This window comes from Tamaricihabitans halophyticus (assembly GCF_004340875.1).
Classification (GTDB): Bacteria; Actinomycetota; Actinomycetes; order Mycobacteriales; family Pseudonocardiaceae; genus Tamaricihabitans; species Tamaricihabitans halophyticus.
Map to the genome: position 1 here is coordinate 1 of NZ_SLXQ01000022.1, position 56,438 is coordinate 56,438.

The window sequence follows — 56,438 nt, forward strand, 5'->3', positions numbered from 1 at the left end:
GGCTCCACTGTCTCGGTCATCACAGATCCTTCCCACCAAGCTTGCTGCTCGGCGTGTCAGACCAAGACCAGATCCACCGTTAACCAGACAGTCCCAGCCCTGGGCATCAGGAAACGACCTTTCCCGAAGAGGAAGAGAATGGACAAACAGCAACTAGAAGTGCTCAGCACACCGCACAACAGTCAAACGATCAGGCCGTCTAGGGAACCCGTACTGAGGTGCCGCACGACCGCGCTTTGACTATCGATGAGGAAGCCACCTAGCGTGGGCCGTCAGCGTAGGCGGGCCCTACGCTGACGCTCGTAAGTGGCATGCGCAGCACGGCAGTCCGAACAAGGACAGCCATGTTTGGCGTAACGGGCGTTCGTTCCATGACTAGGCAGAACCTTCGGCAACGGCAACCCATGCCGCATCGCTAAAGACTCCCGCTGCTGCGGTGTCACACCGCCCCAGATTCCCCACGGATCCTGCGAACTCATCGCTTCGACAAGGCAGTCCGATCTCACCGGACACCCGCCGCAGACCCGCACGCATTCGGCTTGAACCACGGGATCCGCGCTATACCAATCCAGACCGGAATCTGACCTGCACGCCGCTAGGCGCCACCACCCTGAGCGAATACGCGTCGAAGTCGAGACGACTCGGCTCCGCAATAGCTTCGACCCTATTCGGTGATGGTGCCGCGACGGCGCGCACGTGAGCTAGCCAGAGCTAACCGCAGAAAATGTGCCCGACGCGCAGATGTGATGCGGCGAGATTGTTCCTCCGGCGACAGCGTTGCGTCTCGAACGTGAGCATCGATTCGCGCCAAGGCAGCATTTCTCGCAGGCGCTGTCCGCGCACGGCGATCAGCAGTCCGCGCCCACGACGCGTGCGCTGCGAGACGCGCTCGCACAGTTCGCTGCTCAGGCGTGAGCTTCTTCCTCATATACCCCTAGATAACACCGCGCCGCAGGGCGAGCTAGAGGTCATGGACATCAAGGAAACCCGCTTTCCCCACTAAGAAACCTCGACTCCGGGAACACCAGCCTTCTCACCCCGACCCAACGCAGGCAAGTAGGAGTAGCACACCTAGCCGTTAGTCTTGCCCACCATCACCAGCGCCGCCTCTCCGTATCAGAACAGACAGGACCTGCAGTGCTTCATACCGTCTGCCCTTCACCGGATGAAAGAGTGCGACCAGAACGGCAATACCCACATAGACCATCAACGCTAGTAGTACAACGACGGCGAACCAACCGAGCTGGGCGACGATGCCAATGATCGCGGCATTCAGGGACAACACGTTGCTACACCCGCCCGGCTATACAGCGCCGTATAGCAAGGACAATGTGGACCCATTCAGAATGATATCCCAACCGTGGCGATGCTCGCGCACTTGCGCACCAGTGATCCCGATCGTCGGTGCGGTAAGGCATCCGATGATGTCTTCCGGAAACGGATGCCTAGCCCAGCGCAACTCCCACCGGTTATCAGCGCCCCACAACGTAGACATATGCAAGTCGTCACGATAACCCCGGGGCTCGCGCCGGGCAGGTAGGAAATTCGACCACGCCATCCCCATATGCCATCGCCGACGAGGGTCGCGGGCATTGAGGCGAACGAAGAGGCCAGCCAAGATCGCCTGAATACCTTCGGACATTGCCGGAATCGCGCGCATTGCTGCCCGTTCGTCGTCCTGTAGCGGCAAATCGTCCGTGGCGTAGTGTCGCCGACTCCAGGCATCGATCCGCGACCGTCCAGTACCAACAGGTGAATACTCGACCTGCTGGCTGAACACAAGCCGTGCCTTCGATGGCAAGTAGACGACGTGGAAAGTGCCCGCATACAGATCACCGGCGACGACCCGAAGACCCGGAATACCCCGTCCCGGATACCCAGGTGACCCCAGGATGCGACCCACCACATTCTCGACCGCCATGGGGACGGTCGATACGAGAAGGTCGTAGCGAGCGGACAACGTCATTCCGTAAGAGAGGAACGCATCGACCTTCCGAAGCTGGCCAGGTCCCGGCTGCAGGCTTGGTACGTGCCGGTTCAGCAAATGAACCGCAAGGAAGCGCTCGAAGATACCGCTGGTCCTCGGTGCACTCGTCTAAACCGATGGTGCCGTCGCGACCGACACCTCGTTCAGCGGACACTTGGCACTCGTCGGTAAAAGCACGACGCTGATTAGCCAACTTACGGCGTGACGAGTTGGGCATACGTGATCCATCTCCGCGTCCCGGCCCGCTTACATGGTCACGACACAACCGAACTACCACATGCGCACGTTGGGTGCCCTACACCCTTACGCGTTCTCGCGACTGCTGCCGGGCGCAACGCCGCTCAACGCCTGCGCGACCCGCACGCGGACCGCTCCTCCCAATGAAGGAGCTACGAAAACTAGCACAGACGTCCATAACGCGCACCTCACTACCAACCAAGCAACGCCAACCGCACTCAGCTGCCGCAATACGAGCTTCGCCCACATCCACAACAGGCGACATCCACCCGGCACCATCAGCCACATCCAGCCGTACGCCACGGTAGCCAGCGCGTCCTGCTCCCGCTCCTGCACGCGAGAGCAGGACGCGTGCCGGTTATACCCGGCTACCCAGGTCCAGCGAGCGGTGAGCTTCCTGGGCACGAACCTCGGCCGCACTCGCCCCGTAATGCCGCAACATCTCGCGCGAACTCCAGCCCATCACGGCCATCAGGTCCCCCTCGTTACCGCCAGCCAGTTGCCACTCATGCGCCAATGTGTGCCGCAAACGATGTGCGTGCATGTTCTCGATTCCTGCCATCCGACCCCGCCGCCGCAACATCAACTTCACCCCATTCGGACTGAACGCGCGACCACCACGCTCGGCCAACCACAACTCCGGGAGCTTCGAGCCAGCATGCTTCGCCCGCGCCCGGAGGTAACGCACCAACGCCTGCCCCGTCTTCGGGCCAAACGGCACCACCCGCTGCTTATCGCCCTTCCCATGCAGCAACACACAATCGCGCTTCTGATCCACCCCATCCAACGGCAACAAGGCGACCTCGCTCAACCGACCACCCGTGTCGAACAACAACCGAATAATCGCCAGGTCCCGCCGATCAATAAACGACTTACCCGAACACGTGGCCACCAAAGCCGCCACCTCATCATTCGACAACACAGGAACCAGTTTCGTCGAACCATCCGGCTGCGACATCCGCTCCATCGGATGCCGCGCCATCTCCTCCTCCTGAACCAGATAGTTGAAAAACTGCTGCACACACTTGTACTTATTCAACGCCGTCGACACCGACCGCGTCTCAATCATCCACGCCACAAACCACTCGACATGAGCCTTCGCCACATCAGTCGGATCCTCCGCCGCATCATCATCCGACAGGGCATCAGACCCAGCGCCGCACGACACGAGATACCCCGGCAGATCCACCCGCAGAAACTCCGCCAACTGCGTGACAGCCAACTGATAGTTGTAACGCGTCGTCTGCGGACGATTCCGCGCCCGCAAACTCCGATCCCACTCATCCAGATACGAACACCACACCGACGCCGCCGGACGTGGTAGATCCTGTTTAGTCAAATCTGTCCCCATAGGGCCAGCCTCCAGTCAAGGTGTCACCGAGCGCTGTGCTTGACTAGACGAGCAACCCCAGAGCAACGCAAAAAGGGCCCTCACAGGCTCTGACCTGCGAAGACCCTTCCGACTGTGGAGCTGACGGGATTCGAACCCGTGACCCCTTGACTGCCAGTCAAGTGCGCTACCAACTGCGCTACAGCCCCGCCACGCGGCGGTGCTCCCGACCGCGTAGGAAGAACAGTACCGGATCGTCGAGTCCGCCATTCTACCGGGGGTCACTCAGCGTTTCAGCCGGTCACAACGACCCACTCGGCCGACCCACGGCAGGCCAGCCGACCGGCTCCAGAGGCCGAACTCGCGCCAAATCGACCAAACGATCACCTCGGTTCTGCCCGCGATACCTTTCGCCACCGCACGTCAAGGTGCTAGACCTCATGCATGCTCCTCGACGACGTCGCGTTCCCCGCGGACACCCCGGTGTCCTTCGTCGAGCCCGACGCCGAAACCGCCAGCCCGCGGCGGCGCCGGCAGCTTCAGGAGCGCCGCCTCAGCGGACTCATCGACCGCTTGCTCGCCGCGGACGGCGTACAGGCCGCCCGGCTTCGCGACGCCGGCGTCTCGGCCGGCGCCGACGTACACCTCGCGGACCTACCCAAACTCCCCCTGCTCAACCGCCGTGACCTACTCGAGCACGGCTCAGCCGGGTTCTACGCGGTAAGCATGCGCGAGGTCGCCTGCGTCCACGGTTCCAGCGCGCAGTACGGCACCCCGATTCGCGTGCCCTACACCACCACCGACGTGGAAATCTGGGCGAAGGTCATGGCCCGCGCGCTGGGCGGTGCAGGCACGCACACAAAGAGCATCATCCACAACGCGTACAACTATGGCCTGTTCACCGGCGGCATGGGCGTACACCACGGCGGTCTGCGGATCGGCGCGAACGTCCTCCCCGCCGCGAGTGGCACCCCGGAGCGGCAGGCCAGGCTGATCATCAATCTGCGCCCCGACGTGCTCTGCTGCACCCCTTCGCATGCGCTGGCGCTCGGCGCGGCCCTCCACTCCGCGGGCGTGGCGGACAGCCCGCTGCGCGTCGGCCTGCTAGGCGCTGAAATGTGGACAGATCGGCAGCGACTGGAAATTGAACGCATACTACGCATCCGTGCGTTCGACGTGTACGGACTGTCCGAAGTGATCGGGCCAGGAGTGGCCGCCGAATCGATTGATTCCGGCGGCAAACTCAATATCGCCGAGGACCACTTCTACCCCGAGGTGATCGATGAATCCGGCGCGGTCCTACCACCCGGCGTGCGCGGCGAGCTGGTGTTCACCACGCTCACCAAAACGGGCATGCCGCTGCTGCGCTATCGGACGGGCGATATCGCCACGCTGTTCGAACCGCCCGACGGCGCGGCCCGCACCTTGCGCCGGATGAGTCGCGTCGTGGGCAGGCGAAGCGACCTGCTCAGTTGCGGCGTGTTCCCCTCCGATGTGGAGACGGTGCTGCTCGCCGACGGCCGAGTACGCCCGCACTATCTCCTCGTCGAGGATCGCCGCGGCAGCACCCCGGAGCTGTACGTCGCCGTCGAACCGGCCAGCGCCGCGACCAATCCCGCCGACCTGGGCCGCGACCTGGCGGTTCTGCTTCGCCAGCAGCTCGATATCCGTGCCCAACCCCGGGTGTATCCCCACGGTGAGCTACCTCGCGCGGCCACCGGTAAGCAGCTCAGGCTATACCGCTGGTCCGCAGGGGAACCGCCCATCCCGGGCTTGACCTGAGCATTCCGGTAGCTACCAGCAGAGAATTCCGTGAGCAAGACCATTGGCCCAATCAGGTGGCGCTGCGTACCCTAACGGCGCAACGCGCGCCCTGGAGGATCCGATGACCCCGCTACGTGCCCAGGCCGGTCGCACCGCGCGCCGGCGGCTCGGCCTCGCCGCCACCGCGCTGGTCGCCGCACTACTCGCCGCGGCCTGCTCGGCCAACGCCGACGAGCCAGCCGATTCGCTCGTCGGCAAGGCCAATGACGCCGGCGCGCTCACCATTGGCACCCGCCTCGACCAGCCCGGCGTCGGTCTACGCACGGTTGACGGCAGGTACACCGGCTTCGATATCGATGTCGCGACCTATATGGCCAACGAGCTGGGCGTCGACAGCGAGAACATCCAGTGGAAAGAGATCACCTCGGCCACCCGAGAATCGGCGCTGACCAGCGGCGAGGTCGATATGGTCGTCGGCACCTACTCCATCACCGACGAACGCAAGCAAGAAGTGGCCTTCGCTGGCCCGTATTTCGAGACCGGTCAGGATCTGCTCGTCCGGTCCCGAAGCACGGACATCACCGGGCCCTCCGCGCTGGACGGCAAGCGGCTGTGCTCGATCAAGGGCTCAACCCCGGCCGAACGCGTGAAAGAGGAATTCGCCCAGGACGTCCAGCTCGTCGAGTACAACCGTTACACGGACTGCATTCCGGCGCTGCTCACCGGCCAGGTGGACGCGATGACGACGGATGCGGTCATCCTCGCCGGCTATGCCGCTGACAACCCCGAACTACTCCGGGTGGTCGGCGAGCAGTTCTCCGAGGAACGCTATGGAATCGGACTACGCAAGGGCGACAGCGAAGGCCGGGAGGCACTGAACAAAGCCATCGAGAAGATGATCACCAGCGGCGCCTGGAAACAGTCACTCTCCCGCAATATCGGGCCAGCCGAGTATCCGATTCCGCAGCCTCCCAAGATCACCGAACGCTAGCCTTCGCGGCGGCCGGCAGCGTTTCCGGCGCGGGCAACCACACGAGGACGGCCACTGCGGCGACCGCCGCACTGAGCGTGAACGCGGCCCCGTACGACAGGTGTTCGGCCACGACACCGGCCAGCAACGGCCCGAGAATCGCGCCCACATCGGCGGCCATCTGATAACCGGCGAGCACTGTGCCGCCCCGCGCCTTCGACCCGAGTACATCCGCGACCGTCGCGTTCTGCGCCGGATTGACCGCGCCGGCCCCTGCCCCGGCCACCAGTGAGGCGACGAAGAAGAACCACAGCGTTCCAGACTGTCCAAGCAGGACAGTTCCGATAGCGAGCAAGGCAAGCCCGGAAAGTACAAGGGGCTTACGCCCCCAGGTATCCGCCAGCCGGCCAGCGATGGTCAGCACGACGACGTTGCCGACCGCGAAGATGGCCAGCGCGATCCCCGAGGACGACTCCGACTCCTGTAGTACCGCGGTGACGAACAACGGAATCAGCGACACCCGCACCCCGATGACCGTCCAGCCGTTCGAGAAGTTCGACGCCATCGCCGCCCGGTAGGCCCGATTCCGTAGCGCCGCACGCAACGTCAGGGCGCTGGCCGTATCGGCGTCCTGACGCCCGGCCAAGGTCGAATGCCGCAACAACGCCCATACCAGGACCGTCACCACCAGCAGCGCGGCGCCATAGCACAGGAACGGAGCGCGCAGTGACACGGCGACGAGCCCACCGCCGAGCGCGGGGCCGGCGATATTGCCGAGCAGGAAGCTGGTCCCCCACAACCCGGAAACCCGACCACGCAAATGCTCCGGCGCCATCCTGATCAGCAGGCCGACGGCGGACACCGTGAACATGGTCGAACCAACACCGGACAGCGCCCGGAAAATCAACAGCTGCCAGTAGTTCACCGCGAACGCGCACGCGATGCTGCCCAACCCGACGACCAGAATCCCGATCAGATAGATCGGCCGCTCGCCGAACCGCGTGACCAGCCGCCCACTGGCCGGCGCGAACGCCAGGCGCATAAAGGCGAACGCGCTCACCACCACCGATGCCGCGGTGATACTCACGTCGAAGCTCACCGCGAAGGTAGGCAAGGCGGGCGCGACCAGTCCGTACCCGAGCGCGATCAGAAAACTCGCCGCGACAAGTACCCAGATCTCCCTGGGATAGGCACGAAACCCGCCACGCACCTGCCCAGCACTGTCCTGTTCGGCACTGCCATCGGGCGCGATTTGGTCGCTCATTCCACCCTAATACCCATTCCTGGACCCAACGGCAGGTCCGCGAAGTAGAACACGGTGAGGATTACCGCCCAGACCACCCAGAACGGCACCACAAAAGGAACCATACGCGCGATCACCGTGCCCAAGCCCGCTGCTGGCTGGTAACGGCGTACGTATGTGAGCAACACAATCATGTACGGGTTCAGCGGCGTCATCACCTGCGTGGCCGAATCGCCGATCCGGAATGCCGCCTGGGTCAACCCCGGCTCCATCCCGATCAGCAGGAACATCGGCACGAACACGCTGCCGAGCAGGGTCCACAAACTCGAACCGGAGATGATGAACAGGTTGAGGAATGAGGCGAGCACCATGAAGCCGAGGAGTGCGGGAAATCCAACGAGCCCCGCCTGCTGCAACAGGTTCGCCCCGGAAACGGCGAGCCAGGAACCGATGTTCGTCCAGTCGAACAGCGCGATGAACTGGCCGAGCACGAACGCGAGCACGATGAACCCGGTCAGCGAGCGCAACGCCTGCCCCATCAACCGGGGCACGTCCGCGGCCTTGGTGATCTCGCCAATAGCGACGCCGTAGACGACCCCGGGCACGAAGAATCCGATGAACACCAGGGTTACCACCGAATCGAGCAAGGGCGACTCGGGCAGGAACCCGCCGTCCTCGTTGCGCATCGGCGAGCCGGGCACCAGCACCAGTACGAGCACCGCGACAATGGCCGCGAGCAGGCTCCAGCCAGCTCTGCGCAGTCCCCTCCGTTCCGCCGGGTCCAGCTCGACCTTGAGCAGCGCGTCGACGTTCGTGCTCGACTGCCCGGAATCGTCCTCGGCCACCTCGTCGCGGGGAAACTGGTTGCGCTCCAGGCTCGGTTCCACGACCTTCGCGATGATCAGGCCAGCGATCAGCGCGAGCGCCACCGATGCGACGACGTTGAAGAAGTAGTTCGACACCGGTGTGACCGCGGTACCCGCCTCCGGCAGGGTCTGCGCGACACCGTTGGTGATACCCGCGAACAGCGCGTCCAGACTGGTTACCAGCGGCGAGGTCGAGTAGCCCGCGCCGGCTGCCGCGAAACCGCCGATCAGACCGGCGACCGGATGCCGCCCCGCCGCCTTGAACACCATCGCGGCCAGCGGCGGGATGATGATGAACGCCGAATCGGACATCACCGACCCGGTGACACCGATAAAGCCGAGCGCGTACGGCAACAGCCATTTCGGTGCTCGACCGAAAGCGACCCGGATGACCGCGGCGAGCAGGCCGGTCCGTTCGGCGATACCCACGCCGAGCATGATCGTGAGCACCGTCTGCAGCGGCGGAAACTCGATGAAGTTCGAGGCGAGACCGCCGAACATGAACTGCAAGCCGGCGCCGGTGAAGGCGCCGTTGATCGGGGTCGGCTCGTCCTCGCCGGGAATCATGACGGTAACCCCGAACGCGGCCAGCACGGTGGACACCACCGCGAGCAGCAGAATGAGCAGCACGAACAGGATGAACGGTTCTGGCAGCCGGTTGCCGGCTCGCTCGATCCAGTTCAGCATCCGGTCCAGCCGGCCAGGGGTGCCACGTTCGACTCGCGCCATGGTCGGTTACCTCCCGCTCGCCTGGCTTACTAGGAGAAGAACTCCGGGACATTGAGTGGTCCGCCAGCGGTGTTGAACTCCTCGTGTACCGCGGCTCGCAGGGCATCGTCGGCAAGATAGTCGGCGACGGTCAGGGCGAGCCCGAGCGAGCCGTCGACAACCGCGCGGTCCCCGGCAGCTGAACCGGCCGCGGCGGCGAAATCGCTGGTGTGCAAGGCAATCTCGGGTTCGGATACCGCGATCATCGGGTGGATGGCCGGCATGCGGTAGCTCAGATTGCCCAGGTCGGTGGAACCGGTGAGATATTCGGGCACGATTCCCGAGGGCAGCGGCTGCCGGCCGGTTGGCCGCTGATTGACCGCCCACCGACCAGCCAGCGCGTGATTGAACCTGATCGGTAGGTACGCCGGCTGCTGATCCCAGGAGAGCTCGAATCCGCATCCGGTCAGCTCCGCCGCGCCGCGCGCGATCCGGGCTAGCCGGTCGGCCAGGTCCCGTAGCGTTTCCGGTCTGGCGGACCGCAGATAGAACAACACGGCCGCGCGCTCGGGAACCACGTTCGGCCGCGCGCCACCGTCAGTGAACACACCGTGCACGCGATCACTTGGCGGCAGATGCTGGCGCAAGGCCGCCACGCCTTGGTAGGCGGCCACCGCGGCGTCCAGCGCATTGCGACCCATGAAGGGCTGCGCGGCCGCATGCGCGCTGACCCCATGAAAGACCATCTCCAGCTGACGACGTCCGAGAAACGGGTGGGTCGCGATGTCGTGGGTGAACGGATGCAGCATCACCACCGCGTCCACATCGTCGAATATCCCCGCGCGGGCCAGGGTTTCCTTACCTCCCCCGCCTTCCTCAGCCGGGGTGCCGATCAGCGAGATACGCCCGCCGAGCTGGTCGGCTAGCGGAGCGGCGCCGAGGAAGCCGCCGAGCGCCGTGGCGCAGATGATGTTGTGTCCGCAGCCGTGTCCGATCCCCGGCAGCGCGTCGTACTCGGCGAGCACGGCGATATGTGGCCCAGCCGTACCAGCGCTGGCCAGCAAAGCCGTGTCCAAACCGCCGATACCGATACGCGCCGGATATCCCGCGTCGGCAAGCCGTTGCGCGAGCGCGGCGACGGACCGGTGTTCGGCGAACGCGACCTCGGGATTGGCGTGCAGCTCCTGGCTCAGCTCCACCAGCGTCGAACGCTGACCGTGCACGTACTCGCTGACCGCGCCGCGCAGCTCGTCCGGGGCGCCCGCGTACGGCGATTCGATCGGCTCGGCGGCTTCGATCAGCCGCAGCGTTTCGGTGTTCAGCGCGCGTAGATAACCGCTGTCCGGTGGCACGGGAACTATGTGATCGTCGGCGCTCATGGGCGCACTCTAATGTCCGATTACCCCGATTGACACCAGTTCCCACGGGTTGCGCACGAGAGCTATGGAATGATCCCGAATCGGCGGGCGGCCCGGACCGCTTCGACACGGTTGCGCGTGTCGAGTTTGCGCATCGCGTGCTTCAGGTAGGCCTTGACGGTGGACGGGACCACCCCGAGCCGTTCAGCGATCTCCGCGTTGGTCAACCCGCACGCCGCCTGCGCGAGCACGTCCACTTCCCGCCGGGACAGCACCGGCGCGGACATGTGCTCGGTCGACGTGCGCTGGCCAGGAACCCGCGCGCACAGCCGCTCAAGGCGTTCGCGCAGCGCGACGTCCGAGACGGTCGCCGCGATCGCCCGCAGCTCCGCGTAGACATCGCGCAGTTCCTCCTGCGCGCCAGCAAGGCTGTCGGTCGAGGTCAACTCCGCGACTCGGCGGTTCACCTCGTCGGCGACCAGCAATTCCGCCTCGAACCCCCGCACCGCGCGCTGCGCGGCCGCGACGACATCGTCGCCGAACGAGACCGGGGTGCGCAGTGCCCCGTAGAGCACCGCGCGGGGTTTGCCACGTGGCGCGATCGGCAACGCGAGCACGGCACGCAGGTTGGCCGCCGCGACATGCCAGTCGTAGTGGTGGGTGATGCCGCCGGCACATTCGTAGTCGACAACGGTCGCCGGGCGAACCATCGCCAGCACCTTGCCACCGAGACCAGTCCCGGCGACGACGCCAAGCCCGGCCAGCGGTTCCATGCCGTCCCCGGAGAACGTATCGATCAGCACGTGTTCGTACTGCCGTACCGAACTGGTCGCGCTCACGCTGCCGCCGAAGGTGACATCCAGTTCGGTCGTATCCCGCACCTGGTGCAGTAGCGCCGCGAACCCATCCTGATCCGGCTGCGGGTCAACGTCGTTCACGGCTGCCTCATCTCACCCATTGGCTTGCCGAACCGCCAAATGGTCAAGCCCTGTCGAGCAGGTCCACGGCGACCGCGCGCATTTCCACTTTGCGAACCTTGCCGGTCACGGTCATCGGGAACTCGTCGACCGTATGCACGTATCGCGGAATCTTATAATGCGCGAGCTGACCCGTACAGAATTCGCGCACTGCCTCGGGCGTCAATGGCGCAGCACCTTCGCGCATCCGGACCCAGGCCATCAGCTCTTCGCCGTACTTGTCGTCGGGTACCCCGATAACCTGTACGTCCTGGATGTCCGGATGGGTGTACAGGAACTCCTCGATCTCTCGGGGATAGATGTTCTCGCCGCCCCGGATGACCATGTCCTTGATCCGACCGGTGATATTCAGATAGCCGTGCTCATCCATCACGCCGATGTCACCGGTGTGCATCCAGCGCGCGGAATCGATCGCCTCGGCGGTTTCCTCGGGCTGGTTCCAGTAGCCGAGCATCACCGAGTAACCACGGGTACAAAGCTCACCCGGCACGCCACGGGGAACCGTCAGCCCGGTGACCGGATCGATCACCTTGACCTCGAGATGCGGCCCGACCCTGCCGACGGTCGAGACGCGGCGCTCGATGGTGTCGTCCGCCCTGGTCTGGGTGGACACAGGCGAGGTCTCGGTCATCCCGTAGCAGATTGCCACCTCGGTCATGCCCATCCGCTCGATCACCTGTTTCATCACCTCAACCGGGCACGGCGAGCCGGCCATGATCCCGGTGCGCAGGCTCGTCAGGTCGTACTCGCCAAAGTCATCCTCGGCAAGTTCGGCGATGAACATCGTGGGCACGCCGTACAACGAGGTACATCGCTGCTCGGCAGCCGCCCGGAGAGTGGCTTTTGGTTCGAACGCCGGCGCGGGAATCACCATGCACGCGCCGTGGCTTGTCGCCGCGAGATTCCCCATAACCATGCCAAAGCAGTGATAGAAGGGCACTGGAATGCAGATCCGGTCCGCTTCGGAATAGCCACACAGCTCGCCGACAAAGAAACCATTGTTCAGAATATTGTGGTGGCTGAGCGTGGCGCCCTTGGGAAAGCCCGTGGTGCCCGAGGTGTACTGGATATTGATCGCGTCGTCGGCGGACAGTGTCGCGCCGATCTCCGCCAGCCGTGCGCGATCGGCGCCGCGACCGCGCGCGAGCAAGGCGTCCCAGTCGCTGCCGCCGATGACCACGACGTGTTCCAGATTCGCGCAACGTGGCCGTACTTCCGCGATCATCGCGGGATAGTCCGACGTTTTGAACTTGTCCCCGCAGAGCACGGCGCGTACTCCGGCCTGGCCCAGCACGTATTCCAGCTCGTGCGTCCGGTAAGCCGGGTTGATGTTCACCAGCACCGCACCGATCTTGGCGGTGCCGTACTGCACGAGAGTCCATTCAGCACAGTTCGGCGACCAGATACCAACCCGGTCACCTTTACCGACGCCGAGTTCGAGTAGGCCGAGCGCGACCGCGTCCACGTCCTCGGCGAACTCGCGATATGTCCAGGCGCGGCCGGTAAAGGTCTCCACGATCGCATCGCGATCGGGAAACGCCGCGACCGTTCGGTCCAAGTTGGCACCAATGGTGTCGCCGAGCAGCGGGACCTCGGATATGCCTGACGCGTAGCTAATCGCCGTCTCACTCACCATGGGTCGCATCCCTCCATTGCCGATGCGCTGGAACCCGCACTATCGCCCTGGTCAGCGCGGGACGGCAATCCCCCTACCTACTAAAGGAGGTATCTACCGCGACCGTTCAGCGGACATACCTAAAGTGATGACTACACCACATAATGTGCTCGACCAGTAGTCGAGCTTGCCCACTGTTGCTACCGTAGCCGGGCAGTTGACCACCGTCCACGGAGCGATTTCGTGCTGAAACCAGCCCTGGCCTTGATTGCCGCAGCCCACGGCTGATCGACTCACCGGAGTTTGATCACATAATCAAGGACGACACAGCATGCATACAGCGCAAGTCGCGATCCGGATCGACCATCCGGCGACGGGCGAACCAGTGGACACCGAAGAGGAGCTTCGGCAACTACTCGCCTGGTTTCGCTATGAGGACGCGTTTCGCGGCCAGGTGCGACTCGACACCTTGCCCACCACGCCGCACCAGATGGGTGCCGGCTGGGTGGATGCCATTGTCGGTGGCGTGTCCAGCGGCGCCGCGGGCGCGCTTGTCGCTTCCGTGATCGCCTGGGTGGAACGTCGGCGTACCCGTGACAAGGGCGGCGCCGTCACCATCGAATTCAGCACGGACGACGGTAAACAACTGCGGCTCAGCTGCGACTCGACCACCGCGGCCGCCGAGCTCCTCGACCAGGTGCGCACTTTCTTCGATGACCCGAACGTCGGCGCGGACGAGTAACCATGGTCGCCCCGGAACCACCCACCTTGCCGCGCGCCGAGCTGTCCCGCGCCCTGCTCGTCGGATCCAGTCGGTTCCACGACGACACGATGCACGACCTTCCGGCCGTGGCCCGCAACATGACCGCGCTGCACACCGCGTTCACGCATCCCGAAGCGGGAGTGTTTCACCCGGAGCGCTGCGCCGTGCTGCACAATCCGGGAAATCCGCGTCAGTTCATCGAGGCTGTCCGGAGTACAGCCAGACAAGCCCAGGACCTGTTGCTCATCTACTACGCGGGGCACGGGATCCGACACGAAATCCGGGACGATCTGTACCTCGGGCTACCGGATACCGACCCGTACATTCTGGACGGCACCGCGGTCCCCGTCGAGTGGATCAGGGAGCAGTTCAGCAACTCGCCAGCTCGCACCAAGGTACTCATTCTCGATTGCTGCCATTCCGGGATGGCGCTGACCACCGGCTGGATGTCCACGGACACCATCGCGCGGCGTGATATCGATATTCGCGGGACGGCGGTCATCGCTTCCGCTCCGCCGAACGGTCGATCGAAATCACCACCGGACGCGCGCTATAGCGTGTTCAGCGGCCAGCTGATCCAGCTGTTGTGCTCCGGCGCTCCCGGCGGTGACCCACTGACGGTCGGACAGTTGTTCAACTCGCTCGGTTCGGCCGTCGCGGAGCATCATCCTGAGCACCCCGCCCCGCAGGTGAGTACCCGAAACCAGGGCGGCGCGGTGCTGCTGCGGCGGCCGGCCGCTCCGTTCACCGTCGACGAGCCAGTTCAGCCGGGATACCCAACGTCCCCGGAATACCCCGAATCACCGGCGCATCAGGTCGTCATCGACGAGCCACCGCTGGTGGCAGAGCCTGCTCACTTCGACGAGCCAGCGCCGCCGTTGGCGGCTACCGACCAGCCTCAGTCGAACAGCCAGCTTCCCGCCGTCGAGCCGATGGCCCCGCTACGGGTCGCTGCCCCACCTGTGGTCTGGGTTTCCACGGCGGTCGGGATCCTGTTGCGCGGCGTGCTGCTGTTTTCCTTGGCTGTCTGTTTCGGCACCTTCGTGGGCGGCGCCTTCGGCGAATCTTCCGGCGGCAAGAGCACGGGTAGCCAGTTGGCCGCTTCGACGGTGTTCTTCGTGCTGAGTGTGGTGTGCGCGGCGCTCCTTTTCCTGCGTCGCTGGTGGTTGGTCCGCCGGTTCGGCGGACCACTACCGCTACGGGCGCATTATCCAAACCTGGTTTATCGATTCACCACCAGCGTTCGCTTCCGGCTACTGCTGTTCGGCACCGCGGTCGTGTCTGGCTGGACCGGGGTCAACCTGTTGAGCGGCCAGATCGTTGGCTTCGCGGACGACTCCACCGCCTATACGGATCTCTCGCTGTACACGGTTACCGTGGCGCTCAGCTTCGAACTCGCGATCGTTGCCTGCTACGGGTTGTTCCGCTCGTTTTGGTGGGGCCGGCGCTAGTCTCGCTTCACGGTGTCCACACCATGGTCTGCTGGTGCACCCGTCGCCCCTGGTAACGCAACCCGGGCACCGGCGGGGTCGGGCCGTGCGGGACGAAGCCCATCCTGCTGAAGAAGCGTACGGCCCGGACGTTCTCGGTCAGGGTTTGTAGATAGCAGCCGGGCGAATCGAGCTCCCTGAGCCGCCGCTGCCAGTGGGCGAGCAGACCTTCCGCGGCACCGGTTCCGCGCGCCGCTGGGGCAACGTTGATATGCAAATGCGCCGGCCAGCGACGATCGTTGAGCTCCCCGGACTTGGGCTGGCGCCGGATCGCCGCCGATAGCGAATCCGCCATCGCGCGCGCGAAGAACCGCACGGGACCACGCCGCAGGATCAACCGGTGATCCTTGATGGCTTGGGCCATCAGCTTGTCCTCGCCGGGGAACTTCGCACCGTCCACACAGCCGGTCAGGTACCCGACCAGTGCACCGTCGCGCACCGCGACGAACAACGACTCCGGTTCCAACTCGAGATACGGTTCCAAGTAGATCGCCGCTTCGGATTCCGGGTGCCCCCACAGCGATTCGGTTGGCGAACCCTCGCCCGCGACGCGGAACAACCGGCGCAACTCGGCATGGTCGGCCTCGGTCACCGCACGAATCTCCACAATGCCCGCCCTACGCTACCTACCCGCGACAATCAGCCGAAATCCGGCATCCCACTCATCGAGCGCAAACAGCGCGCGATGTCGATCGTACCAACGGCCACTGTCCAGATCGGCCCGTAGCCGCCGCAGACCGCGTTCTACCGCTTGTGGATCGGTCTGCGCGAGCGCCGAGCAGGATCGCCGGACCCGGTCGTCCAGGTATGCCGCGGGACGGCGCCAGTACGCGGGGAAGACACCATCGTTGTGATCCCACGGCACCGGCACGGGCGTAACACTGTCCGCGCCCAACACATCCGCGATATCGGTGGCGGACGGCCGGCCACGCTCGAGTTCCGCGATTTCCGGAACGTATTCCCGCACGAACCAGAAATCCGCGTGCCGCCGCGTGTCGTAGGCGAGCACCACCTGGCGTGCGGCGATCCGACGCAGCTCAGCCAGCCCGCGCCGCCAGTCCGACCAGTGGTGCACGGTAAGTACGGCAAGGGCGGCATCGCTGGCGTCGTTGCCGAGCGGCAGGGCCTCGGCGCGCCCGCGCACCGCCAGGCACGTGTCGGCCGCGCGCTGCCGGATCATCTCGCGGGCTGGCTCAATCGCGAGCACCGTCCGGCCTGCTGGCTCGTAGGAACCCGTGCCGGCGCCCACATTGATCACCGAATCGGCATCGCAGAGCGCATCGTTTATGGCGGCCATCCACCGTGGATCGGTGCGCCTGCCGATGGCGTAGCCAACACCGATGTCGTCGTAGAGTTCAGCGTGCGGCACGATCCCTCCGCCCATCATCACTGGCCGAGGCTGGCGAAGAAAGCGTCTCGCTCCGCCGAACTGGCGTGTTGTGGCCACAGCGCATGCATGGGCGCATAGGTCGGTGGTCGCAGCTCGATGACCCGCGCCTTGCCGTCGGCCGCCGGTCCAGCTTGCGCGGTCACGAAGGCGATATGCGCGGTGCCCACAACGGCGGTCACCGGAGGCGTGCCCTGGATCGGGTTGCGATAGGTGCGCGGTTCGAATCCGGCCTGCCGGCAGTGTTCGATGAGCAGATCGGTATAGCCGGATCTGCCGGGATGCCCCCAAACCACAATGGACTCGCCGGCCAACTCGGCTAACTGAACGGAATCCCGATCGGCGAGGCGGTGCTCGGCCGCCACCGCGATACGCAGCCGATGCTGGGTCACCGTACTGCGGGCGAGGCCCTGCTCGGCCGGCATTGCTCGGCACAGCCCAAGGTCGAGCTCACCGGCCAGCAGTTGCTCGGTGAGCTCGCCCGGGTAACGCTGGTTGACCTGAGTAGCAAGTTCCTGGTTCGTGGTACGCACTTGCTGTAGCAGTGCGGTGACCTCGTCACCGGTGATCGCCGGGGTGTGCCCGATCCGCAGCGTCTCCGTCTCACCGCGCCCGATCCGGCGGGCGCGCTGCACCGCCGAACTGGCCAGCCCGTGCAGCACCCGAGCGTCGGTGATCAGCGACTGTCCGGCGGGCAGCACGGTCACGAGATTGCCGCCACGGTCAAGTAGCTCAACCCCGACTTCCCGCTCCAACGCGCGGATCGAACTGGACAGCGCCTGCTGGGACAGGTGCAGTCGCCCAGCCGCTCGGGTGAAGCTCCCCTCCTCGGCCACGGCGATGAGATGTGCGAGCTTGTGCAGATCCAGACCCATTGCACCTCGAGTGTTCGCGGTTCCCGCCGTGCCGGCGAGGCTAGTCACCTGCCACCGTACGCACCTTCCGGCTATCGGGTCGTGTAACCGCCGTTCGGGAACATGGTCTGCCCGGTGAACCACCAACCATCCGTGGCAAGGAACTCAATGATCGGCGCGATATCCGCGATCTGGGTGAGCTGATTGCCCATAGCTTGCGATTTGTGGAACTCCACCCGTTCCGGGGTCTCCTGTGGGTAGAAGAACGGGGTGTCCATCGGTCCCGGTGCGACGGTGTTCACCGAGATACCCCGATCGGCGAACTCCTTGGCCGCGGCCCGGGTGAAATGCTCCAGCGGTGCTTTTCCGCCCGCGTAGGTGGCATAACCGTCAGTGAAAGCCGCCAGCAGGGACGTACCCAAGCTGATGATCTTGCCGTGGTCGTTCAGCCGTCGCCCGGCTTCCTGGATGAAGAAGTACGCTGCCTTGGCGTTGATCCCGAACATCCGGTCGTACTCGTCCTCAGTGGTCTCCAGGATCGGTTTGCGCAACACCATTCCGGTGGTGTTGATCGCGATGTCCACGCCACCAAAGCTGTCCACGGCGACGTCGAACAGCCGCCGGACGTCGGCTACCTGGGTCAGGTCACCTTGCGCGGCAACTGCTTGCGCGCCGGCCGCGCGCACCTCGCTGACGGTCCGGTCGGCGTCGTCGGCCGAGGAATCGCTGTGGTAATGCACCACGACGTTCGCGCCGGACTGGCCGAGCCGAGTGCTCAGCAGACCGCCGAGGTTCTTCGCGCCGCCGCCGATCACGACGACTTTGTTCCGCACCGCGTCAGACATATTCCCCTGCTTCCGTGTCTCGTCAGGTCCACAATCGACCGTCGATTGGCCGACGATTCGACTCTAGGAAACGAACCCGGCACGAGAGAAACAGAACTCTGCTGTAGCCCCACAAGAAGGACTGATACCCCGTGGTTACCGCCAGCTCGATGACCTCGCTGCGGCTATGAATCCGCGCCGCCGGCCCGCGTCGGCAAGTACCCAAGCGTCGGACCGTCTGGGTGGTCGAGCCAGACACGTTGGTCGTCCGCGGTGACGGTGAGGCCGAGCCGGTCCCAGCTGGGGCGGCCGTTGGTTTCCCAAACCAGAAAGGCTCGTTCGATCGCGTCCCATAGCCGAGTGGGCCCGGCCTGCATGACGATGCGCGGGGAGCTGTCGGTAATCGCAGTTTCCGACCACGACCCGTCCCGGGCGGACAACCGCGCGGCTACTGGCTGAAACTCGTCGTTCAACCGGTATCCGATGCCAACGGACGTGCCGAGTTCCAGGCATGCCATAAACCACGGGACAGGTTGCTCCCAAACGACGGCGGCTAGGGACGTCCTCCGCTGTGTTGCCCGGTCCGCAGCAGGGATAGCGGGTGGACGCGACCGGTTGGGGTGGCGCATGTCCATGAACCAGGCTTGGCCAGTGTCGAACCGGCCCTCGGCGATGTTGCCGCGCTTGTGCAGCAGGACCAGGTTCCCGGCCATAGCGTTGAGCTTGATATCGGCAAGTACGGCGCCGCCGTCGGCGAGTTGGTCGAGCCAGGCCTGGGGAATGCGGGTAACGGCGACGGTGGCGAGGACCCGGTCGAACGGTGCACGGTCGGGTATACCGTTGATCCCGTCACCGGTGCGCAGTGTGGGGTAATAGCCCAGCGACGCAAGCCGCTTTCGTGCGGTTTCGATGTAGTCGACGTCGATACTGGACACCCGTTCGGCACCGAGTCCAGCGCAGAGCAGCGCTGTGTTGTAGCCGGTCCCGGTGCCAATTTCCAGCACCGTGTCGTCGTCGCGAACGTCGAGTAGTTCGAGCATCCGCGTCATCAGGCCGGGCGTGGACGAGGAGGACACGCCCCGGCCGTCATCGTCGACGTCGGTGAACAGTCCGACATTGCGGTAGATCGTGGTCAACATTTCGTCGTCGACCACGACTCTGTGCCAGGTGCCGGCGTTGTCCTGCTCGAAGTATTCGGGCACGAACACATGTCGCGGGGTGGCGCGAAACGCTGCTTGCCAGCGTGCCGAGGTTAATTTGTCTTTCGCGATCAGCTCATCGGTCAGCCGGGCGAGTAACACTTCCCAACCGAGGTTCACGTTGCCCTCCCCATGGTGAGTTGGTCGGCGAGCTGGGCCGTGATCGATATTCCCGTCGCGTCTTCCAACCATCCGTACTGTCCACCGGCGTTCACTTCGAGGAACGTCCAGCCATCCGGCCCGACCACGAAATCGAGCGCACCGTAGAGCAAGCCCAGATCTTGCATCAGTTCGCGCACACCACCAGCGATCGATTCGGGTGGCTGGATCAGTTCATAGCTGAGGTTGTCATAGTCGGTACGCCAGTCGAGGTAGCCCGCTGCGGTGTTGGCGCGGATCGCCACTGCCGTGATCGCATCACCGACCACGATCATGCGCGCCTCGTAAAGCTTGTCTGCCCATCGTTGGAACAGGTGCGTGGTCTGGTCGATCCCGCGCATATCACTGAGGTCGGCGGCATCAAGCACACGGGTGTAGGCAAGTTTGCGCCCGCCGCATTCCACGATCGAGTTCGAGCCGAGCACCTTCGTCACGGTCGTGCCGCGCCCGGCGAACTGGCGCACTGACGTGGCCTCGTTGGTGATCATCGTGTCGGCCACGCGGAGGCCGTGTCGTTGGGCGAGGGCAAGCTGTACCGGTTTGTAGGCAGCGTCCGCCAACCGTGCCGGATGATTGATCCATCGCGCCGGTAGCGAAGTCAGTACGCCCCCTAGTCCGTACTTGGCTTCGAGGTTGGCGAACCCACGTTCAGCCGAGCTCATCCCGTCCGGAAACGTGTACGCCTTCGGGGACCGGAACCACACCGCTGTGATGCCGTCGAGGTCGACGGTGCGGTACGGCGTGCGAAGTTGCCCCGACCATCGGCCGCCGGTCAACTCAGCCGAGACACTGAGCTGACCGGGAAACCACGCGGTATCAACGCGATGCACGACGGCATCCCGTTCCCGCAGGGCGCACACCATCGCATCTGCGCTCGGATCGCGTTCGTCCGCGAGGATCAGAACGGACATCAGACCTGGAACGGTTCGTCGGGCACGAAGTCGTAACTGAAGTCCTCCGAAGGGCCTTCATCGCCATCGAGATTGGTCTTGTTCTTCACCGTGGGCGGACCAGCCTCGATCACCGGAGAACCAGCCACATCCACGGATAGCTGCATCCGGTGGTCGTAGCGAACGGTCCGGGCCACCTCGGCGGGGATCCGTGGCTGAGTGCGCATGCCCCGCAAAGCCCACGGGCGTACGTCGGGGCACGACGGTTCGTCGTAACTGACCCGATCGTATGGCGCACCGAGTGGAAACTGGGCGCTGTGCGAAGCCATCGGGTCCATGGCGAACTGAGCAAGGACTGCGGTCGACATCGTCATCCCTTCACATCAGGTGTTCTGTTACGAGATCGGAAAAGCAGCGCGTGCACGGCGCTCGCCGCGCGGGTTGCACGAGGATGGGCGGGATGCAGACCGCACCGCAGTCGGCGAGCCCGAACCGGCCGCCTGAGTGACGTATACGTTGTTCGTTACCTGCCGACACGCGGTGCAGCGTGTATCGGCTGAACAGGCCCGGCCACCCCGTGTCGCTCATGTCTCCGGCGAAGACTCGACAACGGCCCCCACGAGCGGGCGTCCGTCGAGTTCACCCGCCCTGGCGAGCATGTCCACGCCGAGCTGACGCAGGTGTTCGCCCACTTCGCGTAACGGTTTCGCGGGTAGCTCGCCGCCGTCCTGATGATGGAACAGTTCCAACGTGACCTTGCCGAGCTGCGTGTTTACTTGCATGACCCTGGCCAGCAGCACGCGGTCTTGTTCGATCATCGCCGCCCCCAGCAGGTGATCGGCTCGGGGTCGATCGGCAGCCGCACCCGAGTGACCGGCGGCCAACCGTGGGCCTCGTCCATGACGATGCGACGCCGCCGAGGTTTCTGGTTCATGCGGGTCTTCCCGCGTTGCCAAAGGCTCACGACCCCACCTCCCTGTGAGTAATCAATCGCACACTGTTGTATCGTGAGGGCCATGAAAACGTGAACCCGATGAGATCGGAAATACGATAGAATCGGATTCACCAGATTGGAGGAGTGTTGTGGCAACTCCGTCCTTGCGGCGTCGGCGTTTGGTGGGTGCGCTGCGGTCGCTACGCGAGCAAGCCGGGTACAAGATCACCGAAGCGGCCAAGGAAGCTGGGTTCTCGCAGGCCAAGTTGAGCGATATCGAGGCGCTGAAATCGGGCGTCACCGGGGATGACACGCATGCGCTCTGCCAGCTCTATGGTGCCGACGAAGCCACCACGGACGCGCTTGTCCAGCTGGCCCGCCAGGCCAGGCGGCGCGATTGGTGGGCCGTCTACAACGACGACGTGCTCGGATCGTTCTCCGGGTTCATCGAGCTAGAGGACGACGCGCGGGAGATCAGTGAGTTCGAGGCGGACGTGATCCCTGGCCAGCTGCAAACGGAAGCCTACGCATCGACGGTAATCGGTCGACTGGCCCCGGACCTGGATGCCGACACGATCAAGCAGCGGGTCAAACTCCGAATGGATCGGCAGCAACGTGCCCGTGACCGTGGAAGCGAGCTGTGGGTTGTGATCGGGGAAGGCGCCTTGCGTCAGGCCACCGGTGGGCATGCCGTGATGGCTGAACAGTTGGACCATCTCAAGGAACTGGCCGCCAAACCCGGCATCACGGTGCAGGTCCTTCCGCATTCGAACCTCGGCCACTCTGCAATGGGCGTGCCATTCACCTTGATAACTCTTCGCGATGGTGCCCGGTACGTGTATATCGAGGTCATCCCCGGTGGCGTGTACATGGAAGACTCGCGTGACATAGATCAGTTCGCCTCGACGTGGACGCGCTTGCAAGCGACAGCTTTGGATCTTGATCGGAGCGCTACGATGATCGGGCGAATAGCCCACGAACATCGGAGCAGCGTTGAAGACTACGACTAGGTTCCAAGAGTCACTGTGGCGCAAGTCCAGCCGCAGCGGGTCCGGCGGCAATTGCGTCGAGATCGCGATCGCTCCCGCGCACGTCGGAATCCGGGACACGAAGAACCGCACGGCCGGGCATCTTGCCGTGGACCGCGCCGCATTCGCGGCCTTCTTGTCCGCAGTGCAGTAAGCCCCACGGGCGGCCCCGGACTGGGCTCCCAGGGGCCGCCTTCCGCGCGCTGTAAGCGCATCTTCTAGTGCGGTGACACCGGGTGACCGCGTTCTTTAAGGTTAGCGTGGCGAGGTCGACTGGTCTGCTGACTCTGGCACTACGTCCCCCGCTACCAGGTCTTTTGCCTCCAGCCGCATCTACTCTCCGCTCGGCAGAGTCACTCCTGAATCCACACAGGACGGGAGTACCGAGATGGCCATCGACCACAGAACCGCGCTCACACGACATGGCGCGGGTATCACCACAAGCGCCGAGAAACTGCTGGCCGTACTACGTATCGCCACCGGATTGCTCTTCCTCTGGGCCTTCCTGGACAAAGCATTCGGCTGGGGCTACGCGACGACCAGCGCCAACGCGTGGGTCAACGGCGGCTCACCGGCCAAAGCGTATCTCGACCAGATCTCCGCGGGCCCGTTTACGGACACGCTGCAATCCTGGGGCGGCACCTGGTGGGCCGACTGGCTGTTCATGATCGGTTTGCTCGGCATCGGCGTCGCCGTACTTCTTGGTATCGGCCTGCGCATTTCCGCAGTCACCGGTTCGGTGATGTTGCTGCTCATGTGGGTGGCCGAATGGCCGCTCGCGCGAACCACCCCGAGCGGAGAACCCACCCACTCCACCAACCCGATCATCGAGTACCACGTCATCTACGCACTGGCGCTGATCGTGCTTGCCGCCTGCTACGCGGGAAACACCTGGGGAATCGGCCGCTGGTGGGCCCAGCTGACCGGGACCCGTTGGCTCGTCTGAGCGTGCCCGGCGGGGTATCACCGCGGCCCGAATCGCCACCGGGTCGCGGTCAACCCGTCCGAGCCATATCCGAAAGCGCGGTTCGGCCGGATCCGGTAGAAAAGGTACTCGACCGGCCCAAGCGGGCCGACGTCGTACACCGCTCCATCGCGGACAGCGAACTCCCACTCGTATTTTTCCAGGAGCGCGGCGGCGATCCGGTCCAGGTTGGCCGCCCGAGTCACCAGCTCGGCGACGCCCTCGACAACCAGATCCAGTTCATCGCCGGAAACGGTGAGCACGGCGGAGCTGTTCTCGGCCAGGTTGACCGCCTTGCGCGAACCCGGCCGGGTCGCGACGCATGGCGAATCGTCAACCCACGCCACCAACACCGGCATGACATGCGGCCGGCCGTCGCCGCGCACCGAGCAAAGCCACACCTTCGGCGCGGCGGCCAGACAGGCAACGGCCTGACTCCACGGCTTGATCGTCGCTTCATCGGTGCTCATCGGAGTCGTATCCGCCGGACTGAACAACAACTCCGCGATCGGGTCGGTCATCACGACACCTGCCCATCGACGTCGCCCGCGGCCGGCTCGTCATGCAGCCGCCACCACTGGTATGGCGCGGTTTGCGGCCACCCTTCCGGCGAATCCTCCCAGGTTTCCTGTCGCCCGAACGGCGTCAGATCCAGAAAGGTCCAGGTACTGCCAAGCCGTTCCACACCGCGAGCCGTGGTGAAGTAGGTGCGATACACCGCATCACCGTCCCGGAGAAACACGTTTACCGCGAAACCGTCGCCAGCACCCATGTCCACATTGAAATCGTTGCCAAGCGAGGAATACCACGGGATCGACCAACCCATCCGCTGCTTGACCGAACCGATCTCGGCGATCGGGCCGCGCGAGACCAGCGCGAGTGAGGTGTCCCGTGCATGCAGATGCGCCAGATGCCCGATGTTGTCGGTGAACATCGCACAACCCGAGCAGACGTCGTCTACGCCGTGCCACATGAAGGTGTAGGTGATCAGCTGCCTGCGTCCCTCGAAAAGGTCGACCAGGCGCACCTCCCCCGCCGCTCCGGTGAAGGTGTACGCCTTGTCCACCTCGACCATGGGCATCCGACGTCGCCGCGCGGCAAGCGCATCCGCCGCCTTGGTATGCGCCTTCTCCTTGCGCAGCTGCTCGTCCATAACGCGCTGCCACTCCGCCGCGGGAACGATCGCCGGTTTGTTCATCTCACGCCTCCAGTTAGTTCCCTCAAGGAACGGTCATCGCCAGCTTAGCCGAATGAGTTCCCTCAGGGAACCCTATTGGTTAAACTGGTGACATGCAGCGCACCCGGTTCGGAGATATGGCCTGTTCGATCGCGCGCACCATGGACGTGATCGGCGAACCGTGGTCGCCGCTGATCCTGCGCAATATCTACATCGGGGTGACCCGCTTCGAGCAGCTACAACAGAGCTTGGGCATCTCCCGCAAGGTGCTGGCCGAGCGGCTCAAGTGGTTGCTCGAGTACGGCGTGCTCGAGCGGCAGGAGTACTCCAGCCGGCCACCGCGCTATGAGTACACCCTGACGACCAAAGGCATGGAGCTCTGCGACCTGCTGTTGGTCATGGTGCGCTGGGGTGACCGCTGGCTGGCCGGCCCGGCTGGACCACCGGTCCTCTACCGACACCATGCCTGCGGCAAGATCAGCCATGTCGAGCCGCGCTGCGCGGAATGTGGCGAGCCGATGCATGCCACCGATATCGACGTGCTGCCAGGGCCGGGCTCCGATGTCGAGCCAACGGACTGAAACCGTCGGGTGTACTCGTTATCCTGGCCGTACACGGTGCTGGTGGACGGGTAACCAGCAGTCGGTCAACGACCTCGAGGAGACCTATGACGGTGCACGAGTTCACGGTCCGTACCGCCGATGGCGGTAGCAAAGCCCTGCGCGAGTACGCCGGGCAAGCGCTGCTGATCGTGAACGTGGCGAGTAAATGCGGGCTGACGCCGCAGTACGCGGGTTTGGAGGAGCTGCACCAGACAAGCCATCCACGGGGACTGCGCGTACTGGGTTTTCCGTGCAACCAGTTCGGTGGGCAGGAGCCCGGCTCGGATGCGGAAATCCAGGAGTTCTGCGATGTGAACTATTCCGTCAGTTTCCCGGTTTTCGCCAAGATCGACGTGAATGGTCCGAACGCTGACCCGCTGTACCAGTACCTGCGGGCGCAGGACCCCGGCGACCTCGGCCCGGACAATCCGATGTACGAGCACCTGAAAAACGCCCAACCCGAATCACTCGGCACCGACGAGATCAAATGGAACTTCACGAAGTTTCTCGTCGGAAAGGACGGAAAGGTCATCCGTCGCTACGAACCCACGGTCACCCCGGAACAACTCCGCGAGGATGTCGAGGCGGCCCTCACGAGCTGACTCGCCAATCCGCGGGAAGGAAAGCACCATGCACAAGGTTGAGCTCTCCGCGGGAACCATCGAGTACACGGACAGCGGCGGAACGGGCCCGGTACTGCTCTTGCTGCACGGATTCGCGCAGAACGGCTCGGTGTGGGACCCGGTCGTGCGAGCGCTGAGCCCGGAATACCGCTGCGTGGTGCCGAATTTGCCGTTGGGCGGGCATCGGCTCCCACTGCGCGCGGACGCGGACATCTCGATGGCTGGGCTCGCCAGGATGATGCTCGAGCTGATCGCGAAGCTGGAGCTGGCCTCGGTGACCCTGGTGCAGAACGACTGGGGTGGCGCCCATCTGGTCGTCGCACAGGACACCGAGGCCCGCGTATCGCGCCTGGTACTCACCTCCTGCGAGGCCTTTGACAACTATCCGCCGGGCGTTCCGGGACGAGCGGTATGGCTCGCGGCACGTATCCCAGGCGGGGTCACGGCGATGGCCAACGCGATGCGCATCCGTCGCCTACGCCGCCTTCCGGTCGCCTTCGGCTGGATGAGCAAACGGGTCCCTGATGCGGTAATGGACGGCTGGCTGCGGCCGTTGCTGACCCAGCCGGAGATCCGTCGCGATGCGCGCAAGTACCTCCGGTCCGTCGACCGGCGGGACACTTTCGCCGCCGTTGATGCCCTGGCGGCGTTCACCCGCCCCGCGCTGGTGGCCTGGGCGGCCGAAGACCGCGTAATGCCACCGGCGCACGGCCAACGGCTGGCCAACCTCCTACCGAACGGCCGACTCGTCGAGATAGCCGATAGCTATGCACTGATCCCCCAGGACCAGCCGGGCAAACTCGCCGCGGAGATCCACAACTTCGTCCGCGAGACCCCCTAGAAATCCCCACGACCGCAAGCTCCCGAGGACTGCGGTTCGGCGGGCGGCGTCAGTGGCGGCCGAGATCGGGGTGATCCGCGCCGACAAGCACGACGGAGTTGCCGAACACCTGCTCGCCCTGCCCCATCTCGGCATGCGCCTTCGCGGTCTCATCGAACGGCAACACCCGACCGACACAGGGGTCGACCTTGCCGGCGCGAACCAGCTCGTTATAGGCGAGCGCTTGGGCATCGTTCGTGCCGTGTGAACCCTGGAAGCGCTTCTGCCTCGTCCAGTGGTACCTGAGGTCGACCATCGCGTCAAAACCGGTGGTGCCCGCACAGATCACCACCATGCCGCCAGGTTGGCAGACGAAGATACTGGTCGGAATCGTCGCGGCACCAGGGTGTTCGAACACGATCGCCGGATCCTCCCGCTCTCCGGCGATCTCCCAGATCCGCTTACCGAATCCGCGGGCACCAGCCGTCCAGGCCCGCTGTCCCTCCTTGTCATCAACCAACGGCGGCACACCCCAGTGGTCGAACTCGCGACGATCGATATAGCCGAGCGCACCGAACTTCATCGCGTACTCACCGCGATCGGCACCGGAAACCACCGCAATCGCTCGCCCACCCACCGCGTTGGCCAGCTGGATGGCTTGTGTGCCAAGGCCGCCGGAGCCGCCCCACACCAGGACAAGTTCGCCCTCGTTCAGGGTATTTCCGGCCCAGCCGAACAGCATGCGATACGCGGTCGTGCCAACCAGGGTGGGCGCGGCGGCCTCGGCCCAGCTCAACTGCTCTGCCTTGCGCAACAGCTGATGCGATTGGACCCTGGTGAACTGTCCAAACGCGCCATAGTTCGTGTCGTATCCCCATATTCGAGCGGATGGCGCGATCATCTGGTCCCGCCCCGAGGCGATCCACGGATCGTCGGCATCCCAGTACCCCGGATGCACCACGACCTCGTCGCCAACCCGCCAGTCGGTCACCGCGTCACCAACGGCGTACACGATTCCGGACGCATCCGAGCCACCAATGTGAAAGTCTTCAGCCTCACCGCGTTTCTGCCGGACGGCGACCTGGTCAACCGGGTAACCGCGCGCGGCCCAGACATTGTTGTAGTTGATTCCGGCCGCCATCACGGCAACCAGAACCTCGTCGGGACCAATCGCCGGGGTGTCAACAAGTTCTCGCTGAAACGCCGTAGCCGGATCGCCATACCTGTCCTGCCGGATGACCTGGGCATGCATCTTGGCCGGTACGACACCGAGTGGTGGCACCGCGCCGATATCCGGCACTTGCGCCCCAGCGGTTGCCACGCTCCTACGTTCGACGGCTTCGGTCATCTCGACTCCAAACTTCGACGTTTCGATAATTATCGAACCATAGACAGGTCTGGTCGACAAGAGAACATTTGCCGGAAGCGGCTACTCGCTGTCGAGTGCCAGCGCGAGCCGTTCGAGGATGCCCGGAGCGTAGAAGTCCAGGACGTCCTTGTGCACGGTGTAGAAGAAGTTCCGTCCCCTGCGTTGCACGGAGAGCAGGCCAGCGTGATTGAGGATCTTGACGTGGTACGAGATCGTCGACTTGCCGACAGGCAGTTCGGTTTCCAGCGCGGTGCAGGCATATTCGTCCCCGCTACCGATCAGCCGGAGCATATCGAGCCGTACCGGATCCGCGAGCGCCTTCATGACCTGCACGTACTGATCGCGCAGCGGTCTCGCCGGCGCCGAAGGTGGCTGAGCCGGCTCGCCGCCTTGCGACGTTCTGGTCACTGCGGATCTGGCCATCGGCTGCCTCACGCTTATCGACTTTCGACAAGCGACGCTAGCACATATCGAGACTTATCGAACAATCGCAGGATCAGTCCTTACGGCGCCTCACGACCTCCAGCTGGTCGTCACGTAGGCAATCCGTGGCCGCGTTCGGCGTAGATCTCGAGGACCCGCTCCCTCGGCAGGACACCGCAGCGCTGGGCCCAGTCCGCGTAGGCCGCAGCCAGTTCCTCGACCAACTCTGGATGTTTCGAAGCGACGTCGTGCAACTCCGTTCGGTCCTGCCGCATATCGTAGAGTTCCCACGGCTGGCCATACTTGCGGACGAGTTTCCATTGCCCCCTGCGCACTCCCGCGTTTCCCTCGTGCTCCCAGAACAACAGTCGCCGCGGATCTTCGGGTGCGCCGCGCAGGGCCGGTAGCATGCTGTGTCCTTCCAGCGGAAGGATGCTGCGTTCGCCGTGCTCGGCGGGATACTCGACGCCGGCGACGTCAAGCGCGGTTGCCATGACGTCGGTCAGCTGATGCGCGCTGGTGCGCACCGTCGGCGCGGTACCAAGCCCCTGTGGCCAGTGCACGATGAGCGGCGTGGCGATGCCACCCTCATGGATCCAGTGCTTGTACTCCCGGAACGGCGTGTTCGACAGGTTCGCCCACGCGGTGCCATAGGTGGCATAGGTGGTTTCCGGGCCAGGATCGAGGTTTGGCACGTTACCGGGGACGACTTCCCGACCGTCGCGTGTGGTCGGTGCGAAATCGACGAAGGCCGTCACGAACTCCTTGGCGGTCTCCGGTGGCATCTCCTCGGCACAGCCACCGTTGTCGGAAAGGAAAACGAACAGCGTGTCCGCCAGCCGGCCGGTGGCTTCGAGTTCGTCGACGATCCGGCCGATACCCTGATCCATCCGGTCGATCTGCGCCGCGTAGACCGCCATGCGCAGTGCTTCCCATTCCTTGTCCGGCGCGTCCTGCCAAGCGGGGGCCGCGGGATCGCGTTCGGTCAATGCCCAGTTCTCGTCGATGATGCCCATCGAGATCAGCCGCTGGAGCCGTTTCCGACGTAGCTCATCCCAACCCGCCGAGAAGCGGTCCGCGTATCTCGCGATGTCTTCGTCCAACGCGTGCAATGGCCAGTGCGGTGCGGTGTAGGCGACATAGAGAAACATCGGGTCAGCCGCGCGCTTCGCGTGGTGTTCCCGCACGAAGGAAACCGCATTGTCCGAGATCGCGTCGGTGTAGTAGAAGCCGTCCTCGAATGCCTCGTGTTCGATGTTCTGCTCACCTCGGGTGAGAGTGGCCGGCTGAAAGAAGCTACCCGCGCCCGCCAACGTGCCGTAGAACCGGTCGAATCCACGACGCGTCGGCCATGAGTCACTTGGCGTGCGTAGCTCGCTGGACAGATGCCACTTGCCGGACAGGTAGGTGCCGTACCCGGCGGGACGAAGTGCCTCCGCGATCGTCACGCACGACTCGTTGAGCGTTCCGGGGTAGCCGTCCGGCGTGTCGTCGTAGTTGAGGATGCCGATACCGGTCTGGTGCGGATGCAGCCCGGTGAGCAGGGAAGCTCGCGATGGGCTGCACCGCGCGGTGTTGTAGAACTGCGTTAACCGAGCGCCCGAGGCCGCGAGCCGGTCGAGGTGCGGGGTGTGCACTTCGCCGCCATAACAACCGATATCGGAAAAGCCCATGTCGTCGGCGAGCACCAGGACAATGTCAGGCTTATCGGGCACGGTTATCCTCCAGTTGTTTCGGGATCGACAGGGGCATCCTGATCGGCCGTGGATTCCCCGTCCCGGTTCAGCAGGGTGGTCTCCGGCGTAAACGCGAGCGCCACCAGCGCGATCACCGCGAACACCACGACATAGGTCGCCACCGGCCACGAGTCGCCACCGGAGCGATCCACCATCGCGGTAGCCACGGCTGGCGCGATGGCCCCGGAAGGCAGCACACCGAGCTGGTAGACGATCGACATACCGGTGTAGCGGATCCTGGCAGGGTAAAGCTCGGCGAAGAACGCGGCTTCGGGGCCGAACATGGTGCAGGCACCGAGCGCCCAACCGATGATGATCCCGCCCCAGATGAGCGGGGTGTTCATCGTGTCGATCATCGCGAACACCGGGAAGGCTGATGCTCCCGAGATCAGCGCCCCGATCGCAAGCACCGGTCTGCGGCCGATCCGATCCGAGATCCGGCCGGTGACCGGGATGATCACGACACCGAGCACCGCGGCGATGAGAAGCCCATTGAGTGCCACCTGCTCCGGCAAGCCGAGCACCACGGTGGTGTAGGTAAGGATGAAAGCGTTGTAGATATTGAAAACCAGGCTCTCGCAGAACCTGGTGCCCATCGCCAACGCGGTGAGTTTCGGATAGGTGCGGAAGACCTCGACGAACGGTACTTTCGCTCGCTGCCCGGACTCGACGACCTGTTCGAACGCGGGCGGCTCGGGCACTCGCAGCCGCACGAAGAACCCGACAGCGACGAGCACGATGCTGAACAGGAACGGCAAGCGCCAGGACCACGAAACAAGCGCGTCATCCCCGAACGCGCTGGCACCGTTGACTGCCAACGTGGACAGCAGCAAACCAATCGGGACGCCCGTTTGCGGCCAACTGCTGAACAGACCCCGCCGGTGCTTCGGCGCATGCTCGAACGTCAGGATCGCGGCGCCGCCCCATTCCCCGCCAAGCCCGATGCCTTGCAACATGCGAAGGAACAGCAACAGGATTGGCGCCCAGATACCAATCGCCGCGTAATTGGGCAGCAGGCCCATCGCGAACGTGGCGCCACCCATGATCATCATAGTGATGACGAGCATCTTCTTCCGGCCGAGCCGGTCGCCGTAATGACCGAAGATGAGCCCGCCGATCGGACGAGTGACGAAGCCGGCCGCGAAGGTACCGAAGGCAACCAACGTGCCGGTCAGCGGATCGAAACTGGGGAAGAACTCGGCGTTGAAGACGAGCGCCGCCATCGTCGCGTAGAGGAAAAAGTCGTACCACTCGATCACGGCACCAATCACGCTCGCCGTCGCGACTTGCCGGATCGAGGCGGGTTTGTCGGGCGAGAGGGAGTGCCGCATCGGACGCCCTTCTGCAGTCGGACTAGTGCCGGCAACTCCAGCTGGTAAAAATGGGACAGTGTACCAACTGGCGGGACATGGGTAATATTGCTCATCAAGGCGGCCACAGTCAAGGCCCGCTGGCAGCCGGTTGCCGCGACACATCCGCGGCGCAAGGAAGGGGTATCGGTGAGCGAGGCGCTACGTAAGGCGATGCTGATCCTCGACGAGCTCCGGCGGGATCCGGATGATCTCAGTGCCCGCGAGCTGGCCATCCGGCTCGATGTACCGAAAAGCACCGTGCAACGCCTGCTGCAGTCCCTCGAGGAAGCCAGGATGACGGTGCAGGATCCAACGAGTCGCAAGTACCGACTCGGCCCGCACACGCTCACGCTCGGCATGGCATACCGGGAACGGCTGGACCTGCGCAATACGGCACTGCCCCATATGCGTGCGCTGCGCGACGTCACCGACGAGACCGTTGGTTTGTCCGTTGCGGTTGGCACCGAGCGTATGTTCATCGAGGAAGTACAGAGCCAGTCAGAGCTACGAGCGCACTCCGAACTCGGCTACCCGTATCCACTGTGGACCGGTGCTCCGGGAAGGGTGCTGTTGGCGCATCTTGCGGCCGGCGAGGTCGAGAGCGTGTTGCGAACGGCCAGCGATCAGCCATGGCAGGCGATTGGACTGGCCAACCGGGAAGCATTCCACGAGCGGCTCGCGGAGATCCGTCGCACTGGTCACGACCGGGCGTTTGACGAGTCCATCAACGGGGTCAGCGCGATCGCCATACCGGTACGCGACGCGTCAGCGCGTGTCGCCGCGGCTCTTTCGGTATCCGGACCGAGCGCACGGATGAGCCCGGAGGAGATGAACCGGATACTCCCCGAAGCGGTCACGGCAGCGGACAAGATCAGCCGCGCGCTCGGAGGCTGAGCGATCACTGCTTCGGCGACCAGCCGGCACCAAAGCACACGACAAAGCACACGACAAAGGACGCGACAAGCACGCGACAAGCATTGACGCCCTCCTCGGTGACCCGATAGTTTGAACAGCCGTCGAATGTAAACGTTTACATTCCGAGGAGGACTCTTGTCCGCACAATCGTTGTCCGGGATTCGCGTACTCGAAGCCGCTACCCTGGCCGCCGGCCCCCTCGTAGGTACCTGGCTCGGCGAGTTCGGCGCCGAGGTGATCAAGATTGAACAGCCGGGTAGCGGAGACCCGCTCCGCCAGTGGGGTGCGCTGAAGAACGACGTCGGCCTGATGTGGAAGAGTCTTGGCCGGAACAAGCGGACCATCACGCTCGACCTGCGCAGCGGCCGAGGTCAGGAGCTGCTGCGCAGCATGGCGACTGACGCCGATGTGCTGATCCTGAACACTCGACCATCCACATTGGTCAAATGGGGCTTGGACTACCCGTCGCTGCGCAAGGTCAACGACGGGCTCGTGATGGTGCACGTCACCGGGTTCGGGGCGGGCGGCCCGAAAACCGACCGGCCCGGGTTCGGCACCCTCGGTGAAGCGATGAGCGGTTTCGCGCATCTGACCGGAGAACGGGATGGCCCGCCCACCCTGCCTGCCTTCATGCTCGCGGACGGCGTTGCCGCGTTGACAGCCACGTACTCGGTCATGATGGCGCTCTATCACCGCGATGTACATCAGGCGCCTGGCCAGCTGATCGATATCAACCTGATTGAACCGCTCGCTCGCCTGCTGGAACAACCGGTACTCACCTACGACCAGCTGGGCACCGTGCCCACCCGGATGGGAAACCGTTGGGACATCAGCGCTCCGCGCAACACGTACCAGACGAGCGACGGCCAGTGGCTGGCCATGTCCGGCAGTGCGCCGAGTATCGCGATGCGTGCCCTGAAGGCGATCGGCAGGAGTGATCTGAACGAGGACATCCGGTTTGCCGACGCCCAGCAGCGCCTCGCGCACGCTGAGGAGATCGACCGGTTGATGGCCGACTGGATCGGTGCACGCACCCTGGAGGAGGCAATGGCGGTCTTCGAGCAGGCCGAGGTAGCCGCGGCGCCCGTGTACACCGCGGAGCAACTGCTCGCCGACCCGCAGCTCGTGGCCAGGAACACCTACCCTCAACTACCCGATAAGGACCTCGGCACGATGCGCGTACAAGCCCCCGTGCCACGCATGTCCGATACTCCTGGCCGGATCGATCACCTGGGACCGGATATTGGCGCCGATAACGACGATATCTACCTGGGTCTGCTCGGCCTCGACCGCGCCGAGTACCAGAACTTGCAGGATCAGGGAATCATCTAACAAGGGAGCCACAGTGGACACTGCGATCCGACCGCGTCGATCCGAGCTCGCCACCCCGGCGAGCAACGACTGGATGTTCGAGAAGGCGGCCGGCGCCGGCGCCGATCTGGTGTTCCTTGACCTCGAGGACGCGGTCACCGAAGCCGAGAAGGCACCGTCCAGGGCCAAGGCCGTTGCCGGGTTGCGGGATATCGACTGGGGCCAGACCACAAGGGCGGTACGGATCAACGGCATCGATACCCGCTGGGCGTACCGGGACATCATCGACGTGGTGTCCGGCGCGGGCGCCGCATTGGACACCCTGATCGTGCCCAAAGTGCGCGCGGCACGGGATGTCTGGTGGGTGGACGTACTGCTCAGCCAGCTGGAAACGGACCTCGGACTGGCCAACCGGATCGCGCTCGAAGTGCTGATCGAGGAGGCCGAGGGCTTGGTGAACGTCGCGGAGATCGTGCGTGCGAGCGACCGGCTGGAGGCCGTGATCTTCGGTGCCGGTGATTTCTCCGCGTCCCAGGGCGCGCGGGTGGACACCAACTTCGAGCCGACCGCGGAGTATCCCGGTGACCTCTGGCACTACGCGCGCTCGCGCATCGTCGTCGCTGCCCGGATGGCCGGTATCGACGCGATTGATGCGCCGTTCCCGAACTTTCGCGATCCGGATGCCTACCGAACGGCGAGCGAACGAGCCAGCGTGCTGGGCTACAACGGCAAGTGGGCGATCCACCCCAGCCAGGTTCCCATCGCCAACGAGGTTTTCGCCCCAACCGCGGATGAGATCAGGCACGCTCGCGCGGTCGTGGCGGCGTATCGCGACGCCGAACGCGCCGGCCGAGGGGCGACCAGTGTGGACGGCATGCTGGTGGACGCCGCGCATCTCCGGCTGTCGGACAACATCGCGCGTAAGGCCGATCTGCTCGGCCTCTGATCGTCCGTGCTGCGCCCCGGTTTCGGGCCTAGCCCTGCGCTGGCGCGCGCCAGTAGCCTCGCTCGTCGAAGTACTGGATCATCAGCTCACCGGCCTCGCGGACGTGTTCTTCGGCTTCCCGCCGCGCGGCGGTTTCGTCTCCCGCGCGCAATGCGGCCACGATGGCATCGTGGCGCGGGGTCGCCAGATCCGTCCATTCTGGATGTCTCGAGTAGAAGCTCCGGGGAATCATTCGCAACGTGGTGCGCATCATGTCCACGAGCTTCGGCGCGCCGGCCGCCATGTTGATCAATCGATGGAACTCGAAGTTGATCGTTTCCAGCCGGTTCACATCCCCGTCCGCGACCGCCGTACGCCATTCGACCTGCAGCTGGTCCAGGCGTTCGAGTTCCGGTGCGCCAACTCGCCGGCAGGCTCGCGCGGTCAGCTCGCCCGCGAGGTTCGACTGCAGCCAGTAGATGTCCGCGATGTCTTCCCTCGTCGTCGTGGCGACCCGGTAGGAACGTCCCCGGCGAGTCTCGATCAATCCTTCGTGCGAGAGCCGGAGCAGCGCCTCCCGGACCGGCATGGTGCTCACCCCGAGTTCTTCGGCGAGCTGCTCGTGCCGCACCTGCTCGCCGGGCGCGATCTCGCCAAGCAGGATCATCTCCCGCAGCGAAGCCACGACCTGATCAGCCATGCTCCTGACCTGGCGGTTCGCCCCGGAAGAGGATCGACTTGGCGACGTACGCGGACCATCTGGTGTCACGGGACGTGATCGTAGCCCGCGTGCTCGGGGCTTTCCGCTATGCACTGCCCTGTCTCCTGCGCATCATGGCTTCCCGGAACCGTGGATCTGATCTTAGATATCTGATAATCTATCACCAATCTGGTTCCGCCCGTAGGCGCTCGCGATTCGAGCCGGGGCGCGAGAGAGGTGGATTTCGTGTCAACTCCAGACCAACGCGGCCAGATGACACTGGTCGGTTTCATGCAAGCCGGTAACGTGACCGTCTACTCCGGATCGTGGCGCTACCCTTCCGCCGAGCACTCGTTTCTCGATCTCGACTACTACGCGCGAATCGCCCAGACCCTGGAACGCGGCAAATTCGACCTGGTGTTCTTCGATGATCGCCTGGCGATGCCGAGCGTCTTCGGCAACTCGGCACATGAGGCGGTGCGCTACGGCGCGCGGCCGGTCAAACTCGACCTCACGGCCGTACTTGGCGGAATCGCCGGCGCGACAAGCAAGATCGGTCTTGGCGCGACGTACTCCACGACCTACTACTCGCCGTACCACGTGGCCCGCACCTTCGCCACGCTCGATCACCTCTCCGGCGGTCGCGCCGCGTGGAACGTGGTCACCTCGGTCAATGATTCAGAGGCGCAGAACTTCGGCGTTCGGGAACATCTTGGCCACGACGAACGCTACGAAAGGGCACACGAGTTCCTTGAAGCCGTGTACCAGCTCTGGGATTCGTGGAGCGATGACGCGCTGATCCTCGACCGCGAAAGCGGGGAGTTCGCCAAGGCCGACGCGGTACGCGAGATCAACCATTCCGGCACCTGGTTCGATGTGCGCGGCCCGCTGACCGTGCCGCGCACCCCACAGGGCCGCCCGCCGATTCTGCAGGCTGGCTCCTCCGGCCGCGGTCGGCAGTTTGCCGCGGACTGGGCGGATCTGGTGTTCACCGCGGATCCGGGTATCGACGTGGCGAAGAAGCACTATGCGGACCAGAAGGAGCTCATCGCGACGAGTGGTCGGGATCCCGAAGCGGTCCGGATGTTGCCGATGGCCTACGTCGTTGTTGGTGAGACCGAACAGATCGCCACGGAAAAGGAAGAGCTCTTCCTGAACAGCTATGTCCATCCGCGTGCTTCGCTCGCGCTGCTGTCCGAAGTGCTCAACTACGACTTCGGCCAGCACGATCTCGACGACGTGGTCGGCCAGGAGATGCTGGACGCCAGCTCCGGTATCCGTGGGCTCGCCGAGGGAGTGCGCCAACACCTCGGCCGTAACGACCTCACCGTTCGCGATCTCGCGGCACACCGCGCGACGCTGTTGCAGGGGCCGCGATTCGTCGGCACGGCGGATCAGGTCGCCGAGCAGATGTCGACCTGGTTCACCGAGCGCGCCTGCGACGGTTTCGTACTCGCGGCCACCCATCTGCCCGGCGCGTTTGAAGAGTTCGTTCGGCTCGTCGTACCCAAGCTTCAGGAGCGCGGCATCTTTCGGACCGAGTACCAGGGCAGAACCCTGCGCGATCACCTTGGTCTTGCTCGTCCGGTACGCGGCTGATCGACGGAGGCGAGCCATGCCCAATCTGCACCGGCGCTTCGACGAGAACTCGCTACGCGGCGCCTTCGCCTGCTTTCCCAGCGGTGTAGTCGCGGTCTGCGCACTGGTCGACAGCGCACCGATCGGCCTCGCGGCCAGTTCGTTCGTGCCCACCTCGCTGGATCCCGCGCTCGTCTCGCTCAGCATCGCCAGAACATCGACCACCTGGCCGGTGTTGCGCAAGCTACCCGGTATCGGGCTCAGTGTGCTGGCCGACGAGCACGGCGAACAGTGCCGCGCGCTGGCCGCCCGGTCCAACGACCGGTTCGCCGGTATCGAATGGACGGCAGCGGACACCGGCGCACTGTTCATCGATAATGCCGCACTACACATCGAATGCGCGCTCGAACGCGAGTATCCCGCGGGTGATCACTGGATCGCGCTACTGACCGTCCGCGCGGTCGGCGCGGCCCCGGACACCGAACCACTCGTCTTTCACGGCAGCGGTTTTCGGGCGCTGGCATCATGACCACATCGACCAGCGCATCGACGGGACTCGGCGCCGCACAAGCCGCGCTGGTTGCCGGTCGGTCAGTTCTGTTGCTTGACGAGCAACCGGAAACCGGCGGTGCACTGATGCTCGCGGCGGACACCGCGACGACTGCGGAGATCGCCTTTCTGATCCGCTACACGGCAGGTTACCTGCGGGTGGCAATCGCCGATACGCACGCTGATCGGTTGCGGCTGCCGCCAATGTGGCCGGCCAACCAGCCGACCGGATCCGTCGATGCGGTCACGGTCGACGCGCGTAACCACACCACGACCGGAATATCGGCGCACGATCGCGCCCGTACCGTCCGGACGCTCGGTGACCCGTTGGCCGAGCCAGTCGAGCTGACCAGGCCGGGCCATGTGGTCCCGGTACGGGTGCCGGCTTCGCTCAGCCCAGGAAGTCATGATCAGGCCTCACTGGCCTACGCACTGGCTAAAGCCAGTGGCGCCACCGGCGCGGCGTACTGCCCACTGGTGAGCGCCCGAGATGCGACCGCGATCGCGAGAACCGGGGAGCTGCGCGCCTTCGCCGCTGAACACGGCATCACCACCGTCGAGGCGCGGGACGTTCGTGAACACCATCTGCGCACCACCTGTGTTCTGGAACGTGCCGAGACCAGGCAGGTGCGGCTTGCCGGCGACGAGTTCCGCGCGATCCGCTACCGGGACGCCACGGCGGGCTTGGCCCATCTCGGGTTGACCCATCTCGCCCTGGTACACGGCGATCCCGCGGTTCCCGATCGCGTTCCCTTGCTGGTGCGCTACGCCGACCCGATCAACGCGCTGCTCGGCCTCACCCCAACGGATGCGGCCGAGTTCGCCCGAATGTCCGAAGAGAACAACGCGGTAGCCATCTACATTGACTCCCGGATAACCGAGCTCGTGCACCTTGACAACCAATCCAGTCATGCGGATATCGTCCGCGATCAAGTACTGACGGATCTTCACATCGCATCCACCCGAACCATCCACTGAGCGAAATCAGCTCGCGGGGGCGCATACGTTCGCGTAGCCGGTCACTACTCGCCGGCCACGTGCCGACAACAATGACGTTGCTCGAAAGGATTGGCGATGAACCATCCGCGCAATCGAGCCCGCTTGGCCAGCAGGGTCCTCGCCATGGTCGCCGCGCTGCTCGTGCCGCTAGCCGCGTGTGGCGTGGACAGGGAAGGACCACCTGGTGAGTTCACGCTGATCATCGGTGACTCGTATCCGACGACGCATCCGGCTTCGCGTGATGGCGTCGAATTCTTCATGAAACGCGTGGGCGAACTGACCGATGGCCGGGTCTCCTTCAAATACTTCCCTTCTGACCAGGTCGGCAAGGCGGAGGACTACATCAGCCTCACCCGCGCAGGGGTGACCGATATTGGCGTCGTCTCGCCGCCGTACCTCTCGGCCAAGTTACCTCTGTCCAATGTGGCCGACCTACCTGGGATGAGCACCGAAGCATGCCCGCCGGCACGAGCGTTGACCGAGCTGATGAGCGAAAACGGGTTGTTGCATGAGCAGGAATACGCGCCGCGCGGGATCCGGATGCTGTTCGTCGGTGTGCAACCGAAGTACGAGATCTTTACCGGTGACGGCAAGCTGGTCACCGAGCCAGCGGACATGCGGGGGTTGTTGCTCCGCTCCTCCGGCGGCGTACTCGACCAAGCCGTGCACCGACTCGGTTCGGCTCCCGTTTCCATTCCTGGCCCGGAAATGTACGAGGCGATATCCAGGGGGACGGTGGATGGCACCGTGCTGCCGACGATGAGCGCCACACCGTACCGGCTGGACGAAGTGGCCACCAACTCCACCGAGGGGGCACCACTTGGCAGCTTCACGCTGACCTACGCCATCTCCGAGGAGATCTGGCGACAGTTACCGGCCGACCTACGTGACGCCGTTTCCCGTGCTGGCAGGGAAACCACCGAACACCTGTGCAGAGCGATCGATGCGGAGAACGCATCCTCCCGCGAACAGCTAGCCGAGGGCGGGCTGACCTTCACCACTCTGAGCCAGGAACAGGTCGCCGACTGGCGTCGAGCCGTAGCGCCGGTACGCGAACAGTGGGTGGCCGATATGGAGAGTATGGGACGGCCCGGGCGGGCAACACTGGAGGCGATGACGGCCGCGCTGCGGGAGCAGTCGGGAGGTTCCCGATGATTGCTCGATTCGAACGCGCGCTGCGCGCGGTAGAGAACATACTCGTCACGCTGAGCCTGCTCGCCCTGGTACTCATGATGTCGGTGATGGTCGTCGACGTGATCCTGCGGTATCTGTTCGGCGCCCCGTTCGCCTGGGCGCTGGGTTTCGTCAGCAACTACCTGATGATCGGCTTCTTCTTCCTCGGCTTGCCCTACACGATGCGCGAAGGCGCGCATGTGCATATCGACCTGCTCTACCAACGGCTGCCCGCGCTCTGGCGACGCGTCTGCCGCGTGCTCGGTGGGATTCTTGGTTGCGTCTTCGTGCTCGCGCTTGGCTACGGGGGTGTCATGCTGACGGTGGACGCGCTTGCTGGCGCCGACCGACCGCCACCTGGATCGGCCGAACTGTCCTGGCCAGTGTGGACATCCGCGGTGCTGGTTCCGATCGGCACGGGCGTGCTGCTGTTGCGGACGCTGTGCATCCTGATGCTCGGCGGCACGGAGGAGTCCGACGCTGAGGCGACCGAGCCCGAATCCAGCGTGTCCCCACTCACGAAGGAGGGCCACTGATGTTGCTCGTCTTCGTCATCCTGCTGCTTTTCATACTGCTGCTCATCCGGATGCCGGTCGGCTTCGCGATCGGACTCGCCGGCCTGGCTGGTCTGCTGCTGCACGGCGGAATGCCGGCGGTGCTCGGTTTCCTGGAGACCACTCCACACTCCGCGGTCGCCACCTACACCCTCTCCCCCATTCCGCTGTTCATCCTGATGGCGCAGTTGGTGTTGCAGAGCGGGGTGGCGACGGAACTTTTCGACGCGGCTCGCGTCTGGGTTGGCCGCATTCCCGCCGGACTTGGCGTGGCAACCACGACGTCCGGTGCGGCCTTCTCCGCGGTCTCCGGGTCGAGTACCGCGGCCGCCGCGACGCTGGCGGCCACCTCGATCCCCGAGATGGAGAAACGTGGCTACGAGCCGCGGTTAGCGAGTGGGTTGGTCGCGGTCGTCGGCACGTTGGCCTCAATGGTGCCACCGAGCATTATCCTGGTCTTCTACGCGATCCTCGCGGAGGAAAGCGTCAGCCAGGTGCTGATCGCCGGCTTCCTGCCCGGCATTCTGGTGACGATCGCGATCATCATCACCACTCTGCTCGTGGTGCGCCGCAAACCGGATACGGCGCCGCGCGGGGAATCGCACCCGATGCGTGCGAAGATCCGGACGATCCCGGCGATCGGGCCGGTCGCTCTGCTGTTCGTCCTGGTGATTGGCACCATCTACTTTGGTCTCGCAACCCCCACCGAAGCGGCGGCGCTTGGCGCGTTGGGAGCACTGCTGATCGGCCTGGCGCGGCGCCGGCTGACCGTCGCGGGCATTCGTGCCGCGCTGCTGAACACCCTGAAGTCGAGCGCGATGATCCTGTTGATCATCCTTGCCGCTTACCTGTTCGGCTATTTCCTCACGCTCACCGAGGTCACCAGCCGGCTCGTCGAGTCGATCTCCTCGCTCGCCGCGCCGCCCACCGTGATCTTCCTGTTGATCGTGGTGATCTATCTGGTGCTCGGCGCGTTCATGGACCAGATCGCGATACTGGCGCTGACCGTCCCGGTTGTCCTACCGGTGGTGGAAGAACTCGGTTATGACCCGATCTGGTTCGGGGTGATGATCGTGTTGATCGCCGAGATCGGACTGGTCACCCCGCCACTGGGGTTGAACGTGTTCATCGTCGCCAGGGCGACCGGACGCCGCGCGGAGGAGGTGTTTCGCGGTGTCGTGCCCTACGTCGGCGCGCTGCTGGTGCTGGTTCTGGTGTTCCTCGCCTTCCCGCAGCTCGTGTTGTGGCTGCCCGAGATGATGGTGTCGTAAGCTGCCACGACCAGGTTGGACACCCCAGGTTGGACATCGAGGAACCGAACAGGCTGAGTGGATGGGCACGGAGCGAGCGGGCAGCCAGCGCCGCGGGATCGGGGTTGTCGAGATCGCCCAGTCGCTCGGAGTCTCCACGGCTACGGTGTCTCGGGCACTGAACGGCAGCGACAAGGTGCGCCCGGAGCTCGCCGACCGGATCAGGGAGTTCGCCGATGCGCACGGATATGTCGCGAACCGGCATGCGCGTGCGCTGTCGGCCACCACCAGTCGCGCCTTCATCGGGTTCGTCATCCCCTATGTCGATACGCCGGCGTTTTCCACCGTCGCCGCCGAATGCGGTAGACGGCTCGCCAGGGACGGTACCCAGCTGATCCTCACGATTACCGAGAACGATCCGGAACGCGAGCTCGACCAGGTAAAGGAGCTGCGGGGGATTCGGACGGCAGGAATTGTCATCTCGCCGACCCCGGGAATCCTGGACGAGACCAAGGAACTGCTCGGCTCGGTACCGGTCGTCGAGTTCCATCGTCGTAGCGGATTGGCTATTCCTGGCGTCTTCATGGATGACCGCAAGGCCATGGCCGACGCATTCGGGCGGCTGACTGAACTCGGGCATCGCCGTATTGGCTACATCGGCACCACCCAGGACCTTTCCAACGGCATCGCGCGGCAGGACGGGATTCGGGATGGCATGCGACTCGCCGGACTCGATGCGACCGATGTCCCCACGCAACTGGTGGCACCGGTGGAAAGTGCCGGATTCGAGGCGGCCACACGCTTGCTGGAGATGCCCGACCGGCCAACCGCCCTGATCGTGGGTGGCGGCACGCTCTCCTTGGGCGTGGCCGACGCGGTGCGTCAATCTGGCATCGAGGTTCCCCGGGACCTTTCGTTGATCGTCTACGGCGACCCTCGCTGGTTCGCGCTGCACAAGCCGCCGCTTGCCACCATTTCCGCGCCGTACGACCAGCTCGCCGACCACGCGGTCGGCCTGCTGCACGATGCGCTGGACGGCACCTCGGCGGATGGTGGCGCGGCGGTGCGAATGATCACCCCGATCCTGCGCCCGAATGGCTCGCTCGGCCCGCCACACCAGCACACTCCGTGATCGCGTTCGTTAAGGTTAGCGAGGTGGAGGGAGCTCGAAGGTGGACAGCGCTTTGGTCGCGCCGGGTGCCGCGCCAAGGCGACGCCGGATAGCGGCTGGTAGCCACGGCAACAGTCGCATGCCCGCCGCGTTCGCCCACACCTGCGCGCGTGACTGTGGAATCCCGCTACGCAGCAGCTTCGGCGCGACGGCCCGGCAGCGCAGCACGTAGTCGCGGATCTGATCCTCATAGGCGGCGAACGCCGCGCGGTGCTCGCCTTCGGCGTCCGCAAGTGCCCTGGCGAGTACGTAGGCCGAGGCCGCGGCCAATGTCGTACCACCGCCGACGGCGGGGCCAGGCGAGAAACCCGCATCGCCGACCAGCGCAACCCTCCCTCGTGACCAGGAGTTCAGCCGGATCTGGCTGATCGAATCGAGGTAAAAGTCGTCCGTGTCCGCCAGGGCGTCCAGCAACCGGGGTACCTCCCAGCCGACATCGGCGAACTCCTGGCACAGCACGCGTTTCTGTGCGGCGAGGTCTTCGCGGTCGTACCGCAGCTCAGTGCGCCGGCGGAACAGCATCAACACCCGCGCCTCGTCGGTGTTCGGCACCCGGTACATGGCTACCAGGCGACCGGGCGCGTTGAACAGCACAACTTCATCGGAAAGATCCCGGTAGTTCGGCACCGTGAACACGGCGAGATAGCCACCGAGATACCGCAAGAACCGGTTTTCCGCACCGAAGGCCAGCCGCCGCACGTTCGAATGCAGCCCGTCCGCCCCGATCACCAAGCCAAATCTTCCGGTGCGCCCGCTGTCGAACGTCACGTCGACACCATCGTCGTCCGCGTCGAGCGAGGCGATCGAGTCACCGAAGGCGTACTCAACGGTCGACCGCGTGGCCTCGTGCAGAATCTCGGCGAGGTCGCCGCGCATGATTTCGACGTGCCGGGCGGTACCGGCGTCCTCGAGGAGCATCGAATGGTCAACCTCGACGGTCGATTTACCCGGCCGTTCGAGCCGCAGCCGCGTGGACTGGGTGGCCTTCTCCCGGACGGCGTCCGCGATACCCATCCGTTCGGCCACCGCCATACCCGGCGCGAACAGATCCACCGCATGCCCGCCGGTGCCGACCCTCGGTCGTGCGGCTCGCTCGACGACCAGCGGGGTGTACCCCGCTTTCGCCAACCAGTAAGCCAGCACCGGACCGGCCACACTGGCACCGGACACCAGAACGTGCACATACACTCCATTCGTTGACCTTCCGGTAAGTAAACCGATGACCGACCGGTAAGTCAATGCCTTAGAGTGGACAACCGTGCCGCGACCACGAACGAGTGAGACCAGACAGCGCATCCTCGATGCCGCGCTCGAACTGTTTCTCGAGCAAGGGGTGCAACAGACCAGCTTGCGGCAGATCGCCGACCGGCTGGGCCTGACCAAACCCGCGCTCTATTACCACTTCAGTTCGCGCGAAGATCTGCTGAACAGCCTGCTACAGCCGCTTGTCGCGGATATCGACAGCGTGCTCGCCGAGGACGAACACGGGACAACCTCGGACCCGCGCGACTTGCTCGGCAGGTACTTCGACGTCTCCTACCGGCACCACGCACTGACCACACTGATGTTGCACGACCTACCGACGCTCAACGAGCTGGGCTACATCGACCAGGTGCTGACCTGGCGGCGCCGGCTGGTGGCGGTGCTCGCCGGTCCGAACGCCGGGGTGGCCGAGCGCGCACGAGCGATCGTCGCGCTGGGCGGGCTCGCCGACTGTCTGGTGCTTTTGGACGACGTCCCGGAGCACGAACTGCGCGCGGCCGCGCTCGACGCGGCCTGCGCCGCACTCGGCAGCACCTCCGGGTCAGCCGCCGAAGAACAGCCCCGGTAGGAAGGTCACCACGGGCGGCGCGAGGATGACCACCAGTAGCGCCACCAGCAAGCCGCCGAGAAACGGCCATACCTCACGGAGCAGGCTGGCGAACGACACCTTGCCGATCTTGGTCAACACGAACAGCAGTGCACCAACAGGCGGGGTCAGCAGACCGATCATCAGGTTCACCACGGTCGCCACGCCGAAGTGGATGGGATCGATACCGAGCTCGGTGGCCACCGGCATGAGGATCGGCAAGAAGATCAGAATAGCCGGTACCGCATCCAGCACCATACCGATGAGCAAGAAGAACAGTGCCGCGAGTAAGAAGAACAGGAGCGGACCCATGTCCACTCTGGCGACCGCCGCCGCGACCTGATCGCCCACCCGCTGTGCCGCGATGATGAAGGTGAAACCGCCGACCGCGGCGAACAGCATCATGATGGTCGAGGAGAAAACGCTGCTGTCGCGCAGCATCGCGGGCAGCGCACGCAGGCTGATCGTGCGATAGAACAGCCCGAGCACGAGCACGTAGAAGGCCGCGATGATGGCGACCTCGGTGATCGTGACGAATCCGCCGATCACGCCGACGATGATGAACACCGGCGCGCCGAGCGCGGGCAACGCGCGCAGGAACAGTACCGGCAACGGCCGCGCCGCCTCGGCCGGTACCGTGGCCGGGCCGGGCAGCTTGCCGCGCCGCGCCTGCAACGCCACGGTGCCGAACAGCACGATGGCCATCAGCACGCCGGGCCCGATTCCGCCAATGAACAGCTGGCCCAACGACATCGTGGTGACCAGCGACACGAACACCAGCGGCACACTGGGCGGCATCACCGGGCCGAGTACCGCCGCGCTGGCGTTGACCGCCGAGGAAAACGCCGGCCGGTAGCCGTTGTCTCGCATGGCCGGCAACGTTGCCGACGAGACCATCGACGCGGACGCGGGCGCCGAGCCACTGACACTGGAAGCGAAAGCGTTCACACCGACCACGACGTGCGCGAGTCCACCCCGGAACCGGCCGAAGAAGAACATCAACAGCTCGACGATCCGTTGCGTCAGGCCAGCACGCGACATCAACTCGCCCATCAAGATGAAGAACGGAATCGCGAGCAACTGGGTGGCCCCCACTCCCGAGGCCATCTGAGTAGGCAGCACGGTTGCCGCGCCGAGACCGGTGACGGCCAACGTAACCAGCGCCGAGGCCAGCATAGCCACGAAAATCGGCGCGCCGAGCAACATCAGGCCAAAAAGGACGCCGAAAAGCAGGATGAGTTCCACGTCGCTACCCTCCGACTTCCGGGGACCCGACTGGTCCGGTTGCCCTGCGCGGGCGTGCCGCGAAGTCGCGGACGAACTCGGCGGTCCGCGATACCGCCGCACCCACGATCTCCGCGCCGATCTCGGTGGATGCCAGGGTCGCATCGCCGAACACCCCGTTGCGGGTACGGGAAGCGAAGCTGCGCGCGGTCACCAGCGCGTGCGGCCGGTAATTGTCCTCATAGGACCCGTAATCCTCGATCAGTTCGCCCGGCTGGGGATTCGCGGCGACGAGATTCGGATCCAGCGCCATGGCCACGCTGGTCTCGATCTCGCAGCCGTGCCCCCACCGCTCGGTCTTGCGATGCTTGGCGATCACGTCGGCTGCCTGCGTCATCCAGAACGCGGATGCCGCCTCGATGCCCAGGTCATAGGTCAACTCGGTGACCAGTACGCCGAGGACGTTCTCGTTGCCGCGATGCCCGTTGACGAACACGAGCTTCTCGATGCCGTGTTTGGCAAGGCTTGCCGCCACATCCTTGACGACGGCCATGAAGGTCGTCGCCGAGATATGCAGGGTTCCCGGGAAGCCGAGGTGGTGTCCGGAAAGCCCGAACGGCAACGGGGGGACCACTACCGCGTCGGGCGCGGCGGCACCGGCGACGCGATGGGCGATCTCCTCGGCCACCCGCCAGTCGATCCCGGTAACCAGGTTCGGCCCATGTTGTTCGGTCGCGCCAACCGGAAGTAGCGCCACCCGTGCCGCCCTCAGCACCTCGGCGGCTTGCTCGGTGGTCATCTGGTCCAGCCGAATCCGCATGGTCACGTCAGATTCCTTCCGTTGTCGCCCGAGTTCCCCGGCTGCTGGATCGCCGACCCCGTGGTGTCGACGGCTTCGTGGCCGTCCGCCTGCTCGAGCGTGGTTGGGATATGCGGCCGGGTGGACAGGCCGAACAGCAACACCAGCGCACCGAGCGCGGGTATGGCGAGAAACGCGAGACCGGTCGGCACACCGAGCTGGATGTACGGGATCTCCATCCGAGTCAGCGTCACGTACCAGCCGGAAACGAGGAGTACGAAGCCGATGCTCAGCTCGATCCCACGAACCAGGTAGGCGAAACCCCGCTGCCATCGCGCGGGGACGCGCTCGACGAGGAAGCTGGCCGCGATGTGGTCATGTTTCCCGTACGCGGCCGCGGCGCCGAGCATGATCATCCAGGAGAACAACAGCTGGTTGAGGTCACCGACCCAGGTCCAGCCACCGCTCACCTGCCGTGCCACGATCTGCGCGATATTCACTACGAAGATGACCCCGAACGCGGTTCCCGCCAACCAGGCGATACCGCGTACCAGCCGGTCGCGTGCGGCGGTGACGCCCGCCGTGGCCGCCGCGCTCATCAGGAATGCTCCGCGGCGAGCTGCCGGGTCTCGGCGAGCAGCCCTGCCGGCCACATCTCGCCATCGAACTGGTCGAACACTCCGGAAAGCGCCGTCCGGAAGGACTCGGTGTCCACCTCGACGATCTCCAGCTGGCCGCGCAAGGTGTTCCGCGCCTCGTCGAGCTGTTTGCTGACCTCGCCGGTGACAACCTCGCCCGCCGCCGCGGCTTCGGCCTTGATCGCTTGTTGCTGCGGGGCGCACAAGGAGTTCCACACCTGATCGCTGAAGTACCAAGCCTGTACGTCGCGGATGTAGTCCGTGGACATGAAGTGCGACTGCACTTCCATCAGGCTCTGGTTCACCATGGTGATCGCGCCGTTCTCCTGCGCGTCCACCACGCCCTGGTGCAGAGACAGATACAGATCGGAAAGCGCGACCACTTGCGGGCGCGCGCCAAGCGCGCGGGCGAACTCCTGCGGCATGGGCGCTTCGGCGATGCGCAGGTCCAGGCCACGCATATCGTCGGCGGTGCGCACCGGGCGATTCGCGCTGAGCGCACGTGGTTCCGCATCGCCTTCGGTTGCCACCACCCGTACGCCCGTGGCCTCCGCCGCATCGTCGATCAGTTCCTGGTATCGCTGGGTGTTCAGCACCGCGCGCAGCTGCTCATAGGAGTCCCACAGGAACGGCACGCTCAGTACGGTGAACGCCTCGGCGCCTTCCAGCGTCGGGTAGAGGCTGATGCCGTTGTAGAAGATGTCCACTTCCTGACCGGAGGACATTCCGGCGAACACATCGTTGGCATCACCGAGTTGACTGTTCGGGAAGACCTGCACGGTCAGCTGGCCGCCGGTCGCCCGCTGGACGGACTCGGCGAAGGTATTGGCGCCGATCGTGGTGGGATCGTCCTCGGCGCGGATCGTCGCGAGCCGCAGGGTGCGTTCGTCACACTCCCCGTTGCCACTCGCGCCGCTCTGCTCACCGGTCAGGAACGCGCAACCGCTGAGGCTGAGCATGGCGACCGCCGCGACCGCGCCGAGTGAACATCGGGCTGGTTTCCTCCGGTTCATAACTGGTCCACCCTTTCTGGCTCAGCGGTGTCGGCCACGGTGAAGATGAACTCGATCTCGACCGGTGAGCGGCGCGGTAGCGCGGCGGCGCCAACCGCCGACCGCGCATGCCGGCCACGCTCACCGAACACCGAACGCAGCAGCGCACTCGCCGCGTCGATGATCTTGGGCTGCTGGTGGAAGTCCGGAGTAGACGCCACGAAGCCGGTAACTCGGATGACACCGGTGATCCCGTTGATGCCGCCGACTTCCGCCGCCGCGCAGGCGATGCCTTGCAGGGTGCAGATCTCGGCCGCCGTCCTGGCGGTGTCCAGATCCACATCCTCGCCGCACCGGCCAGTTATCCGCACTTCACCGTCCTGTTTGGGCAGTTGGCCGGCGACGTAGAGAATGTGGCCGTCCCGCACCGCGGGCACATAGTCGAAGGATGGCCGTGCCGGCTCGGGCAGCTCGAGGCCAAGCGCGGCCAGCCGGGCGGCGGGAGTCTCGGGGTTGGTCTCGGTGGTCTGGTTGGTCACTGCGGGACTTCCTCTCGCGGTAGGTCGGGCTGGGATCGGGCGCGGCGCAGATAGCTCGTGGCTCCGCTGCTCGCGTCGGTGTACTGCGGAGTCCATCCGGTTGTGCTGCGCAGTAGGTGGTCATCAGTAGCGGGTAGATCCGGTGTGCCAGCGTCGGTTTCCCGGACGTCCACCGTCCCGTGCTTGGCGGACGCGGCGATCGCCATGGCCAACTCGGCGAGGGAACCGCGGTGGCCGACGACGTGGTAGCTGGCCGCCGGTTCCGGCGCGGCGAGTAGGGCGAGTACCGCCGCGGCGGCATCGTCCACATGCACCCAGTCCGCCGCACCTCGCCACGCGTCGATCGACGCGGGCGTACCGGCGGTGACCGCGTGCACCAGGTCGACGAGTTGCGCCTGGCTACCGCCGTACCAGCGGCCCGGGCCATACACCATCGGCAGGCGCAGGGAAACGACCTCGACGCCGAGCCGGCTGGCCAGGATCGGGCCGAACTGCTCGCAGGCGGCTTTGGTTACGCCATAGGCAGTTGTCGGGCGTAGCGGCGCGGATTCCTCGATCACGCCGGATTCCTTGATCTCGCTGGAGTACTCGGCCGCGGAGCCGTAGACGGTGGTCGATGAGGACCAGACGACCCTGCGGACGCCGTTTCGTGCGGCGGCTTCCACTACGCGGACGAATCCCGCGATGTTGGTCTGCACCGCGCTCACCGGGTCGGTATCGGCACCGGCAACCAGACCTGCCGAACCCGCGCCAGCCGCGGCGAGATGCACGATCGCGTCCGGGCCGCCAGCGAGCACCTGGTCCAGCTCGGCGGGATCACTGACGTCGAGCCCGCGCAGTTCCCCGGACGGCCGCACATCGGTCCCGAGCACCGCGTGCCCGGCGGCGGTGAGCGCGGAATGCACCGCCCTGCCGAGAAAACCGGACGCGCCGGTGACGACAACCTGATTCATCGGTCCTCCCGCAGCAGTTCGACGGCCTGCTCGTCAACCTCGACGCCAAGGCCCGGGCCGGAGGGCACCGCGAGGACGCCGTCCTTCGGCCGCATCGGTTCGGCCAGTAGCCGTTCGCGCAGCGCGTTGTCGCCGCGGTCCAGTTCCAACCACAGCGGGTCGGGCACGTTGTTGGTATGCGGATAGGTCGGTACCGAAGCCAGCAGTTGTACCGCGGCTGCCAGCGCTATCCCGCCACCCCAGACATGCGGTGACACCCGTACTCCCCAGGTCCTCGCGAGCTCACAGACCACCTTGGCCTCGCCGAGCCCGCCCACCTTGGTGATATCCGGTTGCACCACGTCGACCAGCCGTTCGGTGATCAGCCGGCGGAACGGGGCTCGGGTGTAGAGCGCTTCCCCGGTGGCCAGCGTGATGTCCAGCCGGCGGAGCAGCGTCAACCCCTCGACGTCTTCGGGGGCTAACGGTTCCTCCAACCATGCGAGGCGCGCATCGGCCATCGCGGCGGCGGAAACGCGCGCCTGGTCGGCGGTGTAGTTGCCGTTCAGGTCCACCATCAGTGCTCGATCCGGGCCGAGTACCGCACGTGCGGCGTTCGCCCGTGCCGCGTCCTCGGCCGGACCGAAACCGCATTTGATCTTCGCACCGGCCAGGCCCGCGGAGAGCTCGGCCAGTTCTTCGGTGAACCGGCCGATATCCCGGTCGGCCCGCGCGTATCCACAGGAGGCGTACGGCGTCACGGATTCCCGCGCCCGCCCACCGAGCAGGGTTGCCACGCCGGCGCCGAGGGTTCGGCCGAGCGCGTCCCATAACGCGACTTCCACACCCGAAACGGCGGCCGCGTGCAGCCCGCCACCTCGGTGATAATGCTGTTGTAACTGCGCGGCGACGAACGGGCCCGGAGCCTCGATCGGGGTTCCGGGTAGCGCCGCGGTCAGCTCCCGGATCAGCGGAACCACGGCCGAGGTGGGGCCGAATGCCTCGCCCCAGCCGACGACGCCGTCGGTCGTTTCCAACCGCACCAGGGTGGTTTCCCGTGCGGGCACCAGCCCGCGCGCGGAACCATAGGGGGCATCGCCGAGCGAGTAGCGCAGCGGGATGACATCGATCTTGCCGACTCGTGCCGCGATCATCGGCGCGCCGCCGCGATCGCGCGCAGGGATTTGCCCGGTGCGATTACATCCGAGTCGGTTCGCGCCACCAGTACGGCCGGGCCCTCGTGTGCCCACAGCTCGCGCGCCGCGTCCGGCAGTCCCGCTGCGTCGTCCACCTCGATGCCGTGCGCGCCAAGCGATCGAGCGAGACCAGCGATATCGACGGGATCGATGCCACAACCGCTGACCTGATTGCCCGCCATCGCCTGATGCATCGCGATGGTGCCGTACAAACCGTTCTGCAGCACCAGCAGCTTCACCGGGGCGCCGATTCGTACGGCGGTCTCCAGTTCCACCGCGGTCATCAGGAAACCGCCGTCGCCGGCCACGCCGAGCACCGGACGGTCCGGGCGGGCCAGTGCGGCGCCGATCGCACCGGGCACGGCATAGCCCATCGCGCCGGAGATCGGTGCGGCCTGGGTGCCCTGCTCGCGAAACACCCACTGCCGGTGCAAGTAAACGGAGAAGTTGCCGGCATCGTTGACCACGACCGTGCCGGGCTCCGCCGCGTGCTGTACGGCGTCGATGACCATGCCCGGATGCAGTCCAGTCTCGCCCGGTGCGGCGGAAGCTTCCGCGATGCGCCGGTAGGTTTCGTGGCCCCAGCGCCACCACGCGTCCTTTTCGGCCACCTCGACCTGGTCCGCGACGGCGAGCAACTGGGCGCAGAGCACGCCCGGGTCAGCGGCCACGGCCAGCTCGGCCCGCTGGTGCACGCCGAGCACGGCGGGGTCCGGATGGACGTGCACGACCGTCGAGCCGGCGGCGGGCATCGTGTAGCCCTGGGTGGTGGTCTCGTCCAACCGCTCGCCGAGCACCAGCACCAGATCGGCTTCGGCCAGGGACGCCAACGATTCCGGTGGCGCGCCCAGCGTGAGGTGACCGAGGTAGTGCTCGTCGTCGTTCGGGAAGCAATCCTGCCGCCGGAACGCCGCGTAGACACCGAGCCCGAAGGCCCGCGCGAGGGCGGTCACCTCGGTGGGCGAGCTGCCCTGTCCGGCGATCACCACGGGTTGTTTGGCCGCGGCGAGCCGGCGTGCGATCTCCAGTACGTCCGCGTGCTCGGCGGCGCTGGCCCGTGCGCCCAGCAGTGGCGCCTGCGGTGCGCAGCTTCCGTCGAGTACATCCGAAGGCAGGGCGACCGCGGCGGGGCCGCGGCGTCCGGTACTCGCCCTTGCCAGTGCCCTGGCCACCGTCTGCGCCACCCGGTCGGAGCGCTGCACGGTGGCCGCGAAGGTGGTGATCTCGCCGAGGAAACTGGGCAGATCGACTTCCTGGAAGCCCTCATTGCCGAGGTAGGTGGTTTCCACCTGGCCGAGCAGCGCCAGCATGGGGGTGCTGTCCTGCCGGGCGGTATGCAGGCCGATCGTCAGGTTCGCCGCGCCCACTCCTCGGGTGGCCATCACGACGGCGGGTACCCCCGTCAGTTTCCCGTCGGCTTCGGCCATGAACGCGGCGCCGGATTCGTGGCGGGTCGAGATCAACCGCAACTCGGGATGCCGTTCGAAGGCCTCGAGCAGGGGCAGAAAGCTCTCCCCTGGGACCGTGTACGCCCGGCGGACGCCGGCCTCGACCAGCAGGTCGGCTACCGCGTCGGCCGCCGGAATCATGTCGTCGCTCATTGGGTGTCCCCCTCGGTGTCGTGTTCGGACCGCAGCCTGTCGAGTACCCCGTCGATATGCGCGGTGACCTGTAGTGCCACCTCGTCCGACGCCCCACGCGCGATTGCCTCGACCATCCGGCGGTGATCGTTGTTGGATCGCTGGGCCTCGATGATCGGCCTGCCCTGGTAGTGCCGGGAGATCTGGACGTGCGCGTGCAGCGAGTCGAAGGCGTTCAACAGGAAGCGATTGCCGGAGCTCTGCACGATCAGCCGGTGGAAGCGCGCGTCCGCCGCGTTGAACCGCTTGACGTCGAGTTCGTCGGCGTCGGCCAACTCGGCCATCTCGTCGACGGCCGCGCGCAGCGCGCCCAGCGTCGCCTCGTCGCACACCCTGGCCGACTGTTTTGCCGCTGCGCTCTCGATGACTTCCCGCGCCAGGAGCAGCTGCGTCAGCTCCGCGTAGTCGAGTAGTTCGCTCACCCGGAAGCCGCGATACGGCTCCGCGATCACCAGATCCTCGGCCACGAGGCGGTTCAGCGCTTCGCGTACGGGAGTCGGGCTTACGTCGAATTCCGCGCTGCACCAGTCGATCTGGAGGCGTGCACCGGGTTGGAGTTCGAGGTCGATGATGCGTGCGCGCAGGAGTGAGTACACCCTGTCGCTCATCGCGTTGCGTACCGGTGGCACGGCCGCATCCGGGTTGGTCATGGATTATATATAAACTACGATCCTGCGAAGAGTCAACGGATGGCACAGACACGGCTGCTACGCGGAGGTACTGCATGACCGAGGACCAGAAAATGACCACTGACCAGGAGCTCGACGCCGCCGTACAAATCGCGAAGACGGCTTTCGAGGCGGCAGCGGAGGTCGCACCAGCTGACCGAGCTCAGTGGCTGATCGCGGTGGCCGACGAGCTGGACGCGCACGCCGAGGAACTGGTCCCGCTGGCGATGGCGCAGACGAATCTCCCCGAACCACGGCTGCGTGGCGAGCTTGCCCGCACCACGTTCCAGCTGCGACTACTGGCCGGGGAGATCCGCACGGGCGAGCAGCTGGACGCCAGGATCGACCATGCCGACCCGGACTGGGGCATGGGTCCCCGACCCGATCTGCGGCGGGTCAATGTGCCCTTGGGCGTGGTCGCGGTGTTCGGCGCGTCGAATTTCCCGTTCGCGTTCAGCGTGCTCGGCGGTGACACCGCCGCGGCGCTGGCCGCGGGGTGCGCGGTAGTGCACAAGGTGCACGAGGCGCATGCCGAGCTGGGCACCCGTACCGCGACGGTCGCCGCGCGCGCACTCGAGCGGGCGGGCGCGCCGGCCGGACTGATCGTCGCCGTGACGGGGCGCCGCGCCGGCGAACGACTTGTCGAGCATCCGCTGGTGCGCGCGGTTGGTTTCACCGGATCGACCAGGGTTGGCCGGATGTTGTTCGACCGGGCAAGCAGTCGACCCGAACCCATTCCGTTCTACGGCGAGTTGGGCAGCGTGAACCCGGTCTTCGTGACCGAGACGGCGTGGCGGGAGCGCGGACCCAAGATTCTGCGGGACTACCTGGGCTCGGTGACGCTGGGCATGGGCCAGTTCTGCACCAAGCCAGGTTTGCTGTTCGTGCCACGGCTCGACGCCGAGGCCACCACGGTGCTCGCCGAGGCTGCCGGCGCGGCGAGCCCGATGCTCAGCGAGTCCATCGCGTCCAGCTTCCACGCCGGGCTGGCGGCGGCACGCGAGGACGGTGAGCTGACCGAGCTGCTTTCCGGCGGTGGATCGGAGCTGGCGCCGGAGCCGACCGTATTGGCCACGACCGCCGCGCATGTTCGCGGCGCACCCGACATCCTGCGCACGGAGATCTTCGGACCGGCCAGCGTGATCGTCGAATACGAGTCGGAAGCCGAACTCCTCGCGCTCGTCGAACTACTCGAGGGGCAGTTGACCGCGACGATCCACGACGCCGAAGGCGAGTACCACCCCGAGCTCCTTGCCGCGCTGCAAGCCAAGTCCGGGCGGCTCATTCACAACGGCTGGCCGACCGGGGTGAGTGTCACGCACGCCCAACAGCACGGCGGGCCGTATCCGGCCACCACCGCGCCGACGACCACCTCCGTCGGTACGGCGGCGATCAGCCGATTCCTGCGCCCGGTGGCCTACCAGGACTTTCCCGAGGGCTCGCTACCCGCGGCGCTACGCACGGACAACCCCTGGTCGATCACGCGCCGGGTCAACGGCGAACGACAACTCGCCGGCCGCTGAGCTTGCGTCATCGGCGGGTCGCGAGCACCACTCCGGCCAGGCAGAGCGCCCCGCCGAGCAACGCAAGCGGTGCGGGGACTTCGCTGAGCAACACCCAGGACAGCAACACGGTGACCGGCGGGATCAGATAGGTGGCGGCTGTGGCACGCCCAGCCGTCCACCTGGAAATCACGTAGCCCCAGGTCAGGAAACCGAGCGCGGTGGGGAAAACGCCCAGGTACAGCACGCCGAGTAGCGATCCCGTTGGCGCCGCGGCGAGTTCCCGCACCAGCTCTGGCGCCCACGGAAGTAGCGCTACGGTGCCCGCGAGCGCACCGAGCCAGGTCATCGTGGTGGCCTCAACCCGAGGGAGCAGGCGCTTCTGCAGGAGCACGGCCGCGGCGTAGAGCAGCGCGGCGAGCACCGCGAGGACGACGCCGAGGCCGTCGACATGCCCGGTGAACCCGGTGGCCGCGATCAGCGCGACGCCCAGGAAGGCGACGGCCACGCCGATCCCGAGTCGGCGCGTCAACCGCTCGCCCAGCACCGCGATGGCGCTCACCGCGACCAGGATCGGCGCCGTGGCCACCAGCAGTGCCGCCGTGCCCGCGTCGACCAGTCGCTCAGCGGCGTTGAGTGCGACGTTGTACGCGCCGAACCAGGCGACCCCCCATCCGATGACCAGGCCGAGGGTGCGTCCTCTCGGCAACCCACGGGCTGGCGCCGCGCGATAGCCGTGTCGAGCACGCAGTGCCAGCGAGCCGATCACCAGGCTGAGGACCAGCGAGGCGGCGATCATCCGGCCCAGCGCGAGCGCGCCGGGCGAGAAGTCGTGACCCGCGAAGCGAATGCCGACGAACGCCGATGCCCAGAGCACGATCGTGGCACCGGCCGCGCTGGCCGTCGCCACGCCCGCTGGCTTACGCCGGGCGGCCGGCGCCTCGGGCGGCTCCCGGTCGGCGAGCGTCTTCGCTGGCGCGGGTGTGCCATCGGCAAGGCAGTCGTTGCTGGTCATGACCCAATCCTGACGATATCCACACTTCAGCACCAGCGATTATTTCTGCATCATTGTTCAGTCTCGCTGTATTGTCAGATGCATGCTCGATGTACACCGCCTTCGGGTGTTCCGCTCCGTGGTCGCCTCCGGTTCCGTGCAGGCCGCGGCCACCAATCTCGGCTACACGCCGTCGGCGGTGAGCCAGCATGTCACGGCGTTGCAGCGGGAAACCGGGCTGACGTTGCTGACCCGGGTTGGACGGGGACTACAGCCGACGGCGGCGGGTAACGCGCTCGCCGCCGAGGCGGACCGCGTGCTCGCACGGGTTGGCGCGGCCGAGGCGCTGGTCGCGGATCTGCGCTCGGGTCGAACCGGTTCGCTGTCGCTGGCGTACTTCGCCTCGGTCGGCGCGGCATGGATGCCGCATGTGGTCAGTCGAATCACCAGCGAGCTGCCGGGAGTCCGGCTCGGACTGAGCCTGCGCGAGTACATTCCGGACACACCCGAGCAGCGCCCGGACATTCAGGTCGCGGTGCTGCGTTCAGAAGCCCTTGGCGGCGGCGGTTTTACCGCGCATCACCTGCTCGACGATCCCTATGTCGCCGTGCTACCCGCTGGACATCGCCTGGCGGGCAAGGAAGAGGTCGACCTCGTCGAACTTGCCGAGGAGCGTTGGGTGGACAACGAC

General features: G+C 65.4%; 57 protein-coding genes and 1 tRNA gene (1 of these 58 running past the window's edge). 23 read left to right on the plus strand and 35 right to left on the minus strand.

What is annotated here, in order from left to right:
• Positions 1-272: 272 nt before the first annotated feature.
• The 4 genes from EV191_RS31015 to EV191_RS27425 form a co-directional block, all read right to left on the minus strand.
• Positions 273-653 (minus strand): WhiB family transcriptional regulator, encoded by a 381-nt coding sequence (locus EV191_RS31015; RefSeq protein WP_165913124.1) that lies wholly within the window; start codon positions 651-653, stop codon positions 273-275.
• A gap of 650 nt (positions 654-1,303) precedes the next feature.
• Positions 1,304-1,921 carry a hypothetical protein gene (locus tag EV191_RS27415; RefSeq protein ID WP_132880682.1) on the minus strand — a complete coding sequence of 206 codons (618 nt, stop codon included), beginning with the start codon at positions 1,919-1,921 and terminating at the stop codon, positions 1,304-1,306.
• A gap of 661 nt (positions 1,922-2,582) precedes the next feature.
• On the minus strand, positions 2,583-3,563 hold the full coding sequence (locus EV191_RS27420) for a tyrosine-type recombinase/integrase (protein ID WP_243659280.1): 981 nt from the start codon (positions 3,561-3,563) through the stop codon (positions 2,583-2,585).
• A 127-nt stretch (positions 3,564-3,690) separates the two neighbouring features.
• Positions 3,691-3,763, minus strand: a tRNA-Ala gene (locus tag EV191_RS27425).
• Positions 3,764-3,998: 235 nt separating this feature from the next.
• Between EV191_RS27425 and EV191_RS27430 the strand changes: the two genes are divergently transcribed.
• On the plus strand, positions 3,999-5,336 hold the full coding sequence (locus EV191_RS27430; RefSeq protein ID WP_132880686.1) for a phenylacetate--CoA ligase family protein: 1,338 nt from the start codon (positions 3,999-4,001) through the stop codon (positions 5,334-5,336).
• Between the two features lie 103 nt (positions 5,337-5,439).
• Positions 5,440-6,309 (plus strand): glutamate ABC transporter substrate-binding protein, encoded by an 870-nt coding sequence (locus tag EV191_RS27435; protein ID WP_132880687.1) that lies wholly within the window; start codon positions 5,440-5,442, stop codon positions 6,307-6,309.
• Here the strand turns inward: EV191_RS27435 and EV191_RS27440 are convergent.
• The 5 genes from EV191_RS27440 to EV191_RS27460 form a co-directional block, all read right to left on the minus strand.
• On the minus strand, positions 6,296-7,552 hold the full coding sequence (locus EV191_RS27440; protein WP_132880689.1) for an MFS transporter: 1,257 nt from the start codon (positions 7,550-7,552) through the stop codon (positions 6,296-6,298). The two genes, EV191_RS27435 and EV191_RS27440, sit on opposite strands and share 14 nt — an antisense overlap.
• Complete coding sequence (locus EV191_RS27445; RefSeq protein ID WP_132880691.1) at positions 7,549-9,126, minus strand: AbgT family transporter; 1,578 nt, start codon at positions 9,124-9,126, stop codon at positions 7,549-7,551. The genes EV191_RS27440 and EV191_RS27445 overlap by 4 nt, the downstream gene beginning before the upstream one ends.
• Before the next feature lie 29 nt (positions 9,127-9,155).
• Entirely contained in the window at positions 9,156-10,484 is a 1,329-nt protein-coding gene (locus EV191_RS27450; protein WP_132880693.1) for an amidohydrolase, read from the minus strand.
• A 62-nt stretch (positions 10,485-10,546) separates the two neighbouring features.
• Positions 10,547-11,401 carry a helix-turn-helix transcriptional regulator gene (locus tag EV191_RS27455; RefSeq protein WP_132880694.1) on the minus strand — a complete coding sequence of 285 codons (855 nt, stop codon included), beginning with the start codon at positions 11,399-11,401 and terminating at the stop codon, positions 10,547-10,549.
• 43 nt (positions 11,402-11,444) lie between these two features.
• Positions 11,445-13,076 (minus strand): AMP-binding protein, encoded by a 1,632-nt coding sequence (locus EV191_RS27460; RefSeq protein ID WP_132880696.1) that lies wholly within the window; start codon positions 13,074-13,076, stop codon positions 11,445-11,447.
• 310 nt (positions 13,077-13,386) lie between these two features.
• On the opposite strand from EV191_RS27460, the gene EV191_RS27465 reads away from it, so the two are divergent.
• Together EV191_RS27465 and EV191_RS27470 are read left to right on the plus strand one after the other, a co-directional pair.
• On the plus strand, positions 13,387-13,797 hold the full coding sequence (locus EV191_RS27465) for an effector-associated constant component EACC1 (RefSeq protein ID WP_132880697.1): 411 nt from the start codon (positions 13,387-13,389) through the stop codon (positions 13,795-13,797).
• Positions 13,798-13,799: 2 nt separating this feature from the next.
• Positions 13,800-15,269, plus strand: coding sequence for a caspase family protein (locus tag EV191_RS27470; protein ID WP_132880699.1), 1,470 nt, complete (start codon positions 13,800-13,802; stop codon positions 15,267-15,269).
• 7 nt (positions 15,270-15,276) lie between these two features.
• Here EV191_RS27470 and EV191_RS27475 read toward each other — a convergent pair whose 3' ends face one another.
• From EV191_RS27475 to EV191_RS27510, 8 genes are all read right to left on the minus strand, one after another.
• On the minus strand, positions 15,277-15,900 hold the full coding sequence (locus EV191_RS27475; protein WP_243659281.1) for a GNAT family N-acetyltransferase: 624 nt from the start codon (positions 15,898-15,900) through the stop codon (positions 15,277-15,279).
• A gap of 30 nt (positions 15,901-15,930) precedes the next feature.
• Positions 15,931-16,605: a class I SAM-dependent methyltransferase gene (locus EV191_RS27480; RefSeq protein ID WP_132880787.1), complete on the minus strand. Its 675-nt coding sequence runs from the start codon at positions 16,603-16,605 to the stop codon at positions 15,931-15,933.
• Between the two features lie 89 nt (positions 16,606-16,694).
• The gene (locus EV191_RS27485) at positions 16,695-17,618 is read right to left on the minus strand and encodes a LysR family transcriptional regulator (protein ID WP_243659282.1); all 924 of its coding nucleotides are present in this window, start codon (positions 17,616-17,618) and stop codon (positions 16,695-16,697) included.
• A gap of 23 nt (positions 17,619-17,641) precedes the next feature.
• Complete coding sequence (locus EV191_RS27490) at positions 17,642-18,394, minus strand: SDR family oxidoreductase (protein ID WP_132880702.1); 753 nt, start codon at positions 18,392-18,394, stop codon at positions 17,642-17,644.
• Between the two features lie 164 nt (positions 18,395-18,558).
• Positions 18,559-19,692 (minus strand): methyltransferase domain-containing protein, encoded by a 1,134-nt coding sequence (locus EV191_RS27495; RefSeq protein WP_165913125.1) that lies wholly within the window; start codon positions 19,690-19,692, stop codon positions 18,559-18,561.
• Positions 19,689-20,642: an ATP-grasp ribosomal peptide maturase gene (gene tgmB, locus EV191_RS27500; RefSeq protein WP_132880706.1), complete on the minus strand. Its 954-nt coding sequence runs from the start codon at positions 20,640-20,642 to the stop codon at positions 19,689-19,691. The genes EV191_RS27495 and tgmB overlap by 4 nt, the downstream gene beginning before the upstream one ends.
• Positions 20,642-20,989 (minus strand): putative ATP-grasp-modified RiPP, encoded by a 348-nt coding sequence (tgmA, locus tag EV191_RS27505; protein ID WP_165913126.1) that lies wholly within the window; start codon positions 20,987-20,989, stop codon positions 20,642-20,644. The genes tgmB and tgmA overlap by 1 nt, the downstream gene beginning before the upstream one ends.
• Positions 20,990-21,205: 216 nt before the next feature.
• A complete protein-coding gene (locus EV191_RS27510; protein WP_132880709.1) occupies positions 21,206-21,439 on the minus strand; it encodes a hypothetical protein in 234 nt (77 codons plus the stop codon).
• A 298-nt stretch (positions 21,440-21,737) separates the two neighbouring features.
• Between EV191_RS27510 and EV191_RS27515 the strand changes: the two genes are divergently transcribed.
• From EV191_RS27515 to EV191_RS27525, 3 genes are all read left to right on the plus strand, one after another.
• Positions 21,738-22,565, plus strand: a complete 828-nt coding sequence (locus EV191_RS27515; RefSeq protein ID WP_243659286.1) for a helix-turn-helix domain-containing protein — start codon at positions 21,738-21,740, stop codon at positions 22,563-22,565.
• Positions 22,549-22,737 (plus strand): DUF397 domain-containing protein, encoded by a 189-nt coding sequence (locus EV191_RS27520; RefSeq protein WP_132880712.1) that lies wholly within the window; start codon positions 22,549-22,551, stop codon positions 22,735-22,737. The genes EV191_RS27515 and EV191_RS27520 overlap by 17 nt, the downstream gene beginning before the upstream one ends.
• Before the next feature lie 234 nt (positions 22,738-22,971).
• A complete protein-coding gene (locus EV191_RS27525) occupies positions 22,972-23,529 on the plus strand; it encodes a DoxX family membrane protein (RefSeq protein WP_132880714.1) in 558 nt (185 codons plus the stop codon).
• A 17-nt stretch (positions 23,530-23,546) separates the two neighbouring features.
• Here EV191_RS27525 and EV191_RS27530 read toward each other — a convergent pair whose 3' ends face one another.
• The gene (locus tag EV191_RS27530; RefSeq protein ID WP_132880715.1) at positions 23,547-24,068 is read right to left on the minus strand and encodes a pyridoxamine 5'-phosphate oxidase family protein; all 522 of its coding nucleotides are present in this window, start codon (positions 24,066-24,068) and stop codon (positions 23,547-23,549) included.
• On the minus strand, positions 24,068-24,745 hold the full coding sequence (locus tag EV191_RS27535) for a DUF899 domain-containing protein (RefSeq protein WP_132880717.1): 678 nt from the start codon (positions 24,743-24,745) through the stop codon (positions 24,068-24,070). Before EV191_RS27535 ends, EV191_RS27530 begins: the two co-directional genes overlap by 1 nt.
• Positions 24,746-24,837: 92 nt before the next feature.
• Here EV191_RS27535 and EV191_RS27540 point away from each other — a divergent pair, with 92 nt between their 5' ends.
• From EV191_RS27540 to EV191_RS27550, 3 genes are all read left to right on the plus strand, one after another.
• Positions 24,838-25,305, plus strand: a complete 468-nt coding sequence (locus tag EV191_RS27540) for a winged helix-turn-helix transcriptional regulator (RefSeq protein WP_132880718.1) — start codon at positions 24,838-24,840, stop codon at positions 25,303-25,305.
• Positions 25,306-25,391: 86 nt separating this feature from the next.
• Positions 25,392-25,928 (plus strand): glutathione peroxidase, encoded by a 537-nt coding sequence (locus EV191_RS27545; RefSeq protein WP_132880720.1) that lies wholly within the window; start codon positions 25,392-25,394, stop codon positions 25,926-25,928.
• A gap of 28 nt (positions 25,929-25,956) precedes the next feature.
• The gene (locus tag EV191_RS27550) at positions 25,957-26,790 is read left to right on the plus strand and encodes an alpha/beta fold hydrolase (protein WP_132880722.1); all 834 of its coding nucleotides are present in this window, start codon (positions 25,957-25,959) and stop codon (positions 26,788-26,790) included.
• A gap of 49 nt (positions 26,791-26,839) precedes the next feature.
• On the opposite strand, the gene ccrA is transcribed toward EV191_RS27550, so the two are convergent.
• The 4 genes from ccrA to EV191_RS27570 all read right to left on the minus strand — a co-directional run bounded on the left by ccrA (position 26,840) and on the right by EV191_RS27570 (position 31,628).
• Positions 26,840-28,117, minus strand: coding sequence for a crotonyl-CoA carboxylase/reductase (ccrA, locus tag EV191_RS27555; protein ID WP_132880724.1), 1,278 nt, complete (start codon positions 28,115-28,117; stop codon positions 26,840-26,842).
• Positions 28,118-28,198: 81 nt separating this feature from the next.
• Positions 28,199-28,561 (minus strand): ArsR/SmtB family transcription factor, encoded by a 363-nt coding sequence (locus EV191_RS27560; protein WP_132880725.1) that lies wholly within the window; start codon positions 28,559-28,561, stop codon positions 28,199-28,201.
• A gap of 110 nt (positions 28,562-28,671) precedes the next feature.
• Positions 28,672-30,276, minus strand: a complete 1,605-nt coding sequence (locus EV191_RS27565; RefSeq protein ID WP_132880727.1) for an arylsulfatase — start codon at positions 30,274-30,276, stop codon at positions 28,672-28,674.
• Positions 30,277-30,278: 2 nt separating this feature from the next.
• Positions 30,279-31,628, minus strand: a complete 1,350-nt coding sequence (locus EV191_RS27570; protein ID WP_165913128.1) for an MFS transporter — start codon at positions 31,626-31,628, stop codon at positions 30,279-30,281.
• An 87-nt stretch (positions 31,629-31,715) separates the two neighbouring features.
• Here EV191_RS27570 and EV191_RS27575 point away from each other — a divergent pair, with 87 nt between their 5' ends.
• The 3 genes from EV191_RS27575 to EV191_RS27585 all read left to right on the plus strand — a co-directional run bounded on the left by EV191_RS27575 (position 31,716) and on the right by EV191_RS27585 (position 34,821).
• The gene (locus EV191_RS27575) at positions 31,716-32,543 is read left to right on the plus strand and encodes an IclR family transcriptional regulator (protein WP_165913129.1); all 828 of its coding nucleotides are present in this window, start codon (positions 31,716-31,718) and stop codon (positions 32,541-32,543) included.
• A 156-nt stretch (positions 32,544-32,699) separates the two neighbouring features.
• A complete protein-coding gene (locus EV191_RS27580) occupies positions 32,700-33,896 on the plus strand; it encodes a CaiB/BaiF CoA transferase family protein (protein WP_132880732.1) in 1,197 nt (398 codons plus the stop codon).
• Between the two features lie 13 nt (positions 33,897-33,909).
• Positions 33,910-34,821, plus strand: a complete 912-nt coding sequence (locus EV191_RS27585; protein ID WP_243659283.1) for an HpcH/HpaI aldolase/citrate lyase family protein — start codon at positions 33,910-33,912, stop codon at positions 34,819-34,821.
• Between the two features lie 28 nt (positions 34,822-34,849).
• Here the strand turns inward: EV191_RS27585 and EV191_RS27590 are convergent, their stop codons facing one another.
• A complete protein-coding gene (locus tag EV191_RS27590; protein ID WP_132880733.1) occupies positions 34,850-35,500 on the minus strand; it encodes a GntR family transcriptional regulator in 651 nt (216 codons plus the stop codon).
• A 246-nt stretch (positions 35,501-35,746) separates the two neighbouring features.
• On the opposite strand from EV191_RS27590, the gene EV191_RS27595 reads away from it, so the two are divergent.
• The 7 genes from EV191_RS27595 to EV191_RS27625 all read left to right on the plus strand — a co-directional run bounded on the left by EV191_RS27595 (position 35,747) and on the right by EV191_RS27625 (position 42,735).
• On the plus strand, positions 35,747-37,099 hold the full coding sequence (locus EV191_RS27595; protein WP_243659284.1) for an LLM class flavin-dependent oxidoreductase: 1,353 nt from the start codon (positions 35,747-35,749) through the stop codon (positions 37,097-37,099).
• A gap of 16 nt (positions 37,100-37,115) precedes the next feature.
• Positions 37,116-37,607, plus strand: a complete 492-nt coding sequence (locus EV191_RS27600) for a flavin reductase family protein (RefSeq protein ID WP_132880735.1) — start codon at positions 37,116-37,118, stop codon at positions 37,605-37,607.
• Positions 37,604-38,605, plus strand: coding sequence for a 3,4-dihydroxy-2-butanone-4-phosphate synthase (locus EV191_RS27605; protein ID WP_132880737.1), 1,002 nt, complete (start codon positions 37,604-37,606; stop codon positions 38,603-38,605). The genes EV191_RS27600 and EV191_RS27605 overlap by 4 nt, the downstream gene beginning before the upstream one ends.
• A 96-nt stretch (positions 38,606-38,701) precedes the next feature.
• Positions 38,702-39,781: a TRAP transporter substrate-binding protein gene (locus tag EV191_RS27610; protein WP_132880738.1), complete on the plus strand. Its 1,080-nt coding sequence runs from the start codon at positions 38,702-38,704 to the stop codon at positions 39,779-39,781.
• Complete coding sequence (locus tag EV191_RS27615; RefSeq protein WP_132880740.1) at positions 39,778-40,335, plus strand: TRAP transporter small permease; 558 nt, start codon at positions 39,778-39,780, stop codon at positions 40,333-40,335. The genes EV191_RS27610 and EV191_RS27615 overlap by 4 nt, the downstream gene beginning before the upstream one ends.
• A complete protein-coding gene (locus EV191_RS27620) occupies positions 40,335-41,624 on the plus strand; it encodes a TRAP transporter large permease (RefSeq protein ID WP_132880742.1) in 1,290 nt (429 codons plus the stop codon). Before EV191_RS27615 ends, EV191_RS27620 begins: the two co-directional genes overlap by 1 nt.
• 61 nt (positions 41,625-41,685) lie before the next feature.
• Entirely contained in the window at positions 41,686-42,735 is a 1,050-nt protein-coding gene (locus EV191_RS27625; protein ID WP_132880744.1) for a LacI family DNA-binding transcriptional regulator, read from the plus strand.
• Between the two features lie 15 nt (positions 42,736-42,750).
• Here EV191_RS27625 and EV191_RS27630 read toward each other — a convergent pair whose 3' ends face one another.
• Positions 42,751-43,956, minus strand: coding sequence for an FAD-dependent monooxygenase (locus tag EV191_RS27630; protein ID WP_132880745.1), 1,206 nt, complete (start codon positions 43,954-43,956; stop codon positions 42,751-42,753).
• Positions 43,957-44,032: 76 nt separating this feature from the next.
• Here EV191_RS27630 and EV191_RS27635 point away from each other — a divergent pair, with 76 nt between their 5' ends.
• Complete coding sequence (locus EV191_RS27635; protein WP_132880747.1) at positions 44,033-44,605, plus strand: TetR/AcrR family transcriptional regulator; 573 nt, start codon at positions 44,033-44,035, stop codon at positions 44,603-44,605.
• Here the strand turns inward: EV191_RS27635 and EV191_RS27640 are convergent.
• The 9 genes from EV191_RS27640 to EV191_RS27680 are packed head-to-tail and all read right to left on the minus strand — an operon-like array spanning position 44,579 to position 53,233.
• Positions 44,579-45,868, minus strand: a complete 1,290-nt coding sequence (locus EV191_RS27640; protein WP_165913130.1) for a TRAP transporter large permease — start codon at positions 45,866-45,868, stop codon at positions 44,579-44,581. The two genes, EV191_RS27635 and EV191_RS27640, sit on opposite strands and share 27 nt — an antisense overlap.
• A gap of 4 nt (positions 45,869-45,872) precedes the next feature.
• Positions 45,873-46,667, minus strand: coding sequence for a creatininase family protein (locus EV191_RS27645; RefSeq protein ID WP_243659287.1), 795 nt, complete (start codon positions 46,665-46,667; stop codon positions 45,873-45,875).
• A gap of 2 nt (positions 46,668-46,669) precedes the next feature.
• Entirely contained in the window at positions 46,670-47,245 is a 576-nt protein-coding gene (locus EV191_RS27650) for a TRAP transporter small permease (RefSeq protein WP_132880753.1), read from the minus strand.
• Positions 47,245-48,297 (minus strand): TRAP transporter substrate-binding protein, encoded by a 1,053-nt coding sequence (locus tag EV191_RS27655; RefSeq protein WP_132880754.1) that lies wholly within the window; start codon positions 48,295-48,297, stop codon positions 47,245-47,247. The genes EV191_RS27650 and EV191_RS27655 overlap by 1 nt, the downstream gene beginning before the upstream one ends.
• Positions 48,294-48,815, minus strand: coding sequence for a RidA family protein (locus EV191_RS27660; protein ID WP_207894780.1), 522 nt, complete (start codon positions 48,813-48,815; stop codon positions 48,294-48,296). The genes EV191_RS27655 and EV191_RS27660 overlap by 4 nt, the downstream gene beginning before the upstream one ends.
• Positions 48,812-49,768: an NAD-dependent epimerase/dehydratase family protein gene (locus EV191_RS27665; protein ID WP_132880758.1), complete on the minus strand. Its 957-nt coding sequence runs from the start codon at positions 49,766-49,768 to the stop codon at positions 48,812-48,814. Before EV191_RS27665 ends, EV191_RS27660 begins: the two co-directional genes overlap by 4 nt.
• Complete coding sequence (locus EV191_RS27670; RefSeq protein WP_132880760.1) at positions 49,765-50,901, minus strand: mandelate racemase/muconate lactonizing enzyme family protein; 1,137 nt, start codon at positions 50,899-50,901, stop codon at positions 49,765-49,767. The genes EV191_RS27665 and EV191_RS27670 overlap by 4 nt, the downstream gene beginning before the upstream one ends.
• The gene (locus EV191_RS27675; RefSeq protein ID WP_132880762.1) at positions 50,898-52,544 is read right to left on the minus strand and encodes a thiamine pyrophosphate-dependent enzyme; all 1,647 of its coding nucleotides are present in this window, start codon (positions 52,542-52,544) and stop codon (positions 50,898-50,900) included. Before EV191_RS27675 ends, EV191_RS27670 begins: the two co-directional genes overlap by 4 nt.
• Positions 52,541-53,233, minus strand: coding sequence for a GntR family transcriptional regulator (locus EV191_RS27680; protein WP_132880763.1), 693 nt, complete (start codon positions 53,231-53,233; stop codon positions 52,541-52,543). Before EV191_RS27680 ends, EV191_RS27675 begins: the two co-directional genes overlap by 4 nt.
• Before the next feature lie 74 nt (positions 53,234-53,307).
• Between EV191_RS27680 and EV191_RS27685 the strand changes: the two genes are divergently transcribed.
• Positions 53,308-54,774, plus strand: a complete 1,467-nt coding sequence (locus tag EV191_RS27685; RefSeq protein WP_207894784.1) for an aldehyde dehydrogenase (NADP(+)) — start codon at positions 53,308-53,310, stop codon at positions 54,772-54,774.
• Between the two features lie 7 nt (positions 54,775-54,781).
• Here the strand turns inward: EV191_RS27685 and EV191_RS27690 are convergent, their stop codons facing one another.
• Positions 54,782-55,768 carry a DMT family transporter gene (locus tag EV191_RS27690; RefSeq protein ID WP_207894786.1) on the minus strand — a complete coding sequence of 329 codons (987 nt, stop codon included), beginning with the start codon at positions 55,766-55,768 and terminating at the stop codon, positions 54,782-54,784.
• An 82-nt stretch (positions 55,769-55,850) separates the two neighbouring features.
• On the opposite strand from EV191_RS27690, the gene EV191_RS27695 reads away from it, so the two are divergent.
• A protein-coding gene (locus tag EV191_RS27695) for a LysR family transcriptional regulator (protein WP_132880765.1) crosses the window boundary here: on the plus strand, positions 55,851-56,438 show its 5' portion. Its footprint extends 303 nt past the window's final position; only the first 588 of its 891 coding nucleotides appear in the window; its start codon is at positions 55,851-55,853; its stop codon lies off the right edge, out of view.

Coding starts and splice junctions, on each gene's coding strand:
- EV191_RS27690 (WP_207894786.1), bottom strand. CDS start 55,768: ATGACCAGCAACGACTGCCTTGCCGATGGCACACCCGCGCCAGCGAAG.
- EV191_RS27480 (WP_132880787.1), bottom strand. CDS start 16,605: ATGGCCGCCATAAACGATGCGCTCTGCGATGCCGATTCGGTGATCAAT.
- EV191_RS27600 (WP_132880735.1), top strand. CDS start 37,116: ATGCCCAATCTGCACCGGCGCTTCGACGAGAACTCGCTACGCGGCGCC.
- EV191_RS27530 (WP_132880715.1), bottom strand. CDS start 24,068: ATGACCGACCCGATCGCGGAGTTGTTGTTCAGTCCGGCGGATACGACT.
- EV191_RS27685 (WP_207894784.1), top strand. CDS start 53,308: ATGACCGAGGACCAGAAAATGACCACTGACCAGGAGCTCGACGCCGCC.
- EV191_RS27465 (WP_132880697.1), top strand. CDS start 13,387: ATGCATACAGCGCAAGTCGCGATCCGGATCGACCATCCGGCGACGGGC.
- tgmB (WP_132880706.1), bottom strand. CDS start 20,642: ATGTCCGTTCTGATCCTCGCGGACGAACGCGATCCGAGCGCAGATGCG.
- EV191_RS27510 (WP_132880709.1), bottom strand. CDS start 21,439: ATGATCGAACAAGACCGCGTGCTGCTGGCCAGGGTCATGCAAGTAAAC.
- EV191_RS27440 (WP_132880689.1), bottom strand. CDS start 7,552: ATGAGCGACCAAATCGCGCCCGATGGCAGTGCCGAACAGGACAGTGCT.
- EV191_RS27540 (WP_132880718.1), top strand. CDS start 24,838: ATGCAGCGCACCCGGTTCGGAGATATGGCCTGTTCGATCGCGCGCACC.
- EV191_RS27655 (WP_132880754.1), bottom strand. CDS start 48,297: ATGAACCGGAGGAAACCAGCCCGATGTTCACTCGGCGCGGTCGCGGCG.
- EV191_RS27490 (WP_132880702.1), bottom strand. CDS start 18,394: ATGTCTGACGCGGTGCGGAACAAAGTCGTCGTGATCGGCGGCGGCGCG.
- EV191_RS27605 (WP_132880737.1), top strand. CDS start 37,604: ATGACCACATCGACCAGCGCATCGACGGGACTCGGCGCCGCACAAGCC.
- EV191_RS27560 (WP_132880725.1), bottom strand. CDS start 28,561: ATGGCCAGATCCGCAGTGACCAGAACGTCGCAAGGCGGCGAGCCGGCT.
- ccrA (WP_132880724.1), bottom strand. CDS start 28,117: ATGACCGAAGCCGTCGAACGTAGGAGCGTGGCAACCGCTGGGGCGCAA.
- EV191_RS27550 (WP_132880722.1), top strand. CDS start 25,957: ATGCACAAGGTTGAGCTCTCCGCGGGAACCATCGAGTACACGGACAGC.
- EV191_RS27650 (WP_132880753.1), bottom strand. CDS start 47,245: ATGAGCGCGGCGGCCACGGCGGGCGTCACCGCCGCACGCGACCGGCTG.
- EV191_RS27670 (WP_132880760.1), bottom strand. CDS start 50,901: ATGATCGCGGCACGAGTCGGCAAGATCGATGTCATCCCGCTGCGCTAC.
- EV191_RS27610 (WP_132880738.1), top strand. CDS start 38,702: ATGAACCATCCGCGCAATCGAGCCCGCTTGGCCAGCAGGGTCCTCGCC.
- EV191_RS27615 (WP_132880740.1), top strand. CDS start 39,778: ATGATTGCTCGATTCGAACGCGCGCTGCGCGCGGTAGAGAACATACTC.
- EV191_RS27680 (WP_132880763.1), bottom strand. CDS start 53,233: ATGACCAACCCGGATGCGGCCGTGCCACCGGTACGCAACGCGATGAGC.
- EV191_RS27415 (WP_132880682.1), bottom strand. CDS start 1,921: ATGGCGGTCGAGAATGTGGTGGGTCGCATCCTGGGGTCACCTGGGTAT.
- EV191_RS27535 (WP_132880717.1), bottom strand. CDS start 24,745: ATGAACAAACCGGCGATCGTTCCCGCGGCGGAGTGGCAGCGCGTTATG.
- EV191_RS27675 (WP_132880762.1), bottom strand. CDS start 52,544: ATGAGCGACGACATGATTCCGGCGGCCGACGCGGTAGCCGACCTGCTG.
- EV191_RS27570 (WP_165913128.1), bottom strand. CDS start 31,628: ATGCGGCACTCCCTCTCGCCCGACAAACCCGCCTCGATCCGGCAAGTC.
- tgmA (WP_165913126.1), bottom strand. CDS start 20,989: ATGTCGACCGCAGTCCTTGCTCAGTTCGCCATGGACCCGATGGCTTCG.
- EV191_RS27450 (WP_132880693.1), bottom strand. CDS start 10,484: ATGAGCGCCGACGATCACATAGTTCCCGTGCCACCGGACAGCGGTTAT.
- EV191_RS27430 (WP_132880686.1), top strand. CDS start 3,999: ATGCTCCTCGACGACGTCGCGTTCCCCGCGGACACCCCGGTGTCCTTC.
- EV191_RS27525 (WP_132880714.1), top strand. CDS start 22,972: ATGGCCATCGACCACAGAACCGCGCTCACACGACATGGCGCGGGTATC.
- EV191_RS27435 (WP_132880687.1), top strand. CDS start 5,440: ATGACCCCGCTACGTGCCCAGGCCGGTCGCACCGCGCGCCGGCGGCTC.
- EV191_RS27590 (WP_132880733.1), bottom strand. CDS start 35,500: ATGGCTGATCAGGTCGTGGCTTCGCTGCGGGAGATGATCCTGCTTGGC.
- EV191_RS27645 (WP_243659287.1), bottom strand. CDS start 46,667: ATGCGGATTCGGCTGGACCAGATGACCACCGAGCAAGCCGCCGAGGTG.
- EV191_RS27470 (WP_132880699.1), top strand. CDS start 13,800: ATGGTCGCCCCGGAACCACCCACCTTGCCGCGCGCCGAGCTGTCCCGC.
- EV191_RS27445 (WP_132880691.1), bottom strand. CDS start 9,126: ATGGCGCGAGTCGAACGTGGCACCCCTGGCCGGCTGGACCGGATGCTG.
- EV191_RS27625 (WP_132880744.1), top strand. CDS start 41,686: ATGGGCACGGAGCGAGCGGGCAGCCAGCGCCGCGGGATCGGGGTTGTC.
- EV191_RS27620 (WP_132880742.1), top strand. CDS start 40,335: ATGTTGCTCGTCTTCGTCATCCTGCTGCTTTTCATACTGCTGCTCATC.
- EV191_RS27665 (WP_132880758.1), bottom strand. CDS start 49,768: ATGAATCAGGTTGTCGTCACCGGCGCGTCCGGTTTTCTCGGCAGGGCG.
- EV191_RS27545 (WP_132880720.1), top strand. CDS start 25,392: ATGACGGTGCACGAGTTCACGGTCCGTACCGCCGATGGCGGTAGCAAA.
- EV191_RS27460 (WP_132880696.1), bottom strand. CDS start 13,076: ATGGTGAGTGAGACGGCGATTAGCTACGCGTCAGGCATATCCGAGGTC.